Here is a 55,815-nt window from a genome sequence, read left to right as displayed (position 1 = left end):
GTCAGGTACTTCAGGCACTCTTCCGGCAGTTCGTCAAAGAAGCGGCTCTTGAGGTTGAAACGCGTCTGCCCGTGCAGCATGCGGGTTTGTGAATGGCTCAGGTACAGGCGCTTGCGTGCACGCGTAATGGCCACATAGGCCAGTCGCCGCTCTTCCTCCAGCCCGTCGTGGTCGCTCATGGAGTTCTCGTGCGGGAACAGGCCCTCTTCCATGCCGGTGATAAACACACAGTCAAACTCCAGGCCCTTGGAGCTGTGCACGGTCATGAGCTGGATCGCGTCCTGTCCCGCAGCGGCCATGTTGTCACCGGCCTCCAGCGCCGCGTGGGTGAGGAAGGCTTGCAGGGGAGAGAGGGTTTCGCCGGTGTCGCCAAATTCATCGGGCACAGCGTCCAGCGCTGCACCGCTGAGGCCCTGGCTGGCGGGGCTTTGTGTCAGTGCCTCGGGTGAACTCACCAGCGCAGTCATGCCGGGTGCCTCGCGGCCAAAGCCTTCCTGCATCACGAAGCTCTCGGCAGCGTTGACCAGTTCGTCCAAGTTCTCCACGCGGTCTTCGCCTTCGCGCTCGTTGCGGTAGTGCTCCAGCAGGCCACTGTTCTCCAGCATCAGCTTGATGATGTCCTTCAGGTTCAGGCCGGCGGTCTGCTCGCGCAGCACGTCCAGCTTGGCCACAAAACCCGCAATCACGGCGCCGGGCCGCCCGCTCAGCGTGCTCACCGCATCGTGCAGCGAGCAACCCGTGGCCTTGGCCAGGTCCTGCAACTGCTCAATACTACGCGTGCCAATACCACGCGCCGGAAAGTTCACCACGCGCAGAAAGCTGGTGTCATCGTTGGGATTCTCCAGCAGGCGCAGGTAGGCCAGCGCATGCTTGATTTCGGCGCGCTCAAAGAAGCGCAGGCCACCGTACACGCGGTACGGAATGGCCGCGTTGAACAACGTGGTTTCAATCACCCGGCTCTGCGCATTGCTGCGGTAGAGCACCGCAATTTCTTTGCGCTCCACATCGTCCCGGATGAGTTGCTTCATCTCATCCACCATCCACTGCGCTTCCAGAAAATCGCTGGGTGCCTCGTACACGCGCACCGGTTCGCCTGCGCCCTGCACCGTGCGCAGGTTCTTGCCCAGGCGGCGGCTGTTGTGGCTGATCAGCGCATTGGCGCTGTCCAGGATGTTGCTGTAACTGCGGTAATTCTCTTCCAGCTTGATTTGCCGCTGCACGGCAAACTCGCGCACAAAGTCCGTCATGTTGCCCACGCGTGCACCGCGAAAGGCGTAGATGCTCTGGTCGTCATCGCCCACGGCCAACACGGCGCCTCCGCCGCCATTCAGCAGGCCATCGCTGCCCTGCCCCGCAATCATCTTGATCCACGCGTACTGCAGCTTGTTGGTGTCCTGAAACTCGTCGATCAGGATGTGGCGAAAGCGCCGTTGGTAGTGCTCACGAATCGCCGTGTTGTCACGCAGCAATTCGTAAGAGCGCAGCATCAGTTCGCCAAAGTCCACCACGCCTTCGCGCTGGCATTGCTCTTCGTAGAGCTGGTAGACCTCGACCTTCTTGCGTGTGTCCGGGTCGCTGGCCACCACGTCCTTGGGGCGCAAACCCTCTTCCTTGCAGTTACCGATGAACCAGCCCAACTGTTTGGGCGGAAAGCGCTCCGTGTCGATGTCGTACTGCTTGCACAGGCGTTTGATGGCACTGAGCTGGTCCTGCGTGTCCAGAATCTGGAAGGCCTGCGGCAGGCCCGCATTCTTGTAGTGCGCACGCAGGAAACGATTGCACAGGCCGTGGAAGGTGCCAATCCACATGCCATTCACATTCACCGGCAGCATGGCAGACAGGCGCGTCTTCATTTCCTTGGCCGCCTTGTTGGTAAAGGTGACCGCCAGAATGCCGCCGGGTGACACGTAGCCGTTCTGCAGCAGCCAGGCAATGCGCGTGGTCAGCACCCGGGTCTTGCCCGAACCGGCCCCCGCCAGGATGAGTGCGTGCTCGGCTGGCAGCGTCACGGCGGCCAGTTGCTCGGGGTTGAGGTTGTGTAGCAGGGGGGAGGTGTTGCCAGGGGCGGCGAGGGAATGCATGCCCCGATTGTAGAAAGGCGCAGCGCGCCGCCTGTTTGGCACCCATATAAAAAACCATATACCGCCCTGCCCCCAACCCGCCTAGAATCAAGCACCGGGCCCAAGCAATTGGCACCCGGTTTTTTTTATGGCCGGTGTCAGTCCAAGCGCCCAGTGTTTTTGAACCTGAAAAACTTTGGATAGGAGCTTGGGCCATGGAAATTTTTGACTACGACAACATCCTCTTGCTGCCCCGCAAATGCCGGGTGGAGAGCCGTTCCGAATGCGATGCCAGCGTCGAGCTGGGCAGCCGCAAATTCCGCCTCCCCGCCGTCCCCGCCAACATGAAGACCGTGGTGGACGAGTCCATCTGCGAATGGCTGGCACAGAACGGCTATTTCTACGTGATGCACCGCTTTGACCTGGACAACGTGCAGTTCACCCAGGCCATGCACGCCAAGGGCCTGTTTGCGTCCATCTCGCTGGGCGTCAAAAAACCCGACTACGCCACCGTGGACCAGCTGGTGGCGCTGGGCGTCACGCCCGAGTACATCACCATCGACATCGCCCATGGCCACGCCGACAGCGTGCGCGACATGATCATCTACCTGAAGAAGCACCTGCCGGGCAGCTTCGTCATTGCCGGCAATGTGGCCACGCCCGAGGCCGTGATCGACCTGGAAAACTGGGGCGCGGATGCAACCAAGGTGGGCGTGGGCCCGGGCAAGGTCTGCATCACCAAGCTCAAGACCGGCTTTGGCACGGGCGGCTGGCAACTCAGCGCGCTGAAATGGTGTGCCCGCGTGGCCACCAAGCCCATCATTGCCGACGGCGGCATCCGCAGCCATGGCGACATTGCCAAGAGCATCCGTTTTGGCGCCAGCATGGTGATGATTGGTTCGCTGTTTGCAGGCCACGAAGAATCGCCCGGCAAGACCGTGGAAGTGGATGGCGCGCTGTTCAAGGAGTACTACGGCTCGGCCAGCGACTTCAACAAGGGCGAATACAAACACGTGGAAGGCAAGCGCATCTTGGAGCCCATCAAGGGCAAGCTGGCCGAGACGCTGGTGGAGATGGAGCAAGACGTGCAAAGCTCCATCAGCTATGCAGGCGGCAAAAAACTCATGGACATCCGCAAGGTCAACTACGTGACGCTGGGCGGTGACAACGCGGGCGAGCATTTGCTGATGTAAGCCGTGGGCCACAGGCTGTCAGGGATTCGACAGCCTTTGAATACCCCCTGACACCCGCCTTGCGGCGGGTGGCGCTATTCTTGTGCCGAGGAGCACAAGAGTCACCATGAAAATAGCATTACTCGGCATCGGCCTCATGGGCCTGCCCATGGGTCGCCGCCTGTGTGAGGCCGGGCATTCGGTTCACGTGTGGAACCGCACCCGGCACAAAGCCGAGCAACTGGCACCCTTGGGCGCTACCGTGCACACCACCCCCGCCCAGGCCGTCAAAGACGCCGAGCTGGTCATCCTCATGCTGGACCATGGCGGTGTGGTGGGCCACGTGCTGTTCGACCTGGGAGCAGCAGCCGCAATTGCGCCCGGCACCCTGCTGGTAGACATGTCATCCATCAAGCCCATCGAGGCAAAAGACCACGCCGCTCGTTTGAGCGAATTGGGCGTGGAATACCTGGATGCGCCGGTCTCAGGTGGCACCGTGGGTGCAGAGCAAGGCACGCTGGCCATCATGGTGGGCGGCAAGGCGGGCAATTTTGAACGTGCGGTGCCGGTGCTCAAGGTGTTTGGTCGCCCCACCCACGTGGGCCCCATTGGCTCCGGCCAACTCACCAAACTGGCCAACCAGATGATTGTGGGCGCCACCATTGGCGTGGTGGCCGAGGCCCTGCTGCTGTGCGAGCGCGGTGGTGCCGACATGGGCAAGGTGAAGGAAGCCATCACTGGCGGTTTTGCCGACAGCCGCATCTTGCAGGTGCACGGCCAACGCATGGTGGACCGCGACTTTGCGCCGCGCGCCCGCATGACCGTACAGATCAAGGACCTGCGCAACGCGCTGGCCACCGCCAGCGAAGTGGGTTTTGATGCGCCCATCACCGCCCTGTTTGAGCAGCTCTACGCCCAGGGCATAGACCACGGCCTGGCCGACCTGGACCATGCGGGGCTGTTTGTGGAGCTGGCCAGCCGCAACGGCATGGCCTGACAAACGTCCATCATTCAGACGAAAAAAAGGCCTCTTACGAGGCCTTTTTTGTGGGACTGATCGGGTGTGATCAGTCGGTGTTGCGTGCGGGGCGCTTCTTGGCGTCACGGGGCACGAACACCTTGCCACCGTTGCCGGGCTTGGCAAAGCCGGTAGGCTTGCCGAAGGCAGGCTTGCGGGCCGCAAAGTCACCACGGGGAGCGCCAAAGTCACCGCGAGGGGCACCGAAATCGCCACGTGGGGCTTGGAAGTCACCACGAGGTTGGAAGTCGCCACGGGGAGGACGTGCGTCACCGCGGGGAGCACCTTGGCCGGCAAAGCGGTCGTTAAAACCACCCTTGCGTTCGTAGCTGAAGCCTTCGCGGGAAGCGCCACCGAAGTCACGTGCGCTGTGGCCGAAATCACGGGGAGCACCAGCGGGTGGGCGTCCACCGAAGCCGCCGCCATTGCCGCGGTTGCCACCAAAGCCACCTTCGCGGGGGCCGTTGCTGAATTTGCGATCACGGTCGCCGCCGAAGCCGCCGCCTGGATTGGCACGACCCGCAAAGCTGGGGCGTGACTCTGGCGCACGCTGCTGCGGCTCCAGGCCAGGAATCGTTTCAGCCTTGATGGGCTGGCGTGTGTAGGCTTCGATATCGAAAATCTTGCGGCGGTCACGCATTTCGGCAAACGTGATGGCCAGGCCATCGCGCCCGGCACGGCCAGTACGGCCAATGCGATGGGTGTAGTCCTCAGCCTTCATGGGCAGGCCAAAGTTGAACACGTGGGTGATGGTGGGCACGTCGATACCACGGGCAGCCACATCGGTTGCCACCAGGATCTGGACCTGGCCTTGGCGCAGGGCCATCAGGCGGCGGTTGCGCAGCCCCTGGCTCAGGGCACCGTGCAGGGCCACAGCGTCAAAGCCGTCTTGCTGCAGGTCGTTGGCCAAGCCATCGCACTCGATCTGGGTGCTGGCAAACACGATAGCCTGGTTGATACCAGTGTCGCGCAACCAGTGGTCCAGCAGCTTGCGTTTGTGCTGGGCGTTGTCGGCCCAGTGCAGCACTTGCTTGATGTTGACGTGTTTTTCTTGGGGGTTATCGATGGTCACGCGCTGGGGTTCGCGCATCACGCGGGCAGCGAGCTGCTGGATGCGAGGTGCAAAGGTCGCACTGAACATCATGGTTTGCTTGCGGTCGATGGTCAGCTGGTTGATTTCAGCCAGGTCATCGGAGAAGCCCAGGTCCAACATGCGGTCGGCTTCGTCCACCACTAGGAACTGGACTTGGTCCAGTTTGATTTGCATGGAGCGTTGCAGATCCAGCAGACGGCCGGGCGTGGCAACCACCAGATTGGCGTTTTGCAACTTGGCGATTTGCAACTGGTAAGGCATGCCGCCCACGATGTTGGCCACGCGCAGACCGCGGCAGTGTTGCACCAGGTCGATAGCGTCGTGCGCTACTTGTTGGGCCAGTTCACGGGTGGGGCAAACGATCAGGGCGCCGGGGGTGGGGGCCTTGAAGTTGCGGGCATTGGTGGGGTCCTTGCGCTTGGGGCGCTTGGGGGCGGGCTCACCTTTTTCCAGGGCCTCAGCGGTCAGGCGCTCAAACTCTGCGCGTTCGTCGGCTTCGGCTTGCGCCATCTGGGTCAGCAGGGTGTGCAACACGGGCAACAGGAAGGCGGCAGTCTTGCCGCTACCGGTCTGGCTGGAAACCATCAAGTCGATGAACTTGGCGGCTTGACCCTTGGATACATCGGAGCCCATGGCCAAAGGAATGGCCTTCTTTTGCACCACGGTCGGTTGCGTGTAGCCCAGGTCTTTACAGGCTTGCACCAGCTCAGGGGCCAGGCCCAGTTCAACGAAACCGTTGGGGGCTTCGACGGTTTCTACCGCGTCAGCAGCGTCCAGTTCGGCAGCTTCGCCGGTGGACTCCACGGTGTTTGCGGGCATGGAAATGTTTTCGGCAGGCGCGAATTCGCCTGTCACTTCAAAAGCGTCAGTCATATTTTTTCTCACACGCGAGCGCCGCAGGTTGTGCGACTGCTCCGTCAATGGTTAAAAAACATCAACCATCAAACGGAACCTGCTCTGCCCCGCCGTGGGGGTATCAGTGCTGGGGGCGTATATCGCTTGTTAAAAAGCGAGCCCGGTGAATGAAGGGAGATGTGCAAAATTCGCGGGCCGCCAACTGCGTTACCTGCGAAGCCTTCGATTATTACACGGATTCGGGTTTCTACCTAATCCAATTTCAAAAAGTGCGTTCGGTAGTGCACCAGCTCGTCAATCGACTCGTGCACATCGGCCAGCGCCGTGTGTTTTTGCTGTTTCTTAAACGACTCGGCCACGCCGGGCTTCCAGCGCTTGGCCAGCTCCTTGAGCGTGCTCACGTCCAGGTTACGGTAGTGGAAGAAGGCCTCCAGCTTGGGCATGTACTTCACCAGGAAGCGGCGGTCCTGGCCGATGCTGTTGCCGCACATGGGAGAACCGCCGGTCGGCACGTACTGGCTGAGGAAGGCGATGAGCTGTGCTTCGGCTTCGGCTTCGGTGGTAGTGGACGCCTTGACCTTGTCGATCAAGCCGCTCTTGCCATGGGTGCCTTTGTTCCAGGCGTCCATCTTGTCAAGCTGCGCGTCGGTCTGGTGGATCACCAGTACCGGGCCTTCTATGCGAACGACCAGATCCGGGTCGGTCACGATGACGGCGATTTCGATGACGCGGTCCACCTCGGGCTCCAAGCCGGTCATTTCGCAGTCCAGCCAGACGAGGTTTTTATCAGATTTTGCCAATACGGCGCTTGTGGGGGTGTTGGATTCAGCCATGCCGCCATTGTCGCCGATGGCCTAAACTCTGGCGCCATGACCGATGCTTCTCTTGCTGCCTCTTCCTCCATCCTGATGACGGCGGCTTTTGTCGTGGCCCTGCTGGCCAGCGTGCTGCTCAAGTTCTGGCTGGCCACACGCCAGGTGCGCCATGTGGCCCAGCACCGTGACACCGTGCCCCCCGCCTTTAGCGCGCAAATCAGCCTGGAAGCCCATCACAAGGCCGCCGACTACACCATCGCCCAAGGGCGGCTGGGCCTGCTGGAACTGGCCTTTGGCACCGCGGTAACGCTGGGCTGGACGCTGCTGGGGGGCCTGTCTTGGCTCAACCAAACCCTGCTGCTGTGGATGGCGCCCGGCGTGCTACAACAAGTCGCCCTGCTGGCCGCGTTCATGGTGATCGGCTCGGTGCTGGACCTGCCCTTCACGCTGTACCGCACCTTTGTGCTGGAGCAGCGTTTTGGCTTCAACAAGACCACGCCAAAGCTCTGGTTGCAGGACTTGCTCAAGTCCACCCTGGTGGGTGCAGTGATTGGCCTGCCCATTGCCGCCCTCGTGGTCTGGATGATGGGCGCCACCGGTGCCTACTGGTGGGTCTGGACCTGGGGCGTGTGGATGGGCTTCAATCTGCTCATGCTGCTGGTCTACCCCACCTGGATTGCGCCGCTGTTCAACCAGTTCAAACCACTGGACGATGTGGCATTGAAAGACCGGGTGTCGGCACTGATGGCCCGTTGCGGCTTCACCTCCAAGGGCTTTTACGTGATGGATGGCAGCAAGCGCAGCGCGCATGCCAATGCCTACTTCACCGGTTTTGGCGCCTCCAAGCGCGTGGTGTTTTACGACACCCTGCTGGCGCAGCTGAGCCCGGCCGAGGTGGACGCCGTGCTGGCGCATGAGCTGGGGCACTTCAAGCACAAGCACATCGTCAAACGCATGGCGTCGCTGTTTGGCCTGAGCCTGCTGGGCTTTGCGCTCTTGGGCTGGGTCAGCCAGCAGGTCTGGTTCTATACCGGCCTGGGCGTGGTGCCCAGCATGACGGGCGCCAACGACGCGTTGGCCCTGCTGCTATTCATGATGGTGCTGCCGCTGTTGGGCAGCTTTGTCGGCCCGGTGTTTGCGCAGCTGTCGCGCAAACACGAATTCGAAGCCGATGCTTACGCCGTGGCCCACACCAGCGGCGCCGACTTGTCCTCGGCCCTGCTCAAGCTTTACAAGGACAATGCCTCCACGCTGACGCCCGACCCGGTGTACGTGAAGTTCTACTACTCGCACCCTCCTGCCTCCGAGCGCCTGGGCCGCATGCTCCCCCCTGCTGCAGGAACCTGATATGACCCAAGATATAGAGCAAAAATCGCCTCCAGCCCCCGTCCGCACTGCGCTGACAGCTACACAAATCATAGCGAGCCTGACCAAGGTGAACGGTTGGAAATTGCATGGCGACGGCGCCGATGTGGCCATCGAAAAAACCTACCGCTTCGACAACTTCCTCAAAACCATGTCGTTTGTGAACGCCGTAGCCTATATGGCCGAGCAGCAGGACCACCACCCCGAACTGCTGGTGACCTACGGCAGCTGCAGCGTGCGTTTCAACACGCACGACGTGCATGGTGTGTCGCGCTCCGACTTCGAATGCGCCGCGCTGGTTGACGCGCTGCTGGCGTCTTAGGCCACCGCTTTGGCTGCGCCCCAACTGGAACCCGGAATCGTCGTGGCAGGCCACGGCCGCCACGTGTGGGTGGAGACACCCGATGGCCGCCGCCTGATTTGCCACCCACGCGGCAAGAAAAGCCAGACCGTGGTCGGCGACCAAGTACTGTGGCAGGCCACGCAGGACGAGGGCACGATCGAAAAGGTGCTGCCGCGTCGCAACCTGTTTTACCGCCAGGACGAAATCCGCACCAAGTCGTTCGCCGCCAACCTGGACCAGGTGCTGATCCTCATTGCGGCCGAGCCCGAGTTTTCCGAAAGCCAGCTCAGCCGCGCGCTGATCGCCGCCGAGGCCGAGAAGATCCGCCCCATCATCGCGCTGAACAAAAGTGATTTGACCGAGCCCTTTGGCCGCGCATGGGAGCGCATGGGCGCCTACCGCGAGATGGGCTACCAGGTGGTCCCTCTCGCCCTCAAGCCCAAGGCCGATGGCATCATCGCCACCGAACTGGACGCGCTGATGCCGCTGATGCAGGGCAAGACGACGCTGGTGCTTGGGCCGTCTGGCTCGGGGAAGAGCACACTGATTAACCGCTTGATTCCCAACGCGCAGGTGCTGACCAACGAAATCTCCACCGCGCTGAACTCCGGCAAACACACCACCACCAGCACCAACCTGTATTGGGTGGACGCGGCCAGGACGACGGCCGTGATTGACTCACCGGGGTTTCAGGAATTTGGGCTCAACCACATCGACCCCATGCACTTGGCCAGCCTGATGCCTGACATCAAGGCACACGCCCAAGAGTGCAAGTTCTACAACTGCAGCCATCTGCATGAGCCGGGATGCGGTGTGATTTCAAAGGTCAAAGAGGGCACCAGCCCTCATGGAATCGGCGCACATCGCTACAAAATCTATAGCGACCTGTTCTCCGAGCTATCGCAGAAGCGCTACTGATCAGCCCAGCAGGCGGGCCAGCGACAGCAGCGCCAGGAACACCATCCACATCACCACAGTGCGCCATACCAGGCCCACCACGGCCCGCAAGTGGGCGGGCTCGGGCACTTGACCGCTGGCCGCAGGGTCATCTTGGCCCAGCCGCACATTCACGGCGCCGGCAGTGGCCGCCAACACCACACCATCGTTGTCCAGCGGGTGCACCGCTTCGTGGCGGCGCCAGCTGTCCACGGCCTCTTCAAAGCTGCCCACAAAAGCAAAGCTCAGTGCGGTCACACGCGAAGGCAACCAGTCCACCAGCGCCCAGGCACGCGCGGCCTGGTCACGCACAGCGTCGCTCACCGGGGGCAGCTCGGGCCGCGTGGGCCGCTTGGCAAACACCGAGATGTATTCGCTGACGCGGTAGAACACCGCGCCCGCAGGGCCCAAGCCCAGAGCGGCGAACAGCGAATACCAGGCAAACACACCAAACACATGGCGGTGCGCGCTGAGCACCGAGTACTCGATCACGTGGCGCACGATCTCGCTGCGCGGCAGCGCGCTGGCATCAATGCGCATCCAGCCCGCCAGCGCTTCGCGCGCCGCGGCTTCGTCACCGGCATCCAGCGCATCGCGGATCTGGGTGAAATGGTGACTGAACTGCCGAAACCCCAAGGTGGCGTACAGGATGGCCACGTTCCACACCACCGCAAACGCCCAGCCCAATTGCCAGACCAACAACCAGTGCACACCCAGCACCAGCAATGACGGGCCAGACACTGCCAAGGACCACGCCAACCAGCCATGCTGGGGCTTGCCCGCGTCAAAATTGCGCATCACCCAGCGCACCCAGTTGCGCACGCTGTTATGCACCGGATTGATCTGGGGCAAGGGCTTGGCCTGTTCCAACAACAAGGCCAACAAAATGGAGATAAAACTCATGCGGCAATCATAGCGACCTGACCAACGCCGCCCCGCCCCCTGACCAGCCCTGGCACGGCTAGAGCAGCAAAAATTGGTACAGATTGCGCAGCATGCCCGCAGTGGCACCCCAGATAAAGCGCTGATGCGCGCCATCCTGGTACGGCATGGAGAGCCAATGGCGGCGTGCGCCCTCCCACTCCACCACATGGTGCCGGTGGTGGGCAGGATCCATGAGGTACGAGAGTGGTACTTCAAACGCATCAGCCACCTCGTCGGCATTCAGTGTCAGAACCATGCCGGGGTGCACCAATGCCACCACCGGGGTCACCACATACGCGCTGCCCGTGGTGTAGGTGGGCATGCTGCCAATCACCTCCACATGACTGGGATCCAAGCCAATCTCTTCCTGCGCCTCGCGCAATGCCGTGGCCACGGCATCTATATCCTCCGGGTCGGCCTTGCCACCAGGAAACGCAACCTGCCCGGAATGGCTGGACAAATGCGCCGTGCGCTGGGTCAACAACACGGTGAGCCGCTCGTCGCGCATCACCAAGGGGATCAACACCGACGCGTGGGCTGGGGCCCGGCTAGAAAATTTGGGTTCGGTATGGAACTGGGGCGACCAGGCAGGTGGATGGGCAAAGCGCAGCCGCAATGCGGCACTCTGCAGCGCCTGCGGAGCCACGGCCGGCAGATGGTGGTCTGTGCTGACGACAGGTACCAGACTGGGATCAAACAGGGAAGGGACAGTCACACGAAATCATACCCATCACACAACAACAATAGGCCAGTTCGAACGGCCATGAAAAAAGCCGCCGCAGACAATGCTGGGGCGGCTTTCTTGCCAAAAAACAGTGCGTTGAATTACGCGGCTGTCTTCTTTGCTGGCAGTTTTTCCTTGATACGAGCCGACTTGCCGCTGCGGTCGCGCAGGTAGTACAGCTTGGCACGGCGCACGTCACCACGGCGCTTGACTTCGATGCTGGCGATCAGAGGGCTGTAGGTTTGGAATGTACGTTCCACGCCTTCGCCGCTGGAGATCTTGCGCACGATGAAGCCGCTGTTCAGGCCGCGATTGCGCTTGGCGATCACAACACCTTCGTAAGCCTGCACGCGCTTGCGTGTGCCTTCAACAACGTTCACGCTCACCACCACGGTGTCACCGGGGGCGAATTCTGGGATGGTTTTACCCAGGCGAGCAATTTCTTCTTGCTCAAGAGTTTGGATCAGGTTCATGATTTCCTTCGTGATCTTGCAAGCGCCGGCACCGGAATTGGTACCAACCACAGCCTTCCCAAAGAAGCGTGGCCTGGCCGAGCAGAGGATCGGTTAGCCCACCATTATAGCAAGCTCAGGACTTGCCAGCCAAATACTGCTCGTCGCGCTTGTCCAGCAAGCCTTGCTGGCGCGCAGTATTTAGCAAATCGGGGCGGTGCTGCGCAGTCAGCGCCAGGCGCTGCTCGCGTCGCCAGCGCTCGATCTGCTCATGGTGGCCGGACATTAAAACGGCAGGCACGGGCAACTCTGACCAGGTTTCCGGGCGGGTGTAATGCGGGCAGTCCAGCAAACCATCGAGCGCCGGGTTGAAGCTGTCCTGGTGGTGGCTGTCAGCGTCGCTCAACACACCGGGCTGCAGGCGTGCAATGGCATCCAGCATGGCCATGGCCGCGACCTCACCACCCGACAGCACAAAGTCGCCCAAGCTAATTTGCCCATCGACGTAGCGGTCGATAAAGCGTTGGTCGATACCTTCGTAGCGGCCACACACCAGAATGGCGCCTTCACTAGCGGACCAGCGCTCCACGGTGGCATGATTCAGGGCCTGGCCAATCGGGGAAAACAGCAGCACGGGCGCGTTGTCATCGCGGCTGGCGCGTATGGCCTGCACCGCTTTTTCCAGCGGCTCCGCCATCATCACCATACCGGGGCCGCCGCCAAAGGGCCGATCGTCCACGCGGCGGTAGTTGCCGCTGGCAAAGTCACGGGGGTTGGTCAGTTGCACCTGCACCTGACCGGTCTCGTAAGCGCGGCGGGTGATGCCTATCTTGAGAAAGGGTTCAAACAGCTCGGGAAACAGCGTGATGACATCAAAGCGCATGCGCTTGTCGCTCAGTAGTCAGCAAGCCAGTCCACACGGATACGCTTGGCCGCCAGGTCCACGTCGTCCACATAGGCGGAGACGAACGGAATCATGCGCTCCTGAGGTTTGCCGTCCAGTTGGTACTCGATGACCAACACGGTTTGTGGCCCGGTGGACAGCAGTTCGCGCACGATGCCCAATTCTTCGTCCTGGCGATTGACTACGTTCAGGCCAATCAGGTCAACCCAGTAGTACTCGTCTTTGGCGGCGGTGGGAAAGCTGGCGCGAGAAATAAAGATGCGCGCACCACGCAAAGCCTCAGCGGCATTGCGGTCATCAACATCAATGGCACTGGCCACCACGGTGTCTGAGTGTTCTTTGACTTCCTTCACGGCCAGTTGCACCGTACCGGTAAAGGTTTTGACACCTTTTTCAGTCGGCAACAGAAACCAGCGCTTGGAAGAAAAAAGCGCCTCGGGGTCGGCGCTGTAGGGCAGGACTTTGAACCAGCCCTTGATTCCCCACGCATCTGCGATGCGCCCTACTTCAATGGCGTCCGCTGGCAGTTCAGCAGCTTCGAGGCCAGCGAGCATGGTTTGGGGGCAATGGTGTCGGTCAGGCAGCTTACACCGCGTGACCGACAAAACCAATTAGGCTGCTTTTTTAGCAGCTTGGTTGATCAGGCGTTCCACGGTGGGAGACGCTTGGGCGCCAACGCCCTTCCAGTACGTCAAGCGATCCTGGGCGATGCGGATGCTTTCTTCGTTGGCGGTAGCGATAGGGTTGTAAAAACCGATACGCTCAATGAAGCGGCCGTCACGACGGGTGCGCTTGTCAGCAACAACAATATTGAAAAACGGGCGAGCTTTTGCACCGCCACGGGCGAGTCGAATGACGACCATGATTTATCCTTTGGGTGACTGAAAAAGATTCAGCCATTAAATTCAAAGTTGAGACACGCAACTGACCACCCGGCCAGTGACACTCTGAATAGCTCTCCATTATAACGTTTTCCATCTTCATGACAAAAATTCGCCCCAGCACCGATGCCGACGTGAGCGCCATGACCGCCATTTACGCCCACCACGTACTCCATGGCACCGGTACTTTTGAGATCACGCCCCCCACAGAAACCGACATGGCAGGGCGCCGGGCCGATGTGCTCGCCAAAGGATTGCCCTACTTGGTGCTGGAAGATGCCACCGGGGTCATCGGCTTTGCCTACTGCAATTGGTTCAAGCCCCGCCCGGCCTACCGCTTCTCAGCCGAAGACTCGATTTACCTGGCACCGGCGGCCGCAGGCCGTGGCTTGGGCCGCCTGCTGTTGCAGGAGTTGATGGCCCAGGCCGAACGCGCCGGAGTCCGTAAATTGATTGCCGTGATCGGCGACTCTGGCAACCAGGGCTCCATCGGCGTGCACCGCAGCTGCGGCTTCCAACAAGTCGGTGTGCTGACCGCATGTGGCTGGAAGTTCGAGCGCTGGCTGGACGTGGTGCTAATGGAACGCTTCATCGGCGCAGGCAACAGCACCCCTGCTGCGAACGTGGCTGCATGAAAAACAAAACGCTGGCCGTGTGGCTGACTTTCTTGCTGGGTGCCCTGGGCCTGCACCGCTGGTACCTGTTGGAGCGTTACGACGCGCTGGCTCGCCTGCTACCCATTCCAACACTGCTGGGTGCGTATGGGGTATGGCGCGCACGCAGCCTGGGTGTGGACGATCTGTGGAGCTGGCTGCTGATTCCCATGCTGGGCTTTACCCTGGCCGGGTGCGCGCTGAACGCCATCGTCTACGGGCTGATGGCACCAGAAAAGTGGAACCAACGCTTCAATGCGCAGGCCCCGGTCGACGCGCCGGCCGGCGCCACCAACTGGGTCACCATTCTGGGCGTTGGTGCCGCGCTGGCCGTGGGCACCACGGTGCTGATGGCCAGCATTGCCTTCAGCTTTCAACGCTACTTTGAATACCAGATGGAGGATGCCCAGTCGCTGTCGCAACCGGCACCGCTTAAAAAATCTGCAGGCTGACCCAGTAGGCAATTGCGGCCACAAACGCGGCAGCAGGAATGGTCAGCACCCAGGCCCACACAATGTTGCCCGCCACGCCCCAGCGCACCGCGCTGGCGCGTTGGGTGGAGCCCACGCCGACGATCGCACCCGTGATGGTGTGCGTGGTCGACACGGGCACACCCAGCGCCGTGGCCAGAAACAATGTCAAGGCCCCGCCGGTTTCGGCGCAGAAGCCTCCCACGGGCTTGAGCTTGGTGATTTTTTGGCCCATGGTTTTCACAATGCGCCAGCCACCAAACATGGTGCCTGCGCCAATGGCCATGTAGCAGGAGATGATGACCCATGAGGGTGGCGACTTGTCTTCTGCGGCCACATACCCTGTTGCAATCAACATCATCCAGATGATGCCAATGGTCTTCTGCGCATCGTTGCCGCCGTGGCCCAGGCTGTAGGCGCCAGCCGACAGCAGCTGCAAGCGGCGGAACCACTTGTCAATGCGGGATGGCCGAGCACGCCGGAACACCCAGGCCACCAGCACCATCATCATCGACCCCAGGACGAAACCCAGCAAAGGCGAGATGAAGATGAACGCCACGGTTTTCAAAATGCCCTCGGACACCAGCGCACTAGCGCCGGACTTGGCAATCACCGCGCCGACGATGCCACCGATCAGCGCGTGCGACGACGAGCTTGGGATGCCGTAAATCCAGGTGATCACGTTCCAGGAAATTGCTCCGACAAGCGCCCCAAACACCACGTGCACGTCCACCACACCAGGCTGCACAATGCCTTTGCCAACCGTGGCGGCCACACTCAGGTGGAAGATAAAAATGGCAATCAGGTTAAAAAAAGCGGCGAACAGCACCGCCTGGCCTGGCTTGAGCACGCCGGTGGAAACCACGGTCGCAATCGAGTTCGCTGCATCATGAAACCCATTCATAAAGTCGAACATGATGGCCAGCGCCACCAGCAACATCACCACCCACAGGGCTGCCTGTACGTTTTGCATAACTAGGTACCGCAGTCCGGATCAGGAATTTTCGAGAATGATGCCTTCGATCACATTGGCCACGTCCTCGCATTTGTCGGTGATGGTTTCCAGCAGCTCGTAAATGGCCTTGAGCTTGATCAGTTCACGCACATCGGGTTCCTCGCGGAATAGCTTGCTCATGGCGGTGCGCATCACGCGGTCGGCATCGGACTCCAGGCGGTCAATCTCTTCGCAGGTCTTCAACGCAGCTTCGGCCGTGGCATGGTCCGCAATGTGGTCCAACAGCTTGACTGCGTCACGCAGGCGCTCACAGCACTTCACGCTCAGGTCGGTCAGGCGCACGATTTCTTCGGTCATGTGGCGCACGTCGTACAGCGCCATGGTCTCGGCCGAGTCCTGGATCAAATCGGCCACGTCGTCCATGGTGTTGATCAGGGAGTGGATCTGTTCCCGGTCGATCGGGGTGATGAAGGTGATGTGGATGGCCTTGTTGACATCGTGCGTCACGCGGTCGGCAGCGCGCTCGGCGTCGTCCACTTCCTGGTTGTACTTGGCACGCAGGTCCAGGTCGTTGTAGTTGGCCACCAACTTGGAAAAAGCCTGAGCAGCCTCCACGATGCGGTCCGCGTGCTGGTTGAACATCTCAAAAAAATTGCCTTCACGCGGCAACAACTTTCCAAACAGCATCGCTGGCTCCTAACGAATGAATATGTCGGTCTTGTGACCAAATCTGGGCTGCGCGGAGTTTAACCGCCTGTAACCCAGGGGTATCTGACGCGATCAGGCGCTGCGGAAAATAAAGTACACCGCCCCCACCATGCACAGGCCGGCCCAGACAAAGTCCAGCTTGAAAGGTTGCTTGAGGTAAATCATGGCAAATGGCAAAAACACCGTCAGCGTGATAATTTCCTGCATGATTTTGAGCTGTGCCACCGAGAAACCAGCCTGCTGAAAGCCAATGCGGTTGGCCGGCACCTGCAACAGATACTCAAACAGGGCGATGCCCCAGCTCACCAGGGCAGCCGTGTACCAGGGCACGGTGGCCAGGCTTTTGAGGTGGCCGTACCAGGCAAAGGTCATGAACACATTGCTGGCCACCAGCAGCAAAATGGTTTGCAGGGAAAGGGGGATGCTGTTCAAAAAGTTCATCCCCCATTATCCCAACCCAAAAAAGAAAAGCCCCGTGGCTTGCGCCACGGGGCTTCTGCGTTCAGCAGGCTGGCAGCTTACGCAGCCACGCCTTCCGTCACGGTCGCCGCTGAGTCGGTGTAGTCACCGATCTTGTCAAAGTTCAGGTACTGGTACACGGTGTCGCTGGCGGCGGTCAGCACGCCCATGTCGGCCAGGTACTCTTCCTTGGTGGGGATGCGACCCAGCTTGGAGCAGATGGCGGCCAGCTCGGCGGAACCCAGGTACACATTGCTGTTCTTGCCCAGGCGGTTGGGGAAGTTGCGGGTGGAGGTGGAGAACACGGTGGCGCCCTCCTTCACCTGGGCCTGGTTGCCCATGCACAGGCTACAGCCCGGCATTTCCATGCGCGCACCGGCACTGCCCAGCACGCCATAGTGGCCTTCGTCGCTCAATTGCTTGGCGTCCATCTTGGTGGGTGGGGCCACCCACAGCTTGACCGGGATGTCGCGCTTGCTTTCCAGCAACTTGGAGGCTGCACGGAAGTGACCGATGTTGGTCATGCAGGAGCCGATGAACACTTCGTCGATCTTGGCGCCGGCCACTTCGGCCAGGGTTTTCACATCGTCCGGGTCATTGGGGCAGGCCACGATGGGTTCGTGGATGTCAGCCAGGTCGATCTCGATGACGGCCGCATAGTCAGCATCATCATCACCCTTGAGCAACTGGGGATCGCGCAACCAGGCTTCTTGCGCAGCAATGCGGCGGGCCAGCGTGCGGGCGTCCGAGTAGCCATTGGCAATCATCCACTTCATCATCGTGATGTTGGAGTTGATGTACTCAATGATGGGTTCCTTGTTCAGGTGCACCGTGCAACCCGCAGCAGAACGTTCAGCGGACGCATCGGACAGCTCAAAGGCTTGCTCCACCTTCAGGTCTGGCAGACCTTCGATTTCGAGAATGCGGCCGGAAAAGATGTTCTTCTTTCCCTTCTTCTCGACGGTCAGCAGGCCGGCCTTGATGGCATACAGCGGGATCGCGTTAACCAGGTCACGCAGGGTCACGCCGTTCTGCATCTTGCCCTTGAAGCGCACCAAGACGGACTCGGGCATATCCAAAGGCATCACGCCGGTAGCGGCAGCAAACGCCACCAGGCCGGAGCCCGCGGGGAAGCTGATGCCGATGGGGAAACGCGTGTGGCTATCGCCACCTGTGCCCACAGTGTCGGGCAACAGCAGGCGGTTCAGCCAACTGTGGATCACGCCGTCACCCGGGCGCAGCGAGATACCGCCGCGCGTGCTGATGAAGTCGGGCAACTCGTGGTGCATCTTCACATCCACGGGCTTGGGGTAAGCGGCGGTATGGCAGAAGGACTGCATCACCAAATCGGCGCTGAAGCCCAGGCAGGCCAGGTCTTTCAGCTCGTCACGGGTCATCGGACCGGTCGTGTCTTGCGAGCCCACGGATGTCATCTTGGGTTCGCAATAGGTACCAGGGCGCACGCCCTGGCCTTCCGGCAAACCACAGGCACGGCCGACCATCTTTTGCGCCAGGCTAAAGCCCTTCTTGGTGTCCACAGGGTTCTGCGGCAGGCGGAACAGCTCGGACGGAGGCAGACCCAGGGTCTCGCGAGCCTTGGCGGTCAGGCCACGGCCAACGATCAGGGGAATACGGCCACCCGCGCGCACTTCGTCAAACAGCACATCGCTCTTCACCTGGAAGGACGCGATCTCTTTGCCATCCTTGAAGGCCTTGCCGTCATAGGGGCGCAGCTCCACGGTGTCACCCATGTTCATCTGGCTCACATCCACTTCGATGGGCAAAGCGCCCGCATCTTCCATGGTGTTGTAGAAGATGGGCGCAATCTTGGTGCCCAGGCACACGCCACCGAAACGCTTGTTCGGCACAAAGGGAATGTCTTCACCAGTGAACCACAGCACGCTGTTGGTGGCGGACTTGCGGCTGGAGCCGGTGCCCACCACGTCGCCCACATAGGCCACCAGGTTGCCGCGGGCGCGCAGGTCTTCCACAAACTTCACGGGGCCGCGTTTGCCGTCTTCTTCCGGGGTGATGCCGTCGCGCTTGTTCTTCAACATGGCCAAGGCGTGCAACGGAATGTCGGGGCGGCTCCAGGCGTCGGGCGCGGGGGACAGGTCGTCGGTGTTGGTCTCGCCGGTCACCTTGAGGATGGTGACGGTAATGCTTTGTGGCACTTCAGGGCGGCTGGTGAACCACTCGGCATCGGCCCAGCTTTGCAGCACGGACTTGGCGTTGGGGTTGTCGGCCTTGGCCTTTTCGGCCACGTCGTGGAACTGGTCGAACATCAGCAGGGTTTTCTTCAGACCATTGCCCGCTACTTCGCCCACATCGGGGTCGTCCAGCAGGTCCACCAACGGGCTGATGTTGTAGCCGCCCAGCATGGTGCCCAGCAGTTCGGTAGCCTTTGCACGGCTGATGAGGTCGCACTTCTCGGTGCCGTGGGCCACGGCAGCCAGGTAGCTGGCTTTGACCTTGGCCGCGTCGTCCACACCTGCAGGTACGCGGTGGGTGATCAGTTCTACCAGAGTAGCCTCTTCACCCGTAGGCGGGTTCTTCAGCAACTCAATCAGTTCACCGGTCTGCTGGGCAGACAGGGGCAGCGGGGGAATCCCCAGCGCAGCGCGTTCGGCCACATGGTCTCGGTAGGCTTTCAACATCATTTTCTCCTTCAGTAACAATAAAATACCGCGCTAGCCCGCGTGGGATATGCGCGAGCAGCTATCTATTTGGTAGCGGCTGCAACCGCTTCAGGTTTGGACTCGGCAGCCGCCACGGCGGGCGTGTTGTTCAGGGGTTCAAGCAAACTCGGTGCCGGGGTGCGCAGCAGGGCCTCGGCCACCACCGCCTGCCCGGCGTTCATGCACTCGTCCGCCAGGCGACGCCCCAGCTTCTGGTCCATCAGCATCGACTTGTTGGCCAGTTGCAACCACACCGCGCCGCCCGCAGCATCTTCCAGCCGCACCGCGCCGGTGCTGGTAGGTACAGGGGCCATCTGGTATTTCTGACGCCCATGCTCCAGCACAAAACGTCCGGCCCAGGTCTGGTGCGCAGAAATCTTGACCTGCGCACCCAACTCGCAAGGCACGGTGCCAACGGCCACGCGCTGCGCCACTGCCAAATGCTCGGGTGACAGCTCGGCCGGTTCAGCCTCCACCACGGCGAAAACGGGAGCTACAGCGCGGGATTTGGTGGCCTTCTTCACGGGCGCGGCCGCTTGGGCCAGGGGCACCATCAGCAGCACCAACAACACACCCGACAGTGACAACTTCAGCATGGTGAACCCTGACTTCAATGGACTGACGTAGAAAAATAGGCCGCCGCGTCTGAGGGCAGCGCGCGGCCGGTCTGGTGCGCGCGCTCGAGCACCTGCCAAAAGTAACGGTAACTGGCCCGGTCATGCAGCTTGCCTCCGACGGAGATCGGCGCCCACTCCTGGCGCTGCGCTTCCTGCACGATGTGCGCGGCCAGATCTACTTCGTCCTGCGTGGGGGCAAAGGCCTCCAGAATCGGGCGGATCTGGTCCGGATGGATGCTCCACATGCGCGTGAACCCCAAAGCCTGGGCGGCTGTTTTGGCAGCGCGCAACAACGCGGCGGGGTCCTTGAACTCGGTCACCACACAGTGGGAGGGCACCTTGCCATGCGCATGGCAGGCACTGGCAATGTCCAGCTTGGCGCGCAGCACCAGCGGGTGGTGAAACTGGTCCAGCGAAATACTGTCATCCGCCGGGCGCACGCCCATGGCCGACGAGGGAATGGCGCCGCCATGACTGGACACAAAGTCCATCAAGCCAAAGCTGATGGACTGCACGCGCGGATGCGCCGCAATCTCAAAGGCGCGATGCACGGCGGCCGGCGATTCGATCAGCACATGCAGAGGCAGCGGCGGGACACCCGGTGCGGTCGCGGCGTCGATTGCGGCAACGGCGCGATCCGCGTCCCAGATCGACTCCACCTTGGGCACCATGAGGTAGCTCAGCGCAGCACCAGCCAGGCCCACTACAGTTTGCACATCGGAGGCGAACTCGGCATGGTCCACGGCGTGCACGCGCACACCAATGCGCCGACGCAGGCCATTTGCTATTAAATTGGGAGCTGCTTGCGCAGCATTGGTGAGGGCTACGACCATGTTTGCATGGTCATCTTCGCCCCCGACCGGGGCACCGTCTTCGCAGTCCAGGGTCACGTCAAAGACGCAGGCCCCGAACTCTTCGGTCATCTCAGCCTGCAGTTGCAGGCTTTTGACCATCCGCGCTTCCACGCCGCTGTAGTGGTCGCACACAGGCAATATGCCTGCCGCGCCCTGAGCGCCAAGAAGAACGTCGCGCGGATGGGCCACTTCAGCAGCCGATTACAGCAGGTGGGCGACGCCAGCTTGCTCGTCTTGCAGCTCTTTCAGCGTGACGTTGATGCGCTCTTGGCTGAACGCATCCACTTCCAGACCTTCGACCAGCTTGTACTCGCCACCTTCGCAGGTCACGGCAAAACCAAACATGGTGTCCTTGGGGATGCCGTACTGGCCGTCCGACGGGATACCCATGGTGACCCACTTGCCATTGGTGCCCAGGGCCCAGTCGCGCATGTGGTCGATGGCTGCGTTGGCAGCCGAGGCTGCGGACGACACGCCACGGGCCGCGATGATGGCCGCGCCGCGCTTGCCAACGGTGGGCAGGAAGGTGTCTTTATTCCAGACTTCGTCATTGATCATCGCCTTGACGCTTTCACCGTTGATGGTGGCGAAGCGGTAGTCGGCGTACATCGTGGGCGAGTGGTTGCCCCACACGGTCATCTTTTCGATGTCGGCCACAGCCTTGCCGGTCTTGGCGGCGATCTGGCTCAGGGCACGGTTGTGATCCAGGCGCAGCATGGCGGTGAAGTTCTTGCGGGGCAGGCTCGGCGCGCTCTTCATCGCGATGTAGGCATTGGTGTTGGCGGGGTTGCCGACGACCAGCACCTTGACGTTGCGGCTGGCCACCTTGTCCAGGGCCTTGCCCTGGGCGGTGAAGATTTCGGCGTTGACGGCCAGCAGTTCGGCGCGTTCCATGCCGGGGCCACGAGGGCGCGAACCGATCAGCAGTGCGTAGTCCACGTCCTTGAATGCGGCCAGCGGGTCGCTGTGCGCTTCGATACCCACCAGCAGGGGGAATGCACAGTCTTGCAGCTCCATGATCACGCCTTGCAAAGCCTGTTGCGCTTTCTCAACAGGCACTTCCAGCAGGCTCAGAATGACGGGCTGGTCCTTGCCCAGCATTTCGCCGGAGGCGATGCGGAACAGAATGGCGTATCCAATTTGACCGGCGGCTCCGGTAACGGCAACGCGGACGGGTTTCTTGCTCATGGTAAAACTCCAGGAAGTGTGGTGAAAACGGCGTGGGACCAGCGCTTTTCGCAATCTGTGTTGCGCTGCAGAATGCGCTGGAGTTTACTCCCGAAATCTGCACTCCGTCAATTTGTCTTATGTCTTATATAAGATATGATTGCGTCAGTTTAAAGACTGACTTGCCGCTGACCCAACCCCTCTGCACCATGGCCGCTACCCCACCCTATTCGAGCGACAGTTCTGCCTCCGCAGATGCCGATGCGGGCGCGACCACGGGCTCCGGCCTGACCCCTGCTTTCAGTCCGCTGTACCAGCAGATCAAGGTGTTGATGCTGCAGAGTCTCCAGAGTGGCGAATGGAAGCCCAGTGCCGCCATTCCCAGTGAGTTGGAACTGGCCGCGCGCTTCAAGGTCAGCCAGGGCACGGTGCGCAAGGCCATTGACGAACTGGCCGCGGAAAACCTCTTGGTACGCCGCCAGGGCAAGGGCACCTTTGTGGCCACGCATGCCGAGCACCATGTGCAGTACCGCTTCCTCAAGCTCTTTCCCGACAACGGTGACCCCAACAGCGAAGGCCCAGCCCAACGCAAGATCATCGACTGCAAGCGCCTGCGCGCGTCCGCTGAAGTGGCCCGCGCGCTCGCGCTGCGCCCTGCCGATGCAGTGCTGCAGGTGCGGCGCGTGCTGTCGTTTGCGGGCGTGCCGACGATTCTGGAGGACTTGTGGCTGCCCGGCACACCTTTCAAAGGACTGACGGCCGAGCGCCTGGCAGGCTACGACGGCCCGATGTATGCCCTGTTTGAAACCGAGTTTGGCGTGCGCATGGTCCGCGCTGAAGAAAAAATCCGTGCAGTGCTGCCGGATGCCGAGCAATGCAAGCTGCTGCACACTACGCAGCAAACGCCGCTGCTCAGCGTGGAACGCACAGCTTTCACCTACAACGACACGCCCATGGAAATGCGCCGCGGCCTGTACCTGACCGACACACACTACTATCGAAATGCGCTAAATTGAGCAGTCTTTACCGTGCAAGTCCAACGTCAGATTGGTGCGGTGCAATAGAATTTTGGCTGGCTGCGCCAAAAATTACATACCAGTTACCTCCAAGAAAGCCCATCCATGACTGAGCTCGCCTCTGCATCCAAACGCCCGCGGCCCGAATTCCGCAACATCAACGCCCTCTCGGATCTGCCCACCTACCGTTTGCCTCCCGCAGGCTGGGTGTCCATCCTGCACCGGGTCAGCGGCGTCATCATGTTCATCCTGATGCCCTTCATTATCTGGATGTTTGACACCTCCGTATCCTCGGAAATCTCATTTGCTAAGTTCAGCAGCGCATTCACCGTGGGCCTGGGTTTTGTTCCGGGCTGGTTCATCAAACTGGTGGCGCTAGCCATCATCTGGGCCTACCTGCACCACTTCATTGCAGGCCTGCGTCACCTGTGGATGGACATCAACCATGCCGTGAGCAAAGAGTTTGGCCGCTCCTCGGCCATCGTGACCCTGACCTTGGGCTCGGTGCTGACACTGGCCCTGGCACTCAAGCTGTTTGGCGCCTACTAACTACAAAAAAGGAAATCGAAAAATGGCAGTGAATTACGGTTCCAAGCGTGTCGTCGTTGGCGCGCACTACGGTCTGCGCGACTGGTTGGCGCAGCGCGTCACCGCAATGTTGATGGCCCTGTTCACCTTGGTGGTGCTGGCCCAGGTGATCTTCTTCAAAGGCCCCATTGGCTACGACAAATGGGCGGGCATTTTCTCCTCCCAATGGATGAAGGTTTTGACCTTCTCGGTCATCGTTGCCATGCTGTACCACGTGTGGGTTGGTATCCGTGATGTCTGGATGGACTACGTCAAACCCGTTTCCATTCGCCTGTCTCTGCAGGTGTTCTCCATCGTCTGGCTCGTCGGCTGTGCCGGCTGGGCCATTCAGGTCCTGTGGCGTCTCTGATCTCCCTTCCTAACAGGCAATCCATTCATGTCTTACTCCGTATCTAAACGCAAATTTGACGTTGTCATCGTCGGCGCCGGTGGCTCCGGCATGCGCGCGTCCCTCCAACTGGCCCGCGCCGGTTTGAACGTCGCCGTCCTCTCCAAAGTGTTCCCCACCCGTTCGCACACCGTGGCTGCCCAAGGCGGCATCGGTGCCTCCCTGGGCAACATGAACGACGACAACTGGCACTACCACTTCTACGACACCGTCAAGGGTTCCGACTGGCTCGGCGACCAGGACGCCATCGAATTTATGTGCCGTGAAGCGCCCAAGGTCGTCTATGACCTGGAACACATGGGCATGCCGTTTGACCGCAACCCCGATGGCACGATTTACCAACGTCCGTTTGGCGGTCACACCGCCAACTACGGCGAAAAGGCCGTGGAACGCGCCTGCGCTGCGGCTGACCGTACCGGTCACGCCATGCTGCACACGCTGTACCAGCAAAACGTGGCCGCCAAGACCAGCTTCTTCGTGGAGTGGATGGCACTCGATCTGATCCGCGACGCGGAAGGCGATGTGGTCGGCGTGACCGCGCTGGAAATGGAAACCGGCGACATCCACATTCTGGAAGCCAAGACCACGCTGCTGGCCACCGGCGGCGCCGGCCGCATCTTTGCTGCCTCCACCAACGCCTTCATCAACACCGGTGACGGCTTGGGCATGGCGGCACGCGCCGGCATCCCGCTCGAAGACATGGAGTTTTGGCAGTTCCACCCCACTGGCGTGGCCGGTGCTGGCGTGTTGCTGACTGAAGGCTGCCGTGGCGAAGGTGCGATTTTGCTCAACAGCAATGGCGAGCGTTTCATGGAGCGCTATGCGCCCACCTTGAAAGACCTGGCACCGCGCGACTTCGTGTCCCGCTCCATGGACCAGGAAATCAAGGAAGGCCGCGGCTGCGGCCCGAACAAGGACTACGTGCTGCTGAAGCTGGACCACCTGGGTGCCGACACCATCCACAAGCGCCTGCCTTCGGTGTACGAAATTGGCGTGAACTTCGCCAACGTGGACATCACCAAGGAACCGATTCCCGTGGTGCCCACCATCCATTACCAAATGGGCGGCATCCCCACCAACGTGAACGGCCAGGTGGTCGTGCAAAACGGCGATGTGCACAACCAGGTGGTGAACGGCCTGTACGCCGTGGGTGAATGCTCCTGCGTGTCGGTGCACGGCGCCAACCGCCTGGGTACCAACTCGCTGCTGGACCTGTTGGTGTTCGGCCGCGCAGCCGGCAACCACATCGTCAACTACATCAAGACCAGCAAGGCCCACAAGGAATTGCCCAAGGACGCGGCAGACCGCACCCTGGCCCGTGTCTCGCGCCTGGACAACGCCACCAGCGGCGAATACGCCCAGGACGTGGCCAACGACATGCGCGCCTCCATGCAGCAACACGCGGGTGTGTTCCGCACGCAGAAGAGCATGGACGAAGGCGTGACCAAAATCGCCGCTTTGCGTGACCGTGTCAACGCGATCAACCTCAAAGACAAGTCCAAAGTGTTCAACACCGCGCGCATCGAAGCGCTGGAAGTCGAGAACCTGATCGAAGCCGCGCAGGCCACCATCGTGTCCGCCGCCGCGCGCCACGAGAGCCGTGGCGCCCACACCGTGGACGACTACTCCGACTCCGCCGAGCACCCCAATGGCCGCAACGACAAGGAATGGCACAAGCACACGCTGTGGTACAGCGAAGGCAGCCGCCTCTCTTACAAGCCTGTGCAGATGAAACCTTTGACGGTTGACTCTGTGCCACTCAAAGTCCGGACATTCTGAGAGATATTGATATGACCAAACGCACTTTCTCCATCTACCGCTACGATCCGGACAAGGATGCCAAGCCCTATATGCAGGACATCGAGGTGGAACTCGATGGCCACGAGCGCATGCTGCTGGATGCCCTGATGAAGCTCAAGGCCGTGGACCCCACCATCTCCTTCCGCCGATCCTGCCGCGAAGGCGTTTGCGGTTCTGATGCCATGAACATCAACGGCAAAAACGGCCTGGCCTGTCTGACCAATATGCTGACCTTGCCTGGCAAGATCGTGTTGAAACCCCTGCCCGGCCTGCCTGTCATTCGCGACCTGATCGTCGATATGACCGACTTCTTCAAGCAGTACAACTCGATCAAGCCCTACCTGATCAACGACACCGTGCCGCCTGAGAAAGAGCGTCTGCAGTCCCCAGAAGAGCGTGAAGAGCTCAACGGCCTGTACGAATGCATCTTGTGCGCGAGCTGCTCCACCTCCTGTCCCAGCTTCTGGTGGAACCCCGACAAGTTCGTGGGTCCTGCCGGTTTGCTGCAGGCCTACCGCTTTATTGCAGACAGCCGTGACCAAGCCACCGGTGAGCGCCTGGACAACCTGGAAGACCCTTACCGCCTGTTCCGCTGCCACACCATCATGAACTGCGTGGACGTCTGCCCCAAGGGCTTGAATCCCACCAAGGCCATTGGCAAGATCAAGGAAATGATGGTCCTGCGGACTGTCTGACCTTTACCAGGCAAGTAGCACGTGACTGAAGCACTGATTGACGAACGGGCCTTGAGCAAGCTGCAGTGGCGTTGCCGCCGCGGTCTGCTGGAGAACGACTTGTTCATTGAGCGCTTCTTTCAGCGGTTCAGCCCTACGTTGACGGTCCGCCAGGGCGATGCCTTGGCAGCCCTGATGGACCTGAGTGACAACGACCTGCTGGACGTGCAATTGGCACGCAAGTCGCTGGCCCAGGTGGACGCGCAATTGGACCGTGCGGACGTGCACGAAGTTTTGAAAATGTTGAGAGAACCTCTCTGAAAGGCGAAAGATGAAACTAGCTGACAACAAAGCCACCCTGTCGTTCAGTAACGGCAGCCCCAGCGTCGATTTGCCGGTCTACCACGGCAACGTCGGCCCCGACGTCGTGGACATTCGCAAGCTGTACGCGCAAACGGGCATGTTCACCTATGACCCGGGCTTTTTGTCAACGGCATCCTGCCAGTCCGCCATCACCTACATCGATGGCGACAAGGGCGAGCTGCTGTACCGCGGCTACCCCATCGAGCAGCTGGCCACCAACTGCGACTTCATGGAAACCTGCCACTTGCTGCTATACGGCAACCTGCCCAATGCCGCTGGCAAAGCCGACTTCACCAAGCGCGTAACCCAGCACACCATGGTCAACGAGCAGATGCAGTTTTTCTTGCGTGGCTTCCGCCGCGACGCGCATCCCATGGCCATCATGACCGGCCTGGTGGGCGCTATGTCGGCCTTCTACCATGACAGCACGGACATCAACAATCCTGAGCACCGCGAGATCTCGGCCATCCGCCTGATCGCCAAGATGCCCACGCTGGTCGCCATGGCCTACAAGTACAGCGCCGGCCAGCCCTACATGTACCCCAAGAACAACCTGAGCTACGCAGGCAACTTCTTGCACATGATGTTCGCCACACCGTGCGAAGAGTATGTGGTTAACCCCGTGATCGAACGCGCGCTGGACCGCATCTTCATCCTGCATGCAGACCACGAACAAAACGCATCCACCTCCACCGTGCGCCTGTGCGGTTCGTCTGGTACCAACCCGTTTGCGGCCATTGCCGCCGGTGTGGCCTGCCTGTGGGGCCCTTCCCACGGTGGCGCCAACGAAGCCTGCCTGAACATGCTGGAAGACATCCAGCGCATGGGCGGCATTTCCAAGGTTGGCCAGTTCATGGAACAGGTCAAGGACAAGAGCTCCGGCGTCAAGCTGATGGGCTTCGGTCACCGCGTGTACAAGAACTACGACCCCCGCGCCAAGCTCATGCAAGAAACTTGCAAAGAAGTGCTGACAGCCCTGGGCCTGGAAAACGACCCGTTGTTCAAGCTGGCCATGGCCCTGGAAAAGATTGCCCTGGAAGACGACTACTTTGTGCAGCGCAAGCTCTACCCCAACGTGGACTTCTACTCCGGCATCGTGCAGCGCGCCATTGGCATTCCCGTGAGCCTGTTCACCGCGATCTTCGCGCTGGCCCGCACCGTGGGCTGGATTGCCCAACTGAACGAAATGATCGGCGATCCCGAATACAAGATCGGCCGCCCCCGTCAGTTGTTCACTGGCTCTGAAAAGCGCGACGTGATGCCTATCGGCCAACGCTGATCGCGTGCAGCCCTAGCGGCTGTGACCTGCCCAGCCCCGCAGCCTGCACAAGGCTGCGGGGCTTTTTTATATAAAAAGTACCTCTAGCCCTCGTCGGCTGTGCGCGAGCAGCTACTCTTTTCATAGCACCCGCTGTCGTATCCCCAGTCGACACAAGACATCGCAAACCACGATGTCAAAACCCTGCGTTAGGTAGGAAAATAGCAAAAGCAATCGCAAATCGCGATGGCATGCGCACCATGAAATCCGTTCCTCTCAACCTCACCCGCCGCCTGGATCTAGCCTCGCTTCAGCTCTTTGTGGCCGTCTGCGAGCTGGGCAGCATTGGCAAGGCAGCGGAACGGGAGTTCATCGCTCCGTCTGCCTTGAGCAAGCGCCTCAGCGATCTGGAGGCTACTCTGGGAACCGCACTGCTGCATCGGCACTCCCGCGGGGTGCACCTCACCCCCGCCGGCCAGAACCTACTGCACCACGCGCGCAGCGTGCTGTTCAGCCTGGAGCGCATGCAGTCCGAACTCAGCGAATATGCCGACGGCGTGCGTGGCCAGGTACGCATGCATGCCAGCATTTCGGCCACGGTGCAGTTTTTGCCTGAAGACCTGGGCGCCTTCATCCGTGCGCACCAGGGCATCAAGATCGATCTGGAAGAGCACCTGAGTAGCGAAGTCCTGCGTGCAGTACAGGAAGGTGCCGCCGATCTCGGCGTCTGCAACACGGCTGATGGCGTGGGCGAGCTGCAAACCCGGCCGTACCGGCAAGACCAACTGGTGCTCGTCGTCCCTGCAGACCACGCACTGGCTGACAAAGGCATGGTGGCCTTTGAAGACACGCTGGCGTTTGACCACGTAGGCCTGCACTCCAACAGTTCCATCTACGTCGCCATGCGCCAGGCCGCCGCCGCGCTTGGGCAAAGCATCCGGCTGCGCATCCAGGTCACCGGGCTGGATGCCATGGGCCGCATGATCTACAACGGTCTGGGCATCGGCGTAATGCCGCTGCGTGCGTTCACCCTGATGCACAGCACGGGCGAGCTCAGTGCCGTCGCTCTCCGTGACCCGTGGGCCACCCGCCAGATCGAACTGGTCGCCCGCGACTTCTCCACCCTGCCACGCACCGCACGGTTGCTGGTGGACCACCTCACGGCCTTGGCCCCGCACGGGGCCAAGGCCTAAAATTGAATTTCGGAAGGAAAACCATGGCTACTGTTGCACGCACGCTTTATGACAAATTGTGGGACGACCACGTCGTTCACACCGAGGAAGATGGAACCTCCATCCTCTACATTGACCGCCATCTGGTCCACGAAGTGACCAGCCCCCAGGCCTTTGAAGGCCTGCGCGTTGCAGGCCGCAAGGTCTGGCGCGTCAGCTCCATCGTGGCCACAGCCGACCACAACACGCCCACCACGGGCTGGGAGCGTGGTTATGACGGCATCACCGACCCGACCAGCAAAGAGCAAGTCATGACGCTGGACTCCAACATCGGTGAGTTCGGCTCTGCAGCCTACTTCCCTTTCCTGTCCAAACGCCAGGGCATCGTGCACGTCATCGGGCCTGAGAACGGCGCCACGCTGCCCGGCATGACCGTGGTGTGCGGAGACTCGCACACGTCCACCCACGGCGCCTTTGGCGCGCTGGCCCACGGCATTGGCACCAGCGAGGTCGAGCACGTGATGGCCACGCAAACCCTGCTGGCCAAGAAGGCCAAGAACATGCTGGTCAAGGTGGAAGGCGCTGTGGCCCAAGGCATTACCGCCAAGGACATCGTGCTGGCCATCATCGGCAAGATCGGCACCGCAGGCGGCACGGGTTACACCATCGAATTCGGTGGCTCGGCCATCCGCGCGCTCTCCATGGAAGGCCGCATGACGGTCTGCAACATGGCCATCGAAGCGGGTGCGCGCGCCGGTTTGGTAGCTGTGGATGAAAAGACCATTGACTATGTGAAGGGCCGCCCCCTGGCGCCCGGTGCCAATGCCACCAGCCCCGAAGCGGCTGCGGTGGAATGGGAACAGGCCGTCGCGTTCTGGAAAACGCTGCATTCCGACGCAGGCGCGCATTTCGACACCATTGTGGAACTGGATGCCAGCCAGATCGTGCCGCAGGTGACCTGGGGCACGTCGCCCGAGATGGTGCTGGGCATCGACGCCCGCGTGCCGGATCCGGACAAGGAAAAAGATGCCAACAAACGTGGTGCGATTGAGCGCGCCCTCACATACATGGGTCTGGAGCCTGGCAAGGCGCTGGACGACCTGTTTGTCGACAAGGTCTTTATCGGTTCCTGCACCAACAGCCGCATCGAAGACATGCGAGAAGCGGCCACTGTGGTGAAGAAACTGGGCCAAAAGGTCGCCAAGAACATCAAGCTGGCGATGGTCGTGCCCGGATCGGGCTTGGTAAAAGACCAGGCCGAACGCGAAGGCCTGCACGAGATTTTCAAAGCCGCCGGTTTTGAGTGGCGTGAGCCGGGCTGCTCCATGTGCCTGGCCATGAACGCCGACCGCCTGGAGCCCGGCGAGCGCTGCGCCTCTACCAGTAACCGCAACTTCGAAGGCCGCCAGGGCGCCGGTGGACGCACCCACCTGGTGAGCCCGGCAATGGCCGCCGCCGCGGCCATCCACGGTCACTTTGTTGATATCCGCAAGTTCAGCTAACCCCTTCTCTGGAACTTTCATCATGAAAACATTCATCGCCCTGATTGCCACTTCCGCCCTGTTGCTTCTTTCTGGCTGCAACACTTGGTCCGGCGTCAAGCAAGACGCTAAGGAGGTCGGTACGACCGCTGGCAAAGGTATCGAGAAAGCTGGCGAAAAAATCCGAGACATCTCCAAATAAGGCGCACCTCACCATGCAGAAATTCACCGTACACAAGGGCCTGGTTGCCCCCATGGACCGAGAGAACGTGGACACGGATGCCATCATCCCCAAGCAGTTTCTCAAGTCCATCCGCAAGACCGGGTTTGGCCAAAACCTGTTTGACGAATGGCGCTACCTGGATGCGGGTTTCCCCGGCCAGGACCCCACCAGCCGCAAGCCCAACCCCGACTTCGTGTTGAACCAGCCGCGTTATGCGGGTGCATCCATCCTGTTGGCGCGCAAAAATTTTGGCTGCGGCTCCAGCCGCGAACACGCACCCTGGGCACTGGACCAGTATGGTTTTCGCGCCATCATTGCGCCCAGCTATGCAGACATCTTCTTCAACAACAGCTTCAAGAATGGCCTGCTGCCCATCGTGCTGACGGAGGCGCAGGTGGATCAGTTGTTCAATGACGCCCTGGCTTTCCCCGGCTACCAGCTCACCATCGATCTGGAGCGCCAGGTCATCGTCAAGCCCCAGGGCGAAGAGATTGCCTTTGACGTACAGGCCTTCCGCAAGTACTGCCTGATCAACGGCTTCGACGACATTGGCCTGACCCTGCGCCATGCCGACAAGATCAAGGCCTTCGAGGCCCAGCGTTTGACACAAAAACCGTGGCTAGCCCGCACCATGTCTGCGTGAGCAGCTATTAATTTAATAGTGAAACTTTGCGGGACAGATCTTTAACTCTGCCCCCAACTGACTAGGAATATTCATGAAGATCGCAGTGTTGCCGGGTGACGGCATTGGTACCGAAATCGTGGCGGAAGCCGTCAAGGTCTTGAAAGCCCTGGACCTGAAACTGGAAATGGAAACCGCCTTGGTGGGCGGCGTGGCCTACGACGCCCACGGCCACCCGCTGCCCGAAGCCACGCTCAAGCTGGCCAAGGAAGCCGACGCCGTGCTGTTCGGCGCCGTAGGTGACTGGAAGTACGACAAGCTGGAGCGCCAGTTCCGCCCAGAGCAGGCCATCCTCGGCCTGCGCAAGAACCTGGGCCTGTTCGCCAACTTTCGCCCCGCCATTTGTTACGAACAACTGGTCGGCGCCTCCAGTCTCAAGCCCGAGCTGATTGCTGGCCTGGACATCCTCATCATCCGTGAGCTCACCGGCGACATCTACTTCGGCCAGCCGCGTGGCCGCCGCATCGCCACCGATGGCCACTTCCCCGGTGCCGAAGAAGCCTTCGACACCATGCGCTACAGCCGCCCCGAGATCGAACGCATTGCGCACGTAGCCTTCCAAGCTGCCCAAAAACGCAATAAGCGCGTGACCAGCGTGGACAAAAACAACGTGCTGGAAACCTCGCAGCTCTGGAAAGACGTGATGGTCGAAGTGGGCCAACAGTACCCTGACGTGGAACTGGACCACATGCTGGTGGACAACGCCGCCATGCAATTGGTCAAGGCGCCCAAGAAGTTTGACGTGCTGGTCACCGGCAATATGTTTGGCGACATCCTCTCGGACGAGGCCTCCATGCTCACCGGCTCCATCGGCATGCTGCCCTCCGCCAGCCTGAATAGCAGCAACCAAGGCCTGTACGAACCCAGCCACGGCAGCGCGCCCGACATTGCCGGCAAGGGCATTGCCAACCCGCTCGCCACCATCCTGAGTGCCGCCATGATGTTGCGCTTCAGCCTGAACCAGGAAGCCGCGGCACTGCGCATTGAAGCCGCGGTGAAAAAGGTGCTGGAGCAAGGCCTGCGTACCGCCGACATCTACAGCGAAGGCACCACCCGCGCCAGCACCAAGGAGATGGGCGACGCCGTAGTGAAGGCACTGGCGTAACCACCATCCGCAGGGCGGCACGCCGCGTTGTTGCCCTGCCACTGCAAAACCATTTCAGTCCGCGCGGGGCAAAAAATTCTTGTTTTGGGCTACAATAAAGTCATGTTTGCCGCCCGCCCCCTCTCCCTGAGCATTGCTTCTGCCGCCCTGGCAAGCAAGGCCGCGCGCGCAACCATCACCAAAACCACGACCATTAAGGGCTGACCCAGCCTGGTTCGTCGTGCGCCCTCCCGGCCAGACGAGCCGGGCAAACAGTCCATAAACAGCCGTGTAAGAGCATCGTTTGTTTAACTTTTTGAAAAGGCGTTGATATGAGCAAGTTGGTAGGTTTGGTCGGCTGGCGCGGCATGGTCGGCTCGGTATTGATGGACCGTATGGTGCAAGAGAAGGATTTCGACCTGATCGAACCCCTGTTCTTCTCTACCAGCAACTCTGGCGGCAAAGCCCCGGCTGAGGCCAAGAACGAAACCACGCTGCAAGACGCCTTCAATATTGACGCCCTAAAACGCTGCGACATCATCATCAGCGCCCAAGGTGGTGACTACACCACGGAAGTATTCCCCAAACTGCGTGCAGCCGGCTGGAATGGCCACTGGATTGACGCGGCCTCCACGCTGCGCATGGAAAAAGACGCGGTCATCATCCTGGACCCCGTCAACATGCCGGTCATCCAGGACGCGCTGGCCAAGGGTGGCAAGAACTGGGTGGGCGGCAACTGCACCGTGAGCTGCATGCTGATGGGTGTGGGCGCGCTCTACAAGGCCGGTCTCGTCGAATGGATGAGCACCCAGACCTACCAGGCAGCCTCCGGCGGCGGAGCCCAGCACATGCGCGAACTGCTGACCCAGTACGGCACGCTGAATGCCGAAGTCAAGGCATTGCTGGACGACCCCAAGAGCGCGATTTTGGAAATTGACCGCAAAGTGATCGCCAAGCAGCGCGCGCTGACCAGTGTTGAAACCGCCAACTTTGGCGTGCCGCTGGGTGGCTCGCTGATCCCCTGGATCGACAAGGACCTGGGCAACGGCATGTCCAAGGAAGAGTGGAAAGGCATGGCCGAGACCAACAAGATCCTTGGCCTGGGCGAAGGCTTCGGCACCAGCGCCATCCCCGTGGACGGTTTCTGTGTGCGCGTGGGCGCCATGCGCTGCCACAGCCAGGCACTGACCTTCAAACTGAAGAAGGACGTGCCCGTAGCCGACATTGAGGCCCTGATCGCCGCCGACAACGAATGGGTCAAAGTAGTGCCCAACACCCGCGAAGCGACCATCCAGGACCTGACCCCCGTAGCGGTGACTGGCACCATGACCATTCCTGTGGGCCGTATCCGCAAGCTGGCCATGGGACCGGAATACGTGGGCGCCTTCACCATCGGCGACCAGCTTTTGTGGGGTGCGGCAGAGCCTTTGCGCCGCATGTTGCGCATCCTGCTGGACGCGTAACAAGCAGTTACAAGCCGTTGTCGCAAGGCAACATAAAAACCGATGGCAGATAGCGAACGGGGCAGGCTTTGAAAGTTAAAAGCTTTCTTAGCTTGTCAGCCTAAGACATTGATGTTATGGTACTTTTTACGTTTTGATACTCGGGCTTTAACGTCCGAAAACAGATAAGTAAATTGCCGCTCGCCTGAGCACCGGAGGCTAATAAATTGATCGCTAAGTCACATCGTTGGCAAAAGACCGCTGTTGCGGCTGCAGCCGTTGCGCTACTCGGCTTGTCGGGAACCGGGGCATATGCGCTTTCGCTCGGTCGCCTTACGGTCCAGTCAGCGCTGGGCGAGCCCTTGCGTGCCGAAATCGAGATCCCGGACATCAACGCCGAAGAAGCTGCGTCCCTGAAAGCGGGCGTTGCCCTGCCGGACGCGTTTGTCGCCGCCGGACTTGACTACAACCCCGCGATGTCCAGCCTGCAAGCCACGCTTATCCGCCGCGATGGCCGTTCTTTCCTGCGCCTTAGCAGTGACCGCACCATCAACGACCCCTTTGTGGACCTGATTCTGGAGGCCACCTGGTCGTCCGGGCGCATCGTGCGGGACTACACCCTGCTGTTTGATCCCCCAGCCCTGCGCAAGGCGCCCGCGGCGCCCACGCTGGCCCAGACCCCCGCGGCACCAGCTACGAGCAACATTCCTCCGCGTACCGCACCTGCAGCCAGCGCCCAGCCTGCGGCTGAATCGGCTCCACGCGCAGCCACCAGCAAACCCAGCACCCCACGTACGACCGCGCCTGTGGCCGTCGCCAAAGCGCCCGTTGCTGCTGCAGACTCCGACAAACAGTTGGTTGTCAAAAAAGGCGACACTGCCAGCAAGATCGCCGGCAGCATCAAACCTGCCGATGTGTCCCTGGACCAGATGTTGGTGGCCATGTTGCGTGCCAACCCCGACGCCTTTGTTCACGACAACTTGAACCGCATTCGCGCGGGCGCTATTCTGAACGTGCCCACAGCAGAGAGCGCCCAAAGCGTGAGCGCTGCCGAGGCGTCCAAGCTGGTGGTGGCCCAGAGCAAAGACTTCAACGACTTCCGCCGCAATCTGGCCGCCAATGCGCCTGCTGCTGCCGTAGGCGCGGCCGACCGCAAAGCCAGTGGTGCCATCGAAGCCAAGGTTGAAGACAAAAAACCTGCTAGCACCACGCCCGACAAGCTCACGCTGTCCAAGGGCTCTGTCCAGAGCAAGGCCGATGAAGCCAAGATTGCCAAAGACCGCGAAGCCAAAGACGCTGCAGCGCGCGCTGCAGAAATCAACAAGAACATCAGCGATCTGAACAAGCTGGGCGTGGCCACGAAGCCCGCGGCAGCAGCACCCGCTGAGCCAGCATCTGTGGCCAAGCCCGCGACACCGGCGCCTGCGGTTGCCGTAGCCCCCGTACCCGCTCCAGTGGCAGCCACGCCTGCACCCGCAGCCTCCGCCCCTGCAGCTGCCGTGTCGGCACCCGCTCCGCAGGCCACAGCTCCTGCACCCAAGCCTAAAGCGGCCGTACCAGCGCCAGTGCAAGAAGAACCCGGCCTGCTCGACGAACTGCTGGCTGACCCTTTGGTACCCGCAGGTGCCGTCGGTTTGCTCGCGTTGCTGGGTGGTTTTGCCGCCTACCGCATCCGCCAGCGCAAGAAGAATTCCGCCCAGGTGGACAGCGCCTTCCTGGAAAGCCGTCTGCAACCGGATTCGTTTTTCGGCGCCAGTGGCGGACAGCGCATTGACACCAGCAACGGCCCTCCCAGCGCCTCCTCCATGGTGTACTCCGCCAGCCAGTTGGACGCCGCTGACGACGTAGATCCGGTCGCTGAAGCCGATGTGTACTTGGCCTATGGCCGCGACCTGCAGGCTGAAGAAATCCTCAAAGAGGCGGTGCGTACCAACCCTGGGCGCCTGGCCATCCACACCAAGCTGCTGGAAATCTTCTCCAAACGCCGCGACACCCGCAGCTTTGAGACCACCGCAGCCCAAGCCTACAAGCTCACCGGGGCCAATAGCCCCGACTGGACCCGCATTTGCGAAATGGGCTTGGCGATTGACCCGACCAACGCACTCTACCAACCTGGTGGCGCACCTGCGTCTGCCGGTGCGGCCCCTGCGGCCAGTGGAAACTCCAGTTTTGGTGCCAGTACCGTGGCCATGCCTGCCAGCGCGGCCGTGGCAGACAGTGGCGCGTCCGGCGTTGACCTCGATTTGGACCTGGACTTCTCGCTGGACGACGAACCTGCCAGCGCCATCAGCGATGTCACCGGTGGCACGATGAGCCCGTCCGCAGAGCAGACGGTCAAGATGGAAGCCCAACCCCAGGACAACAGCTTGGACATGGACTTTGACCTGCCGGATACACCTGCCGTACAGGCAGCTCCCGTGCCTGTGCCGCCCATGCCCGAGATTTCCCTGTCGCTGGACGACCTGGAAACGCCAATGCAGGCCAACGATGTGCCGGCACCCAAGTTTGAGCCCACGGGTCCCGCTCCCGTAGAGCCTGTGCTGGCGGCCAGTCCGACAGCTGACACCGGTTTGATGGAATTCGACCTGGGCTCCTTGTCCCTGGATCTGGATCCTCCGGCCGCGGCGCAAGCACCTGATAGCGTGGGTGAAGACCCGCTGGAAACCAAGCTGGCGCTGGCCGAAGAGTTCGTCTCCATCGGCGACGAAGATGGCGCCCGTGCGCTGATCGAAGAAGTGGTGTCTGAGGCCAGCGGCGACATGCGCGCCAAAGCCCAACGCGCCCTGGCCAAACTGAGCTAAGCCCCCCATGGGGGCTTGGCACATCGCAGGATCCAGAGCTTGTGCGGATTGCGTTAGGCGTTAGCTACAACGGTGGGGCCTACCAGGGCTGGCAAAGCCAGTCGTCCGGCCTTACTATCCAAGACAAACTAGAAACCGCGCTGGGCAAGTTCACTGCCCAGCGCGTTTCTACCTTGTGCGCTGGCCGCACCGATGCCGGTGTGCACGGCCTCATGCAGGTGGTGCACTTTGACACCGAGTTGGACCGCGACACCTACTCCTGGGTGCGCGGCACCAATGCCAACCTGCCGCGCGACATTGCAGTGCAGTGGGCCGTTAAAACGTCCCGAGAGTTCCATTGCCGTGCCTCGGCCCTGTCGCGCCGCTACGCCTATGTGCTGCTCGAATCGACGATTCGCCCCAGCGTGGAGTTTGGCCGCGTAGGCTGGACCTTTGGCGCCCTGGACCACGATACGATGCGCCAGGCCGCCGACATTTTGCTGGGCGAACACGACTTCAGCTCATTCCGCGCCTCGCAATGCCAAGCCCTGAGTCCCATCAAAAATCTGCTGGAGATCAGCCTGAGCAAGCGCGGTGCCTACTGGCGCATCGAGTTCGAGGCCAACGCTTTTTTGCACCACATGATCCGCAACATCATGGGCTGCCTGGTGCAGATTGGCCAGGGCAAGAAGCCGCCCGAATGGATGGCCGAGGTGCTGGCCGCGCGCGACCGCAAGGCCGCTGCGCCCACCTTCTCGCCCGACGGCCTGTACTTTCTGGGCCCGCGTTATGACCCGAAGTGGGGCATGCCCGAACGCACCCCTGCGTATGATGCGCTGCCATGAGAACTCGAATCAAGATCTGCGGCCTGACCCGAGAACAAGACGTCGATGCGGCAGTGGCTGCAGGTGCGGATGCCATTGGCTTTGTGCTGTACCCCAAGAGCCCGCGGGCCGTCACACCGCAGCGCGCGGCTGAATTGGCCAAGCGCTTGCCGCCCTTTATCACCCCTGTGCTGTTGTTCGTCAATGCATCTGCTACAGAAGTGATAGCTGCCAGCGCAATGATTGCGGGGGCTACCATCCAATTTCATGGTGATGAGAGCCCGCGGGACTGCCTGGATGCCACCGGCAATGGCGCCCGCCCCTACCTGCGTGCGGCGCGTATTCCGCTGGGGGATGACGCGCAGGCGTTTGACCTCGTAAAATACGCTCACGATTATTCGAACGCCCAAGCCATCCTGCTAGACGCCCATGTGGACGGCTACGGTGGTGGTGGCAAAACATTCAATTGGTCACTTCTTCCTCCAAGCGTCAACGCTCACCTCGTCTTGAGTGGTGGACTCACCAGTGCAAACGTGGGCGATGGCATCACGTCGGTACGGCCGCGCTGTAAAACGCTGGCCGTGGATGTGAGCTCCGGCGTGGAAGCCGTCGACGCTCAGGGCAAGCCCCTCAAGGGGATCAAAGACCCCGAAAAAATCCGCCAGTTTGTGGCCGCCGTGCGCGCTGCAGACCGGTAAACCTCCCTCACTTACGCGACAGCGCCCAGAACGCCACACCGGTGGCGGCATACGCTGTCCTGAATGGATTGACACCATGTACGACTACCAACAACCCGACGCCACAGGCCACTTTGGCAAATACGGCGGCAGCTTTGTCTCCGAAACGCTGACCCATGCGATCAATGAGCTGAAAGACGCCTACGCCAAGTACCAGCACGACCCGGCCTTCCTGGCCGAATTCCAGTCTGAGCTGGCCCACTACGTAGGTCGCCCCTCCCCGGTCTACCACGCCGACCGCATGAGCCGCGAAATGGGCGGCGCGCAAATCTTTCTGAAGCGCGAAGACCTGAACCACACCGGCGCCCACAAGGTCAACAACACCATCGGCCAGGCCATGCTGGCCAAGCGCATGGGCAAGCCGCGTGTGATTGCCGAAACCGGAGCCGGCCAGCACGGCGTGGCCACCGCCACCATCTGTGCGCGCTATGGCCTGGAATGCGTGGTCTATATGGGCAGCGAAGACGTGAAACGCCAGAGCCCCAACGTCTACCGCATGAAGCTGCTGGGGGCGACCGTAGTGCCGGTCACCAGCGGCAGCAAGACGCTGAAGGACGCGCTGAACGAAGCCATGCGCGACTGGGTCGCCAATGTGGACAACACCTTCTACATCATAGGCACCGTGGCCGGCCCGCATCCCTACCCGATGATGGTGCGCGACTTCCAGAGCGTGATCGGCAACGAATGCCTGGTGCAGATGCCCGAGATGCTGAAAGCTGCGGGTTGCAAGACCGAGCAGCCGGACGCGGTGATTGCCTGCGTGGGCGGTGGATCGAACGCCATGGGCATCTTCTACCCCTACATCCCGTTTGAGAACACGCGCCTGATCGGTGTGGAAGCGGCGGGCGAAGGCCTGGACAGTGGCAAACACAGCGCCAGCATCCAGCGCGGCAGCCCTGGCGTGCTGCACGGCAACCGCACCTATGTGCTGCAAGACGACAACGGTCAAGTGACCGAGACCCACAGCATCAGCGCCGGCCTGGATTACCCCGGTGTAGGCCCCGAACACGCATTCCTCGGCGATATCGGCCGTGCAGAGTACGTGGGCATCACCGACAAGGAAGCGCTGGACGCGTTCCACTACCTGTGCCGGACCGAAGGCATCATCCCTGCGCTCGAGTCCAGCCACGCCGTAGCCTACGGTATGAAGCTGGCCAAGACCATGCGCCCAGACCAATCGGTGCTGATCAACCTGTCAGGTCGCGGCGACAAGGACATTGGTACCGTGGCCGACCTGTCGGGCGACGATGTGTATGACCGCCCTTCGATGCGCGGCCACGTGGTGAAGGGAGCATGAGCATGGGACGCATTGACACCACCTTCTCCGCCCTCAAAACCCAGGGCCGCAAGGCGCTGATTCCCTTTGTCACCGCGGGCTACCCCTATGCCGACGTAACACCCGAGCTGATGCACGCCATGGTGGCAGGCGGCGCCGATGTAATCGAACTGGGCGTGCCCTTCTCCGACCCCAGCGCTGATGGCCCAGTGATCCAGAAGGCGGGCGACAAGGCCCTGGCCTTCGGCATTGGCCTGGTGCAGGTACTGGCCATGGTTCGTGAGTTTCGCCAGACCAACAGCACCACGCCTGTGGTGCTGATGGGCTATGCCAACCCCGTGGAGCGCTACGACCAGAAACACGCAAAAAGTGGCATCAGCAGCCCGTTCGTCAAGGACGCAGCCGAGGCCGGTGTGGACGGTGTGTTGATCGTGGACTATCCGCCTGAGGAATGCGAGGCCTTTGCCGCCGACCTGCGCGCGCATGGCATGGACCTGATCTTCTTGCTGGCCCCGACCAGCACCGATGAACGCATGGCCCAGGTGGCGCGCGTGGCCAGCGGCTATGTGTACTACGTGTCGCTCAAGGGCGTGACCGGCTCGGGTGCGCTGGATGTGGGCGCCGTGGAAGCCATGCTGCCCCGCATCCGTCGGCACATCAGCACGCCGGTGGGCGTGGGCTTTGGCATTCGGGACGCAGCCACGGCCCAGGCGATTGCCAAGGTGTCAGACGCGGTGGTGATTGGCAGCAAGATCATCCAGCTGCTGGAAGACCAGCCGCGCGACCAGGTAGGCGCCACGGTGCAGACCTTCCTGCGCGAGATCCGCACGGCGATGGACCAGGGCTAAGGCGAAAAAAGCATCGGGGGCGGTTTCGCGGATAATCGCCCCCTGTTGGTTGGACGCCCGTCTGGGCACTGCAAGGAGACCTGACGATGAGTTGGCTTGAGAAACTGCTACCCCCGAAAATTCAACACACCGACCCCACGGAACGCCGCAGCGTGCCGGAAGGCCTGTGGATCAAGTGCCCCAGCTGCGAAACCGTGCTCTACAAGACCGATCTGGAGCAAAACCAGAACGTCTGCCCCAGCTGCAGCCACCACCACCGCATTGGTGCGCGCGCACGCCTGAATGCGTTCCTGGACAACGAAGGCCGCTTTGAAATCGGCCAGGAAGTCCTGCCCGTGGACGCCCTGAAGTTCAAGGACAGCCGAAAATACCCTGAGCGCCTGAAAGAAGCCCTGGAAAACACGGGTGAGACCGATGCGCTGATCGTCATGGGCGGTGCCGTGCACGGCATCAGCTTGGTGGCCGCGTGCTTTGAATTTGAATTCATGGGCGGTTCGATGGGCTCCGTGGTGGGCGAGCGCTTTGTGCGCGGCGTGGAAACCGCCATTGAGCAAAAAGTGCCCTTCTTGTGCTTTACTGCCACCGGAGGTGCGCGCATGCAGGAAGGTTTGCTGTCGCTCATGCAGATGGCCAAGACCAACGCCGCGCTGACGCGTCTGGCGAAGAAGGGGCTGCCCTATATCAGCGTGCTGACCGACCCCACCATGGGTGGCGTGAGCGCAGGCTTTGCCTTTCTGGGCGACGTGGTGATTGCAGAACCCAAGGCGCTGATCGGTTTTGCTGGTCCGCGCGTGATCGAGTCCACCGTGCGCGTGACGCTGCCTGAAGGCTTCCAACGCGCAGAGTTCCTGCAGACCAAGGGTGCGATCGACTTCATCTGCGACCGCCGCGAGCTGCGCAAGACCGTGGCCGATACTTTGGCCATGTTGCAGCGCCAGCCGGCGGATGCGGTGATCTAAACCCGATCGACGCTGCAAAAACAAAGAGGCCCTCGCGGGCCTCTTTTGCATGGTGCCAACGAGGTTCAGCCCGCCGTAGCCACCAGCACCATCGCTTGCAATGAGCCCAGCACGATCATGGCGATCTGGATCAGCACCAGTAGCGCCAGCGGCGACAGATCCACGCCACCTACCAGGGGCAGCACGCGGCGAATCGGGGTCAGCGGTGGCTGCACCAGACGCTCCAGCACATCCGACAGGTAGGACTGTGTTTGCACCCACGACAACACGGCATAGACCAGCACCAGCCCCGTGAGACCGGAAAGCCCCATGCGGACAACACCAAACAATGCCAGCACCACCACGGACACGAGGCTGGCGCCCAGGCCATTGAGCAACCAGAGGATGGCGAACTGGGCGAGCTGAATCAGAAATGCCCCCACCAGACTGGCCGTATCCCAGCGGCCCATGGCGGGCAGCACGCGGCGCAGCGGCAGCACCAGCCAGTCGGTCAATGCAAACACAAAACGGCCCAACGGATTGCCCGAGCGCGCGGACAGCGGGATGCGCTGGTGCTGCATGTACAGGCGCAGTAAGCAGGTACTGGTGAGCAGGCCAGCGACAACTTCGAGCAACAGGGAAATGATTTGGTAGAGCATGGCGAGATTGGGGAAGTGCGTGCGCATCATAGCGGCAGCCTCCCCTCTTACAATGGAGGGTTACGGCCAAAGCCCCGCGGCTTGGCTGGTTCTGCCACCGTACACCTACCACCCCATGTCTGACCAAAACCAAGCTGCTCCCGCCCCGCAAGACGACAACCAGTTGATCCTGGAGCGCCGCGAAAAACTCAAGGCCTTGCGCCAGCAGCAGGCCGAGGGCAAGGGCGTGGCCTTCCCCAACGACTTCCAGCCCGAGAACAAGGCGGCGGAGCTGTTTGAGGCTTACAACGAGAAGACGGCCGAAGAGCTGGTGGCCCTGGGGACCACGGCCAAGGTAGCCGGCCGCATGATGCTCAAGCGCGTGATGGGCAAGGCCAGCTTCTGCACGCTGCAGGACGCTTCGTTCGGCCCCAGCGGCGGCCGCATCCAGCTGTACGTGCGTGGTGAAGACGTGGGCGTGGACCTGTACGCCGCCTTCAAACACTGGGACCTGGGTGACATCGTGGCCGCCGAGGGCACGCTGTTCAAGACCAAGACCGGTGAGCTGTCCATCCACGCGACCAGCATCCGCCTGCTGACCAAAAGCCTGCGCCCCATGCCCGACAAGTTCCACGGTATGGCCGACCAGGAAACCAAGTACCGCCAGCGCTATGTGGACCTGATGACCGACGTGGAAGCGCGCAAGCGCTTTGTGGCACGCAGCAAGGCCGTGAGCGCGCTGCGCGAGTTCATGGTGGGCCACAACTTCCTGGAAGTGGAAACGCCCATGCTGCACCCCATTCCCGGTGGTGCGAATGCCAAGCCCTTCAAGACCCACCACAACGCGCTGGACCAGGAAATGTTCCTGCGCATTGCGCCCGAGCTGTACCTCAAGCGCCTGATCGTGGGCGGCTTCGATCGCGTGTTCGAGATCAACCGCAGCTACCGCAACGAAGGCATCTCGGTGCGCCACAACCCCGAGTTCACCATGATGGAGTTCTACGCAGCGTACTGGAACTACCAGGACCTGATGAACTACACGGAGTCGTTGATCCGCGATGCGGCCATGAAAGCCACCGGTGGCCTGCAACTCAGCTACGCCGGCAAGCCCGTGGATCTGGAGCAGCCGTTTGAGCGCCTGACCATCGTGGAAGCCATCCAGAAATACACCGACGCCGGTGACAACGTGTTTGACGCCACCTGGCTGACCAATGCGGTGAAGAAGCTGGGCTTGACCGAAGCCAAAAACCGCCTGGAGGGCCGCACGCTGGCCAGCCTGCAGGTGCTGTACTTTGAAGAGACGGTGGAAGAGAAGCTGTGGAATCCCACCTTCATCATGGAGCACCCCACCGAGATCTCGCCACTGGCCCGCGCCAACGATGACCGACCTGAGGTCACCGAGCGCTTTGAGCTCTACATCACGGGCCGAGAATTCGGCAACGGCTTTAGCGAGCTGAACGATGCCGAAGACCAGGCCGCCCGCTTCCAGGCGCAGGTCAACGCCAAAGACAGCGGCGACGACGAGGCCATGCACTTCGACCACGACTTTGTGCGCGCGCTGGAATACGGCATGCCCCCCACCGGCGGCTGCGGCATTGGTATTGACCGCCTGATGATGCTGTTGACTGACAGCGCCAGCATCCGCGACGTCATCCTGTTCCCCGCCCTGCGCCGCGAGGTTTGATTCAGATTTGAAGCCAAATAGGCCCCTAGCCCCCGCAGGATCTGCGCGAGCAGCTATGAAAACGGTAGCAATGCCCACGCTGCGCTACCTGAATGGCTACCCCGCAGACGCGCTGGGCCAGGTGCAGCGCATGCTGGACGAGGACCGCGTGGGCAGCTGGCTGACCCAGCGCTACCCACAGGCCCATGGCGTGCGGACCGACAAGGTGCTGTACGACTATGTGCAGGACCTCAAGTCCGAATACCTGCGCAGTGCCGAGCCTCTGAGCAAGGTGGCGTTTGACAGCAAGCTGCACGTGGTGAAGAACGCGCTGGGCACGCACACCACGGTGTCACGCGTGCAGGGCAACAAGCTCAAAAGCAAGCGCGAGATCCGCGTGGCCAGCCTGTTCAAGGACACGCCCGAACCCTTCCTCAAGATGATCGTGGTGCACGAGCTGGCCCACCTGCGCGAGCGCGAGCACGACAAGGCCTTCTACCAGCTCTGCACCCACATGGAGCCCAGCTACCACCAACTGGAGTTTGAGGTGCGCATCTACCTCACGCACCTGGAAGCCACGGGCGAGCGGCTATGGATAGCCGCCTGATCTGCTTCAACAAGCCCTATGGGGTGTTGAGCCAGTTCACGCCTGAGGGCCGCTGGCGCGGGCTCAAGGACTTCATCGACATCCCCGGCATCTACGTGGCGGGCCGACTGGACGCTGACAGCGAAGGCCTGCTGCTGCTCACCAACGACGGCAAGCTGCAGGCCCGCATCAGCGACCCGCGCTACAAGATGGAAAAGACCTATTGGGTGCAGGTGGAGGGTGAGCCCGACGAAGCCGCCTTAATGGCGCTGCGTCAAGGTGTGCAGCTGAACGATGGCCTCACGCTGCCCGCCCGCGCACAATTGATTGCGGAGCCCGCAGCACTCTGGGAACGCACGCCACCCGTACGCTTTCGCCAGTCCATCCCCACCCGCTGGTTGGAGCTGGTGATCCGTGAAGGCCGCAATCGCCAGGTGCGCCGCATGACCGCAGCCGTGGGCTACCCCACGCTGCGGCTGATTCGCGCGGCCATTGGCCCGTACACACTGGAAGGTTTGGCGCCTGGCACCTTGCGCGACGTGCCCATACCCTGAGCTGCCCTGGACGGACTACCGCCGCGCGCGCAGCGGTGTGAGCAGGTCGCTCAACCCGTTGTGGTCAATCTCATGCATCAGTTGCAACAACCGGCCAATCTCACTTTTGGGAAAACCTTCCCGCGCAAACCAGTTCAGGTAGTCGCCAGGCAGGTCGGCAATCAGACGGCCCTGGTACTTGCCAAATGGCATAGGCCGCTCCACCAGTTTTTGCAGGTCTTCGGCTTGCATGCCTAGCCGCCCGCGCGTTTGACCTTGTGCCCCTGCGCCTGCAACAACTGCATCACGCGTTCCACATGGTCGCCCTGCACTTCGATCACGCCGTCTTTGACGGTGCCGCCCGATCCGCAAGCGGCCTTGAGCTGCTTGCCCAGTGCTACCAGTTCGGCCTCAATCAATGGCACGCCGCGCACCAGGGTCACGCCCTTGCCCGCGCGGCCCTTGGTCTCGCGGGACACGCGCACCACACCATCGCCCGCCGGGCGTTTGGGCGCGTTGCAAGTGCAGGCGGCGATGGCCTGGCGGCACACCGGGCAGGTACGCCCCACCTCGGTGGAGTACACCAAGCCACCCAGATCGGACAAAGAGAGTTTGGCCATATTGCGGATGGAAGAAAGGTTAACGAACGATGATTTCCGCGCGGCGGTTGCGTGGCTCGTCCACATTCGGTTCGGTGGGCACCACGGGCTCGCGCTCGCCACGGCCCACGGCCTCGATCAGCTCGGGTTGGAAACCACGCGCAATCAGCAGCTCGCGCACGGCACGGGCGCGCTGCAGCGAGAGCGCGTCGTTGGCCTGGGGCGAGCCCGTGCGGTCGGTATGGCCCACCACCACGATCTCACCGCCCGGGCGCGCCAGCGCTTGCGCCAGAATGCCTTCGAGCTGGGATTGGGAATCGGCCGTCAGCGTGGAGCTGCCCGGCTCAAACTGCAACACAAACCGCTGCGCGGGCGGGGGCTGCAGGGCGAGCATACCGCCGTGCTGCGCCTGCACTTCGGCCTCGGTCGTGGTGGCCAGTTGCACCGCGCCATTGCGTTCAACTGCTGCCACCGCATACGGCTGGGCCAGCACTTGGGCACTCGAAGCCCCCTGCACTTGCACCGAAGTGGCACGGCCCTGGGCATCGGGCAACAAGATCACGCGGGTGACGGGCGCGCAGCCCGACAGCACGGCCAGCAACGATAAGCCCCAGGCAAGGCGGCGCATCACGGCACCTCCACAATGAAGTCGGTACCGCGCACACTGACAGTGGATGATGGTGTACCCACCTTGACGTTCTCTGGCTGCAACTTGCCCAGCAGACCCGTGACCATGCGGATGGTGCCCAGCAACACCTGCACGGTGAGGCTACCGGTCTGGGTGGTGGAGTCGAACTGAAAACGGGTAATGTCCACCTGTGAGTTGGGCCCCACGGTGAGCAGCGTGCCATCGCGTAGCAGAATGACGGCAGAGCCGCCGGCACCGGTCACGATGCGCTCGGCCTCCGCCACAGGGCCACCTATTGCCGCCACACGGCGTGCCTCTCCCTTGATCACTTCCACGCTGCCTTGCACAGCCTTGAGCGTGCCGCTGCGCAATTCTTGGGCTCCCGCAGCCTGCGACAAGCCCATCGCCAACGCCAGCAGCATGCCGCTGCGCCCTACCCAACCCCTGTGCCAAGCCATGTAGCGTCCGCCTCAAAATCGATGAACGACAATGGTAACGGATGCCCCTCGCCCGCCGGTGGCTCAAGCGACCTATTCACTATCATTTTGATAGCTACTCGCGCACCAAAGACGTGTGCTGTGTGCGAAAATGGTGCCTACTCTGTCTGCTATGTCCAAAAACTCCCCCACCTCCCGCCAAAGCGTTTGGGCCACCAAGGTCCTGGCCATCGTTCAAGGTGGCAACAGCCAGGCTGCGCTGGCACAAATCAAGGTCGCCCCGACTGTGAAAGACCTGCAGCAGCTGCGCAAACTGATGCTCGCCAACAACCTGCTGGCCAAACACCGCCTGCTGGAAGAGGCCATTGACGCCAATCTCGCGTTGTTGGCCGCACCGCGCCTGCACCGCTCGCCTTGACCATGCCGCAGATTTCTCACCCCGACATCCTGCGGGGGCCCGAGCGCGCCGACCTGGTGCGCGCCGAAGTACTGGCCGACCTGTTTGAAGCCACTGCCCAGCAGTACCCCGACAGCACCGCGCTGGTGTTTGGCGACCAAACGCTGAGTTACCAAGCGCTGGAAGCGCGCGCCGACACCGTAGCCGCACACCTGCTGGCGGCTGGTGTGGCGGCGGGCGACATCGTGGGCTTGTGGCTGCCGCGCGGCCTGGACCTGCTGGTCATGCAACTGGGCATTGCCAAAGCGGGGGCCGCCTGGCTGCCGCTGGATGCGGACACACCCGTAGACCGCATCGCCGTATGCCTGGAAGACGCGCAGGCCAAAGGCTTGGTGAGCTGCGCAGCATTTGCGCCGCGCATGGCGCACACACCCCATACCGTGTGGACCGCCGAAGCATTGGCCGAACCGGTGGCGCAGCCACTGCGCCGCACCGGCGTATTGCCCACCCATCCGGCCTACGTCATCTATACCTCGGGCTCCACGGGGCGACCAAAAGGCATTGCCATCCACCAGGGCAGCATCTGCCACTTTCTGCGCAGCGAGAACACGCAGCTGGGCTTGCGCCATGGGGACCGCGTGTACCAGGGCTTCTCGGTGGCGTTTGACATGTCGTTCGAGGAAATCTGGATCAGCTACCTGGCGGGTGCCACCGTATGGATTGCGCCCAAGGAAATTGCGTCTGATCCCGAAAGCCTGCCCGGCGTACTGGCCGCCAATCGCATTACCGTGCTGCACGCGGTCCCCACGCTGCTGGCCCTGTTAGACCAGGACGTACCCGGCCTGCGCACCATCAACCTGGGTGGCGAGATGTGCCCGCCCGCGCTGGTGGAGCGCTGGGCCAAGCCGGGCCGCCAGGTGTTCAACACCTACGGCCCCACCGAGGCCACGGTGTCTGCCAGCCTGGCCGAGCTGCATGCGGGCGAACCCGTCACCATTGGCCGACCACTGCCCAACTACAGCCTGCTGGTCATCGCCCCTCAAACCGAATCGGGGCTCACGTTACTGCCACGCGGCGAAGTGGGAGAACTCTGCATCACCGGCCCTGGCGTGGCCGCGGGCTACCTGGGTCGGCCCGATCTGACGGCCGAGAAATTCCTGCTCAACCCCTGGGCCAGCAGCGCACAAGACGCACGCCTGTACCGCACGGGCGACCTGGCCCGTATCGACGCGGACGGCTGCGTACAGTGCCTGGGCCGCACCGACGACCAAGTCAAGATCCGTGGCTTCCGCGTGGAGCTGGGTGAGATTGAGTCTGCACTGGCCGACCAGGCAGGCGTGGCCGCTGCCGCCGTGGTGCTGCGCCCCGAAGATGGCGTGGACCAGCTGATCGCCTTCATCACCCCCGACACGGGCGCCACGCTGAGCAGCAGCGCCCTGCGCGCTGCGCTGGCTCGACGGCTGCCGCCCTACATGGTGCCCGGGTACTTTGAGACCGTACCCACCATGCCGCGACTCACCTCGGGCAAGATTGACCGCAATGCGCTCAAGGTGCGGCCGCTCACCGCGGCCAGCACGTCCGAAGCGTCCGACACGCCGGGCACGCCCGCCGAAGAAGTGCTGTTTGCCGCGCTGGCCAAGCTGTTTCCCGGCCAGGCCATTGTGCGCAGCGCCGATTTTTTTGCAGACTTGGGTGGCCATTCGCTGTTCGCAGCGCGCCTGGCCTCCAGCCTGCGCGCCCACGCGGGCTTTGCCCATGTGACGGTGCGTGACGTCTACCAGCACCGCAGCGTGGGGGCGATTGCGCAGGCGATTGGAGCCGCCCACGGCCAGGCGCAGGCGGTGGATACCACGTGGACGCCACCCAACGCCTGGCGGCGCTGGCGCTGCGGCTTGGCCCAGGCCGCAGCAGTGCCTTGGCTGGTGGCCATGCGCATGGCGCAGTGGCTGGCACCTTTTTTTGCGTACCACTTTTTTACCGGTGAACCCGAAGACTCGCTGCTGGTGGCCACTGGGGCCTCGGTGCTGGCCTACCTCGTGGCCACACTGCTGGAGTTTGCGGTGGCCATCGCTGGCAAATGGCTGCTGGTTGGCAAGCTACAAGCGGGCCAGTACCCGCTGTGGGGCCTGACCTACTACCGCTGGTGGCTGGCTGACCGCCTGCTGGAAGCAGCACCCACCTATTTGCTCAGCGGCTCATCCCTGTACGTGTGGTGGCTGCGTGCGCTGGGCGCTCGCATTGGCGATGAAGTGGTGATTGGCTCCATGACGCTGCGCGCACCCGACCTGCTACAGGTGGGCGACGGCGCCAGCATTGGCAACGCCGTGAACCTGGAAAACGCCCGTGTGGAACATGGCGTGCTGCACCTGGGCCGCATCACGCTGGGGGAGCACAGCTGCGTGGGTTCGTATGCGATTCTGGAAGGCAACACCACGGTGCACGACTGGGGCCATCTGGAGGGCCAGTCCGCTCTGTGCGATGGAGACACCGTGCCCGCGAGCCGCGTTTGGCAAGGCTCACCGGCGCGTGACGCGGGCGCCTTCGATGCAGCAAGCCTGCGGCCCCGCCCCGCGGTCACACGTTTGCGCAGCGCGGTGGAGGGCACGTACTTCGTGCTGGGCGCCTTGCTGATCACCACGCTGTTCTTCCTGCCGGTGTTTCCCTCCTTTGTGCTGATCGACTGGATCGACGATGTGGAGCGCTTCCCGTTTCTAGCGAGCACCGACATCTGGTTCCAGCTCACCAAGTATTTCCTGCTGGCCTTTCCCGCTGCGGCGGTGTTGATCGTCTGCACCGCACTGCTGTCGGCCGGTATCCGTTGGTCGGTACTACCGCGCCTGAAGCCCGGTAGCTGGCCGGTGCACAGCACGCTGTACTGCGCCAAGTGGCTGGTGAACCAGATTCAGGAGTCCAGTCTGCATGTGCTGCACGGCGTATATGCCACGCTGTATGCACCCTGGTGGTACCGCTTGCTAGGCGCCAAGGTCGGGCGGGATGCTGAAATTTCTTCCGCATTGGGCCTGGTGCCCGACATGCTGACGTTGGGCGATGAAACTTTCATTGCCGACGCGGTGATGCTGGGTGATGAACACATTGACGGCGGTTGGATGACGATGCGACCCACGGTCATCTCCAAGCGCAGTTTTGTGGGCAACGGCGCCTACATCCCCGATGGCACCACGCTGCCTGAGAACGTGCTGATCGGCGTGCACTCTACCGTGCCAAGCAATGACCGTATTCGTAGCGGCGACACTTGGTTGGGATCGCCTCCCCTGCACCTGCCGGCACGCGAAGAGACAGCCGGCTTTCCGGAGCGACTGACCTTTCATCCCTCACCCGCACGGCGCCTGGCGCGGGGACTGATAGAAGCCTTCCGCATTGTGTCGCCCCACGCCATTGTGATTTCGGTGGGCTACACCATCGTGCTGAACGTGATGCCACTGGCTGGGGACGGGCGCTGGGGCCAGGTCATTGCCTACCTGACGCTCACGGGCCTGCTCTACGGCCTGGGGACTTTTGTATTTGTGTGGGCGCTCAAATGGCTGCTGATGGGCCGCTACCGCCAGCGCAGCACGCCTATGTGGACCCCGTTTGTCTGGCTGTCCGAAGGCGTGACCAATTTGTACGAAGGCATTGCTGTGCCCAATTTCATGCGCTACCTGCGCGGCACCCCATGGCTGCCCATGGCCTTCAACCTGCTGGGCAGTCGCATCGGCAAGGGCGTGTATATGGACACCACCGACATCACCGAATTTGACTGCGTGCACATCGGCGACCACAGCGAACTTAACGCGCTGAGCTGCCCGCAGACCCATTTGTTTGAAGACCGCGTGATGAAGATTGACCACGTGCACATCGGTGCCCGCGTGTACATCGGACCACGTGGCGCAGTGCTCTACAGCGCCAGCGTGGCCGACGATGCCTGGTTGGGCCCCTTGACCCTGGTGATGAAGGGCGAGAGCATTCCCGCTGCGTCGCGCTGGAGTGGCTGCCCCGCGGCGCCTACGCGGGCCCGGGTCTAACGCCTCAGAAGACATGGGCACCACGGCGGCACATCCTTGGCCGGCCTATGCTTGGCCGAGCGATGCCGACAAGGTGCTGGCGGCGCTGCGACAAGGTAAGGGCGCAGTGATCTACCGCCAGCTGCCGCACCGCACACCTCGCAATGAAGCGCGTGGCGCCATCCGTCTGGCACTGCGTCAAGCAATGGCCTTGTGGTTGGATTGCCCCGCAGACAGCGTGGCGTTGTCCACACATGCCGGTGCGCCTCTGCGCATCGAACACCCCAGTACCGCCACACAGGTGTCCATCAGCCATGAAGATGGACTGTCGGTCGCAGCCATCCACCCCTATCGTGCGATAGGCGTGGATGTACTCGCCACCACCGACCCTAGTTGGGCGGATGAGTGCCTGACACTGGCACGCGACTACATGGGCCCCTACGTGGCGACACGACTAGCAAGACTGCCAACGGCGCGGCAAGCCACCGCCTTTGCCAGCGCATGGACGCAATGGGAAGCCGGATTGAAGAGCTGCGGCCTTGGACTGAGCGAATGGACTTCAACGCTGCAAGACAGCGTGGCCCGCTGCGACATAAGGTGGCTAGAACTGCCGGAGGGCTACTGCGGGGCAGTGGCTTTACGTCCCGGCAGAGCGCTCTAAAGAAGTAACAAAGTGTCTTTTACAATGCCTGCGATCGTTGGATACCAAAGCCTTGCGCAAACACAATAAAAACGATGCAAGGCCATGCCTAACAAATCTCAGGGGAATTCGTTTGAAACACCACCATTGGGTTGGCGCAGGCCTGCTCGCGCTAGGCCTTGTCGCGTGCGCTGAGCCTCCTGCCACAGCTGCGAACACGTCCCAGGCCATACCTGCCACGACGCGCTTGATCATTCGCTTCACAGAAGCCAAGAGTGTGTGGACCGCATCGGACCTCGCTCAATTGCAAACACGCCTGTTTGCCGACGTCAGCCCCATTGCTGCGGTGTCCGACAACACGTGGACGTACCGGGTATTGCCGCAAGCGGGGCAGGATCTGGACAAAATTCTCCGTGTCTTGCGTGCCCGCCCTGAAGTGGTTCACGTGGATGTGGACAGCAAAGTCCGCAACCCCTGAGAATTCAACACATGCATCGAATGAAAACGGCACTGATCACCATCTTGTTGTGCGCAGGTCTGGGCGCATCCTGGCTCGCAACTTCGCAAACCGATGGATCGCTAGAAGCCAAGTCCGCCGCAAGCCCCACTGCATCACCAGCCAATGACTCGACGACTGGCTATAACCGCCTGATCGTGAAATTCAAGGAAGAGACGGCAGCAAAGACAGATCAAACTGCCGGCGGGCAAGTCGATCCGCAGACCCGCATCAACACGTTCAATGCCCGAGGTGGCATGCAAGTCTTGGGACAAAAGGCAGTCACGCTGAGCTACCTGAAATCGGTATCGGAACAAGCCCATGTGGTGCAAACCGACCAACCTTTGAGCCGCGCTGAGATGAAGGCCTTGACGCAACAGTTGGCGCAAGATGCGCGGGTTGAATATGCCGAAATCGACGAAAAGGTGTTTGCCCATTTCGCCCCCAATGATCCAGGCTACGTCGCCAGCCAATGGGCCTGGAAATCATCGGGCAGCAACGCGGGCGCCACCAATACCGACAGTGCGTGGAACAAAAGCACGGGTGGGCAACCCGTCAGTGGGGCCGGAGTGGTGGTTGCAGTGCTGGATACCGGCTACGTAACCCATGCAGATTTGACGGCTAACCTCCTGCTCACTGGCTACGATTTTGTCTCTGCCGACACCTTGCCTTATTCGCCCTTCAGCACTGCGAACGATGGCAATGGACGAGATTCGGATGCCGCAGACCCTGGCAACTGGAACACCAATACAGGCAATGGTTGCTCCGTTTCTGACTCCGGTTGGCACGGCACCCGGGTCGCAGGCATCGTGAGCGCAGTGGGCAACAACAGCACGGGCATGATCGGCATAGCTTATGGTGCGAAAGTGTTGCCCGTGCGCGTATTGGGCGTATGTGGCGGTTACGTGTCTGACATAGCAGCCGGCATGCGTTGGGCGGCAGGCATTCTGTCTATCAGCGGAGTTTTTAACCCCAACGTCGCCAAAATTCTCAACCTCAGTCTGGGCAGCTCTGGCACATGCCTGAGCACATTCCAGGATGCCGTCAACGATGTGCGTGCAGCCGGCAGCATCGTGGTGGCGTCGACGGGCAACGACGGCAGCATCACCACCATCAGCCAACCTGCCAACTGCCAAGGAGTGATTGCTGTCACGGCCCACATGTTGACTGGGGACAGTCCCAGTTTTGCAAATGACGGGCCTGGCACCACGATCAGTGCACCGGGCGTCAGCATCTACGGCACATTGAACTCCGGCACGACTACTCCAGTCGCATCACCGGGCGGGGATACCTATGTCGCTGCGAACGGCACTAGCTTCGCCGCTCCCATGGTATCTGGCGTTGCAGCCTTGCTGTTGCAAATCAAGCCGACCATGGGCATCAACGAACTGACTTCACGCCTGGTAGATTCGGTGCGTGCCTTTCCTTCAGGTACCTACTGCTTCAACAAGACGAGTTGTGGCGCGGGCATGCTGGACGCCGATGCTGCCACTGCCCTGGTTTTGGCAGACACCGCTCCCACAACCACCGCCACCGCCAACAAAACCGACCCCGTGGCGCGGAGCACCCTGGTCACATTGACGGGTACAGCCACTGCGGGGGCAAACGGCACGGGTATCAGTACCGTGGGCTGGACGCAAGTCTCCGGACCCACCGTAACATTGTCCGGGGCCAACACCAGCACGGCCACGTTCACGACACCAGCCACTTCAGACACCGTGGGCATGACCTTCCGGTTTCAAGCCACCTCGATATCTTCCGGAAGTTCCAGTAGCATGGTTTCCATCAACATGGTGTCGGCTCCCAACCCTGTGACCAGCTCTGGTGGAGGCGGAGGTGGTGGCTCGCTGGACTGGGCGGACATCACCGCCCTGCTATTCATGGCGCTGACGGGTCTGGCTCTGCGCCGCTTGCCAGCGACACAGAAGCAAGGCAGATAGCACGACCACCGCCCCACCAGCCGCCCCTGCCGCATGGGCTGAGTAGTAAGTGGGGATACCCAGCCAACCGTGTGTGTGTGTTGCGAAGAACAAGGGCTGCAGCAGAAGTTTGGCCCCCAAGGCCAGAAGCAACACCGCTCCCATCAGGCGCACTCGCCAGCCAGATGGAGGGATCGCCAGTGGTGCACACAGCAGAACCAACGCCCCCCCGGCCAGCACCCCGTGTAAAGCCCCAGAAGCGCCCGCGTAGTACAAGCAGTTGCTATCCAACGCTAGCACCACGGCCACACCCAGATGCCCCCCCAGCCAGGCCAGCAGTTGCTGGCGCACCGGCACCCACGGCGCCAGCGACCAGCACAGCAGCACGGCCGCCATCGCGTTGACCACCGCATGCGCCAGACTCAGATGCACCCACTGCGCGGTGAGCAATTGCCAAACTGCTCCTTCTTCAAAAGCAGGGCGATGAAAGCGCAGCCACTCCGCGGCACCGGGCCATAGTTGCAGCACCACGGTCACCGCGGCAAAGCCGCCGCCCCAACACACCCGGCCTAAGCGCAGTGCGTTGGGCATCCGTGTGCGCCTCAGGCAATCCAGTCCATCGCCTGCATGTAGTCAGGGTGCACCATGAGGTCATCCCAATCCAGCGCAGGCCTGGTGGGCAACAACGCAAGGCGGCGGGCCTCGCTGGCCTCCAGCGCCTGCCACTGGCCCTTAACCTGTGCTTCGGTCAGCCCGTCGATCAATTCGTCTACCGCTTTGCCGCCACCCTCGGCGCTGGGCAGCGACTGGTTGCACAGCAGCACCAGGTCGCAGCCTGCATTCAACGCCACCACAGCGGCCTCGGTGTAGCTCACCGTCTTGCCGTCGATGAGGCGCGCACCGGCCATGGACAGGTCGTCGCTGAAGATGGCGCCGGTGAAACCCAATTGGGCACGCAGGATGTCGTTGAGCCAGGTGCTAGAGAAACCCGCGGGCCGCGCATCCACCTTGGGGTAGATCACGTGGGCAGGCATCACGCTGCTAGTCACGGTGTTGAGCCAGCGGTAGGGCGCGGCATCGTCGGCCAGGATGGCCTTGAGGCTGCGCTTGTCCACCGGAATCTCGGTGTGGGAGTCGGCCTTCACAAAGCCGTGGCCGGGGAAGTGTTTGCCACAGTTGGCCATGCCGCTTTTTTGCAGGCCGTGCATCAGGCTCTTGGCCAGCAGACTGACCACGCGCGGGTCGCGTCCGAAGGCGCGGTCGCCGATCACGCCGCTCTCGCCATAGTCCAGGTCCAACACGGGGGTGAAGCTCAGGTCCACACCACAAGCGCGCAGCTCGGCACCCAGTACGTAGCCACAGGCCGTGGCGGCATTCGTCGCATCCAGTGGACCGGCCTTTTTGGCGGACACCGTGCCGGCGGCTTCGCGCAGCCACATCTCACCCAGCGCCCGCATGGACGGCAGGTGGGTGAAGCCATCCGTCTTGAAGCGTTGCACGCGCCCGCCTTCGTGGTCCACGCAGATCAGCAGGTCGGCGCGCACCTTCTTGACGTCACGACACAGGGCGGCGAGCTGGTCACGGTTTTGCCAATTGCGGGC

The 55,815-nt window shown here is 61.6% G+C and carries 57 protein-coding genes (2 of these 57 only partly in view); 34 read left to right on the top strand and 23 right to left on the bottom strand.

The genetic code is table 11. The features are described 5' to 3' along the window. Positions 1-2,081, bottom strand: the 5' portion of a protein-coding gene (locus tag J2X15_RS08810) for a UvrD-helicase domain-containing protein (protein ID WP_310341639.1). It extends 331 nt beyond the left edge of the window; the window shows 2,081 of its 2,412 coding nt (coding positions 1-2,081); it begins with the start codon at positions 2,079-2,081; the stop codon falls past the left edge of the window. A gap of 194 nt (positions 2,082-2,275) precedes the next feature. Here J2X15_RS08810 and J2X15_RS08805 point away from each other — a divergent pair, with 194 nt between their 5' ends. Beyond that, positions 2,276-3,253: a GMP reductase gene (locus J2X15_RS08805; RefSeq protein WP_310341637.1), complete on the top strand. Its 978-nt coding sequence runs from the start codon at positions 2,276-2,278 to the stop codon at positions 3,251-3,253. Positions 3,254-3,359: 106 nt separating this feature from the next. After that, the gene (locus J2X15_RS08800; protein WP_310341633.1) at positions 3,360-4,229 is read left to right on the top strand and encodes an NAD(P)-dependent oxidoreductase; all 870 of its coding nucleotides are present in this window, start codon (positions 3,360-3,362) and stop codon (positions 4,227-4,229) included. Between the two features lie 70 nt (positions 4,230-4,299). Here J2X15_RS08800 and J2X15_RS08795 read toward each other — a convergent pair whose 3' ends face one another. After that, positions 4,300-6,216, bottom strand: a complete 1,917-nt coding sequence (locus tag J2X15_RS08795) for a DEAD/DEAH box helicase (RefSeq protein ID WP_310341629.1) — start codon at positions 6,214-6,216, stop codon at positions 4,300-4,302. A 233-nt stretch (positions 6,217-6,449) separates the two neighbouring features. Then, a complete protein-coding gene (orn, locus tag J2X15_RS08790) occupies positions 6,450-7,031 on the bottom strand; it encodes an oligoribonuclease (RefSeq protein WP_310341628.1) in 582 nt (193 codons plus the stop codon). Between the two features lie 36 nt (positions 7,032-7,067). Here orn and J2X15_RS08785 point away from each other — a divergent pair, with 36 nt between their 5' ends. From J2X15_RS08785 to rsgA, 3 genes are read left to right on the top strand one after another with little or no spacing between them, the layout of a single operon-like run. After that, entirely contained in the window at positions 7,068-8,360 is a 1,293-nt protein-coding gene (locus J2X15_RS08785) for a M48 family metallopeptidase (protein ID WP_310341626.1), read from the top strand. Position 8,361: 1 nt separating this feature from the next. After that, positions 8,362-8,700, top strand: coding sequence for a 4a-hydroxytetrahydrobiopterin dehydratase (locus tag J2X15_RS08780; protein WP_310341624.1), 339 nt, complete (start codon positions 8,362-8,364; stop codon positions 8,698-8,700). A gap of 9 nt (positions 8,701-8,709) precedes the next feature. Continuing rightward, positions 8,710-9,639 (top strand): ribosome small subunit-dependent GTPase A, encoded by a 930-nt coding sequence (rsgA, locus tag J2X15_RS08775; RefSeq protein WP_310341622.1) that lies wholly within the window; start codon positions 8,710-8,712, stop codon positions 9,637-9,639. Here the strand turns inward: rsgA and J2X15_RS08770 are convergent, their stop codons facing one another. The 6 genes from J2X15_RS08770 to rpsP form a co-directional block, all read right to left on the bottom strand. Continuing rightward, the gene (locus J2X15_RS08770; RefSeq protein WP_310341620.1) at positions 9,640-10,560 is read right to left on the bottom strand and encodes a CobD/CbiB family protein; all 921 of its coding nucleotides are present in this window, start codon (positions 10,558-10,560) and stop codon (positions 9,640-9,642) included. Between the two features lie 58 nt (positions 10,561-10,618). After that, on the bottom strand, positions 10,619-11,296 hold the full coding sequence (locus tag J2X15_RS08765) for a CoA pyrophosphatase (RefSeq protein ID WP_310341618.1): 678 nt from the start codon (positions 11,294-11,296) through the stop codon (positions 10,619-10,621). A 110-nt stretch (positions 11,297-11,406) separates the two neighbouring features. Continuing rightward, positions 11,407-11,778 (bottom strand): 50S ribosomal protein L19, encoded by a 372-nt coding sequence (gene rplS / locus J2X15_RS08760; protein ID WP_105260385.1) that lies wholly within the window; start codon positions 11,776-11,778, stop codon positions 11,407-11,409. Positions 11,779-11,893: 115 nt separating this feature from the next. Next, on the bottom strand, positions 11,894-12,640 hold the full coding sequence (trmD, locus tag J2X15_RS08755; protein WP_310341615.1) for a tRNA (guanosine(37)-N1)-methyltransferase TrmD: 747 nt from the start codon (positions 12,638-12,640) through the stop codon (positions 11,894-11,896). A gap of 11 nt (positions 12,641-12,651) precedes the next feature. Then, positions 12,652-13,215: a ribosome maturation factor RimM gene (gene rimM, locus J2X15_RS08750; RefSeq protein WP_310341614.1), complete on the bottom strand. Its 564-nt coding sequence runs from the start codon at positions 13,213-13,215 to the stop codon at positions 12,652-12,654. Between the two features lie 57 nt (positions 13,216-13,272). Then, positions 13,273-13,524 (bottom strand): 30S ribosomal protein S16, encoded by a 252-nt coding sequence (rpsP, locus tag J2X15_RS08745; RefSeq protein ID WP_310341612.1) that lies wholly within the window; start codon positions 13,522-13,524, stop codon positions 13,273-13,275. 119 nt (positions 13,525-13,643) lie between these two features. Between rpsP and J2X15_RS08740 the strand changes: the two genes are divergently transcribed. Then, positions 13,644-14,177 (top strand): GNAT family N-acetyltransferase, encoded by a 534-nt coding sequence (locus tag J2X15_RS08740; protein WP_310341610.1) that lies wholly within the window; start codon positions 13,644-13,646, stop codon positions 14,175-14,177. Beyond that, the gene (locus J2X15_RS08735) at positions 14,174-14,647 is read left to right on the top strand and encodes a TM2 domain-containing protein (protein WP_310341609.1); all 474 of its coding nucleotides are present in this window, start codon (positions 14,174-14,176) and stop codon (positions 14,645-14,647) included. Before J2X15_RS08740 ends, J2X15_RS08735 begins: the two co-directional genes overlap by 4 nt. Here the strand turns inward: J2X15_RS08735 and J2X15_RS08730 are convergent. The 7 genes from J2X15_RS08730 to J2X15_RS08700 form a co-directional block, all read right to left on the bottom strand. After that, a complete protein-coding gene (locus tag J2X15_RS08730; RefSeq protein WP_310341607.1) occupies positions 14,628-15,638 on the bottom strand; it encodes an inorganic phosphate transporter in 1,011 nt (336 codons plus the stop codon). The two genes, J2X15_RS08735 and J2X15_RS08730, sit on opposite strands and share 20 nt — an antisense overlap. Before the next feature lie 21 nt (positions 15,639-15,659). Further along, positions 15,660-16,307, bottom strand: a complete 648-nt coding sequence (locus J2X15_RS08725) for a DUF47 domain-containing protein (protein WP_310341605.1) — start codon at positions 16,305-16,307, stop codon at positions 15,660-15,662. Positions 16,308-16,400: 93 nt separating this feature from the next. Further along, complete coding sequence (locus J2X15_RS08720) at positions 16,401-16,769, bottom strand: DMT family protein (protein WP_310341603.1); 369 nt, start codon at positions 16,767-16,769, stop codon at positions 16,401-16,403. 77 nt (positions 16,770-16,846) lie between these two features. Continuing rightward, a complete protein-coding gene (acnB, locus tag J2X15_RS08715; protein WP_310341601.1) occupies positions 16,847-19,444 on the bottom strand; it encodes a bifunctional aconitate hydratase 2/2-methylisocitrate dehydratase in 2,598 nt (865 codons plus the stop codon). Positions 19,445-19,509: 65 nt separating this feature from the next. Beyond that, on the bottom strand, positions 19,510-20,061 hold the full coding sequence (locus J2X15_RS08710) for a hypothetical protein (protein ID WP_310341599.1): 552 nt from the start codon (positions 20,059-20,061) through the stop codon (positions 19,510-19,512). A 14-nt stretch (positions 20,062-20,075) separates the two neighbouring features. Further along, a complete protein-coding gene (locus J2X15_RS08705; RefSeq protein ID WP_310341596.1) occupies positions 20,076-21,125 on the bottom strand; it encodes an HpcH/HpaI aldolase/citrate lyase family protein in 1,050 nt (349 codons plus the stop codon). Between the two features lie 12 nt (positions 21,126-21,137). Beyond that, positions 21,138-22,124: a malate dehydrogenase gene (locus tag J2X15_RS08700; protein WP_310341593.1), complete on the bottom strand. Its 987-nt coding sequence runs from the start codon at positions 22,122-22,124 to the stop codon at positions 21,138-21,140. A gap of 188 nt (positions 22,125-22,312) precedes the next feature. Here J2X15_RS08700 and J2X15_RS08695 point away from each other — a divergent pair, with 188 nt between their 5' ends. The 19 genes from J2X15_RS08695 to accD all read left to right on the top strand — a co-directional run bounded on the left by J2X15_RS08695 (position 22,313) and on the right by accD (position 41,698). Continuing rightward, entirely contained in the window at positions 22,313-23,119 is an 807-nt protein-coding gene (locus J2X15_RS08695) for a GntR family transcriptional regulator (RefSeq protein WP_310341592.1), read from the top strand. A 105-nt stretch (positions 23,120-23,224) separates the two neighbouring features. Further along, positions 23,225-23,668, top strand: coding sequence for a succinate dehydrogenase, cytochrome b556 subunit (gene sdhC / locus J2X15_RS08690; RefSeq protein WP_310341590.1), 444 nt, complete (start codon positions 23,225-23,227; stop codon positions 23,666-23,668). Positions 23,669-23,690: 22 nt separating this feature from the next. Beyond that, a complete protein-coding gene (gene sdhD / locus J2X15_RS08685) occupies positions 23,691-24,056 on the top strand; it encodes a succinate dehydrogenase, hydrophobic membrane anchor protein (RefSeq protein WP_310341589.1) in 366 nt (121 codons plus the stop codon). Between the two features lie 27 nt (positions 24,057-24,083). Next, positions 24,084-25,874: a succinate dehydrogenase flavoprotein subunit gene (gene sdhA / locus J2X15_RS08680; protein ID WP_310341586.1), complete on the top strand. Its 1,791-nt coding sequence runs from the start codon at positions 24,084-24,086 to the stop codon at positions 25,872-25,874. A gap of 11 nt (positions 25,875-25,885) precedes the next feature. After that, positions 25,886-26,590, top strand: coding sequence for a succinate dehydrogenase iron-sulfur subunit (locus tag J2X15_RS08675; protein WP_310341583.1), 705 nt, complete (start codon positions 25,886-25,888; stop codon positions 26,588-26,590). Between the two features lie 21 nt (positions 26,591-26,611). After that, on the top strand, positions 26,612-26,890 hold the full coding sequence (locus tag J2X15_RS08670; RefSeq protein WP_310341582.1) for an FAD assembly factor SdhE: 279 nt from the start codon (positions 26,612-26,614) through the stop codon (positions 26,888-26,890). 10 nt (positions 26,891-26,900) lie between these two features. Then, a complete protein-coding gene (gene gltA / locus J2X15_RS08665) occupies positions 26,901-28,211 on the top strand; it encodes a citrate synthase (RefSeq protein WP_310341581.1) in 1,311 nt (436 codons plus the stop codon). 239 nt (positions 28,212-28,450) lie between these two features. After that, positions 28,451-29,383, top strand: coding sequence for a LysR family transcriptional regulator (locus J2X15_RS08660; RefSeq protein WP_409034263.1), 933 nt, complete (start codon positions 28,451-28,453; stop codon positions 29,381-29,383). Positions 29,384-29,406: 23 nt separating this feature from the next. After that, the gene (leuC, locus tag J2X15_RS08655) at positions 29,407-30,864 is read left to right on the top strand and encodes a 3-isopropylmalate dehydratase large subunit (RefSeq protein ID WP_310341577.1); all 1,458 of its coding nucleotides are present in this window, start codon (positions 29,407-29,409) and stop codon (positions 30,862-30,864) included. Positions 30,865-30,886: 22 nt separating this feature from the next. Continuing rightward, positions 30,887-31,045, top strand: a complete 159-nt coding sequence (locus J2X15_RS08650) for an entericidin EcnAB (protein ID WP_310341575.1) — start codon at positions 30,887-30,889, stop codon at positions 31,043-31,045. 13 nt (positions 31,046-31,058) lie between these two features. Then, positions 31,059-31,709: a 3-isopropylmalate dehydratase small subunit gene (leuD, locus tag J2X15_RS08645; protein WP_310341574.1), complete on the top strand. Its 651-nt coding sequence runs from the start codon at positions 31,059-31,061 to the stop codon at positions 31,707-31,709. A 73-nt stretch (positions 31,710-31,782) separates the two neighbouring features. Continuing rightward, on the top strand, positions 31,783-32,853 hold the full coding sequence (gene leuB, locus J2X15_RS08640; RefSeq protein WP_310341572.1) for a 3-isopropylmalate dehydrogenase: 1,071 nt from the start codon (positions 31,783-31,785) through the stop codon (positions 32,851-32,853). A 311-nt stretch (positions 32,854-33,164) separates the two neighbouring features. After that, positions 33,165-34,295 carry an aspartate-semialdehyde dehydrogenase gene (asd, locus tag J2X15_RS08635; RefSeq protein ID WP_310341570.1) on the top strand — a complete coding sequence of 377 codons (1,131 nt, stop codon included), beginning with the start codon at positions 33,165-33,167 and terminating at the stop codon, positions 34,293-34,295. A 206-nt stretch (positions 34,296-34,501) separates the two neighbouring features. Further along, positions 34,502-37,075 carry a FimV/HubP family polar landmark protein gene (locus J2X15_RS08630; RefSeq protein ID WP_476453982.1) on the top strand — a complete coding sequence of 858 codons (2,574 nt, stop codon included), beginning with the start codon at positions 34,502-34,504 and terminating at the stop codon, positions 37,073-37,075. Positions 37,076-37,116: 41 nt separating this feature from the next. Continuing rightward, positions 37,117-37,899 (top strand): tRNA pseudouridine(38-40) synthase TruA, encoded by a 783-nt coding sequence (gene truA, locus J2X15_RS08625; protein WP_310341565.1) that lies wholly within the window; start codon positions 37,117-37,119, stop codon positions 37,897-37,899. Further along, a complete protein-coding gene (locus J2X15_RS08620) occupies positions 37,896-38,576 on the top strand; it encodes a phosphoribosylanthranilate isomerase (protein ID WP_310341562.1) in 681 nt (226 codons plus the stop codon). The genes truA and J2X15_RS08620 overlap by 4 nt, the downstream gene beginning before the upstream one ends. Positions 38,577-38,652: 76 nt before the next feature. Continuing rightward, a complete protein-coding gene (gene trpB / locus J2X15_RS08615; protein ID WP_310341560.1) occupies positions 38,653-39,912 on the top strand; it encodes a tryptophan synthase subunit beta in 1,260 nt (419 codons plus the stop codon). Positions 39,913-39,914: 2 nt separating this feature from the next. Beyond that, on the top strand, positions 39,915-40,739 hold the full coding sequence (trpA, locus tag J2X15_RS08610; protein ID WP_310341558.1) for a tryptophan synthase subunit alpha: 825 nt from the start codon (positions 39,915-39,917) through the stop codon (positions 40,737-40,739). Between the two features lie 86 nt (positions 40,740-40,825). Then, entirely contained in the window at positions 40,826-41,698 is an 873-nt protein-coding gene (gene accD, locus J2X15_RS08605; protein ID WP_310341556.1) for an acetyl-CoA carboxylase, carboxyltransferase subunit beta, read from the top strand. 65 nt (positions 41,699-41,763) lie between these two features. On the opposite strand, the gene J2X15_RS08600 is transcribed toward accD, so the two are convergent. Then, a complete protein-coding gene (locus tag J2X15_RS08600; protein WP_310342123.1) occupies positions 41,764-42,336 on the bottom strand; it encodes a YggT family protein in 573 nt (190 codons plus the stop codon). 115 nt (positions 42,337-42,451) lie between these two features. On the opposite strand from J2X15_RS08600, the gene lysS reads away from it, so the two are divergent. Genes lysS through J2X15_RS08585 form a run of 3 tightly spaced genes read left to right on the top strand, consistent with a single transcriptional unit; the run spans position 42,452 to position 45,118 of the window. Next, a complete protein-coding gene (lysS, locus tag J2X15_RS08595) occupies positions 42,452-43,999 on the top strand; it encodes a lysine--tRNA ligase (protein ID WP_310341553.1) in 1,548 nt (515 codons plus the stop codon). A 55-nt stretch (positions 44,000-44,054) separates the two neighbouring features. After that, entirely contained in the window at positions 44,055-44,585 is a 531-nt protein-coding gene (locus tag J2X15_RS08590; RefSeq protein ID WP_310341552.1) for a YgjP-like metallopeptidase domain-containing protein, read from the top strand. Further along, positions 44,570-45,118, top strand: a complete 549-nt coding sequence (locus tag J2X15_RS08585; RefSeq protein WP_310341550.1) for a pseudouridine synthase — start codon at positions 44,570-44,572, stop codon at positions 45,116-45,118. The genes J2X15_RS08590 and J2X15_RS08585 overlap by 16 nt, the downstream gene beginning before the upstream one ends. A gap of 15 nt (positions 45,119-45,133) precedes the next feature. Here the strand turns inward: J2X15_RS08585 and J2X15_RS08580 are convergent, their stop codons facing one another. The 4 genes from J2X15_RS08580 to J2X15_RS08565 are packed head-to-tail and all read right to left on the bottom strand — an operon-like array spanning position 45,134 to position 46,782. Then, positions 45,134-45,349, bottom strand: a complete 216-nt coding sequence (locus J2X15_RS08580; protein WP_310341547.1) for a DUF3820 family protein — start codon at positions 45,347-45,349, stop codon at positions 45,134-45,136. A gap of 2 nt (positions 45,350-45,351) precedes the next feature. Then, positions 45,352-45,717 (bottom strand): translation initiation factor Sui1, encoded by a 366-nt coding sequence (locus J2X15_RS08575; RefSeq protein WP_310341546.1) that lies wholly within the window; start codon positions 45,715-45,717, stop codon positions 45,352-45,354. Between the two features lie 19 nt (positions 45,718-45,736). Next, the gene (locus tag J2X15_RS08570) at positions 45,737-46,324 is read right to left on the bottom strand and encodes an OmpA family protein (protein ID WP_310341545.1); all 588 of its coding nucleotides are present in this window, start codon (positions 46,322-46,324) and stop codon (positions 45,737-45,739) included. Beyond that, positions 46,324-46,782, bottom strand: a complete 459-nt coding sequence (locus J2X15_RS08565; RefSeq protein ID WP_310341542.1) for a FecR family protein — start codon at positions 46,780-46,782, stop codon at positions 46,324-46,326. Before J2X15_RS08565 ends, J2X15_RS08570 begins: the two co-directional genes overlap by 1 nt. Positions 46,783-46,933: 151 nt before the next feature. On the opposite strand from J2X15_RS08565, the gene J2X15_RS08560 reads away from it, so the two are divergent. The 5 genes from J2X15_RS08560 to J2X15_RS08540 all read left to right on the top strand — a co-directional run bounded on the left by J2X15_RS08560 (position 46,934) and on the right by J2X15_RS08540 (position 54,235). Then, on the top strand, positions 46,934-47,179 hold the full coding sequence (locus J2X15_RS08560; protein ID WP_310341541.1) for a hypothetical protein: 246 nt from the start codon (positions 46,934-46,936) through the stop codon (positions 47,177-47,179). A 2-nt stretch (positions 47,180-47,181) separates the two neighbouring features. Further along, complete coding sequence (locus J2X15_RS08555; RefSeq protein WP_310341538.1) at positions 47,182-51,180, top strand: Pls/PosA family non-ribosomal peptide synthetase; 3,999 nt, start codon at positions 47,182-47,184, stop codon at positions 51,178-51,180. Positions 51,181-51,193: 13 nt separating this feature from the next. After that, positions 51,194-51,820: a 4'-phosphopantetheinyl transferase family protein gene (locus tag J2X15_RS08550; protein ID WP_310341535.1), complete on the top strand. Its 627-nt coding sequence runs from the start codon at positions 51,194-51,196 to the stop codon at positions 51,818-51,820. A 226-nt stretch (positions 51,821-52,046) separates the two neighbouring features. Next, entirely contained in the window at positions 52,047-52,277 is a 231-nt protein-coding gene (locus J2X15_RS08545) for a hypothetical protein (protein WP_310341532.1), read from the top strand. 11 nt (positions 52,278-52,288) lie between these two features. Continuing rightward, positions 52,289-54,235, top strand: a complete 1,947-nt coding sequence (locus J2X15_RS08540; RefSeq protein WP_310341529.1) for a S8 family peptidase — start codon at positions 52,289-52,291, stop codon at positions 54,233-54,235. Here the strand turns inward: J2X15_RS08540 and J2X15_RS08535 are convergent. Together J2X15_RS08535 and nagZ are read right to left on the bottom strand one after the other, a co-directional pair. Further along, positions 54,170-54,805 (bottom strand): rhomboid family intramembrane serine protease, encoded by a 636-nt coding sequence (locus J2X15_RS08535; RefSeq protein ID WP_310341526.1) that lies wholly within the window; start codon positions 54,803-54,805, stop codon positions 54,170-54,172. The genes J2X15_RS08540 and J2X15_RS08535 overlap by 66 nt on opposite strands. An 11-nt stretch (positions 54,806-54,816) precedes the next feature. Next, a protein-coding gene (nagZ, locus tag J2X15_RS08530; protein ID WP_310341522.1) for a beta-N-acetylhexosaminidase crosses the window boundary here: on the bottom strand, positions 54,817-55,815 show its 3' portion. Its footprint extends 105 nt past the window's final position; 999 of the gene's 1,104 nt are visible here — the last part of the coding sequence; its start codon lies beyond the right edge, outside the window; its stop codon occupies positions 54,817-54,819.

This window comes from Rhodoferax saidenbachensis, assembly GCF_031457975.1.
Lineage (GTDB): Bacteria > Pseudomonadota > Gammaproteobacteria > Burkholderiales > Burkholderiaceae_C > Allorhodoferax > Allorhodoferax saidenbachensis_A.
This window is presented reverse-complemented; position numbering and strand designations above follow the sequence as displayed.

Excerpts from the sequence above, each read along its gene's own strand:
- sdhD (WP_310341589.1), top strand. The coding sequence starts at position 23,691 with ATGGCAGTGAATTACGGTTCCAAGCGTGTCGTCGTTGGCGCGCACTAC.
- J2X15_RS08800 (WP_310341633.1), top strand. The coding sequence starts at position 3,360 with ATGAAAATAGCATTACTCGGCATCGGCCTCATGGGCCTGCCCATGGGT.
- J2X15_RS08600 (WP_310342123.1), bottom strand. The coding sequence starts at position 42,336 with ATGCTCTACCAAATCATTTCCCTGTTGCTCGAAGTTGTCGCTGGCCTG.
- trpA (WP_310341558.1), top strand. The coding sequence starts at position 39,915 with ATGGGACGCATTGACACCACCTTCTCCGCCCTCAAAACCCAGGGCCGC.
- J2X15_RS08535 (WP_310341526.1), bottom strand. The coding sequence starts at position 54,805 with ATGCCCAACGCACTGCGCTTAGGCCGGGTGTGTTGGGGCGGCGGCTTT.
- J2X15_RS08555 (WP_310341538.1), top strand. The coding sequence starts at position 47,182 with ATGCCGCAGATTTCTCACCCCGACATCCTGCGGGGGCCCGAGCGCGCC.
- J2X15_RS08650 (WP_310341575.1), top strand. The coding sequence starts at position 30,887 with ATGAAAACATTCATCGCCCTGATTGCCACTTCCGCCCTGTTGCTTCTT.
- rplS (WP_105260385.1), bottom strand. The coding sequence starts at position 11,778 with ATGAACCTGATCCAAACTCTTGAGCAAGAAGAAATTGCTCGCCTGGGT.
- J2X15_RS08620 (WP_310341562.1), top strand. The coding sequence starts at position 37,896 with ATGAGAACTCGAATCAAGATCTGCGGCCTGACCCGAGAACAAGACGTC.
- J2X15_RS08720 (WP_310341603.1), bottom strand. The coding sequence starts at position 16,769 with ATGAACTTTTTGAACAGCATCCCCCTTTCCCTGCAAACCATTTTGCTG.
- rimM (WP_310341614.1), bottom strand. The coding sequence starts at position 13,215 with ATGCTCGCTGGCCTCGAAGCTGCTGAACTGCCAGCGGACGCCATTGAA.
- asd (WP_310341570.1), top strand. The coding sequence starts at position 33,165 with ATGAGCAAGTTGGTAGGTTTGGTCGGCTGGCGCGGCATGGTCGGCTCG.
- acnB (WP_310341601.1), bottom strand. The coding sequence starts at position 19,444 with ATGTTGAAAGCCTACCGAGACCATGTGGCCGAACGCGCTGCGCTGGGG.
- lysS (WP_310341553.1), top strand. The coding sequence starts at position 42,452 with ATGTCTGACCAAAACCAAGCTGCTCCCGCCCCGCAAGACGACAACCAG.
- J2X15_RS08805 (WP_310341637.1), top strand. The coding sequence starts at position 2,276 with ATGGAAATTTTTGACTACGACAACATCCTCTTGCTGCCCCGCAAATGC.
- leuD (WP_310341574.1), top strand. The coding sequence starts at position 31,059 with ATGCAGAAATTCACCGTACACAAGGGCCTGGTTGCCCCCATGGACCGA.
- gltA (WP_310341581.1), top strand. The coding sequence starts at position 26,901 with ATGAAACTAGCTGACAACAAAGCCACCCTGTCGTTCAGTAACGGCAGC.
- J2X15_RS08585 (WP_310341550.1), top strand. The coding sequence starts at position 44,570 with ATGGATAGCCGCCTGATCTGCTTCAACAAGCCCTATGGGGTGTTGAGC.
- J2X15_RS08740 (WP_310341610.1), top strand. The coding sequence starts at position 13,644 with ATGACAAAAATTCGCCCCAGCACCGATGCCGACGTGAGCGCCATGACC.
- J2X15_RS08575 (WP_310341546.1), bottom strand. The coding sequence starts at position 45,717 with ATGGCCAAACTCTCTTTGTCCGATCTGGGTGGCTTGGTGTACTCCACC.
- J2X15_RS08700 (WP_310341593.1), bottom strand. The coding sequence starts at position 22,124 with ATGAGCAAGAAACCCGTCCGCGTTGCCGTTACCGGAGCCGCCGGTCAA.
- J2X15_RS08785 (WP_310341626.1), top strand. The coding sequence starts at position 7,068 with ATGACCGATGCTTCTCTTGCTGCCTCTTCCTCCATCCTGATGACGGCG.
- J2X15_RS08550 (WP_310341535.1), top strand. The coding sequence starts at position 51,194 with ATGGGCACCACGGCGGCACATCCTTGGCCGGCCTATGCTTGGCCGAGC.
- J2X15_RS08560 (WP_310341541.1), top strand. The coding sequence starts at position 46,934 with ATGTCCAAAAACTCCCCCACCTCCCGCCAAAGCGTTTGGGCCACCAAG.
- J2X15_RS08565 (WP_310341542.1), bottom strand. The coding sequence starts at position 46,782 with ATGGCTTGGCACAGGGGTTGGGTAGGGCGCAGCGGCATGCTGCTGGCG.
- J2X15_RS08730 (WP_310341607.1), bottom strand. The coding sequence starts at position 15,638 with ATGCAAAACGTACAGGCAGCCCTGTGGGTGGTGATGTTGCTGGTGGCG.
- sdhA (WP_310341586.1), top strand. The coding sequence starts at position 24,084 with ATGTCTTACTCCGTATCTAAACGCAAATTTGACGTTGTCATCGTCGGC.
- J2X15_RS08540 (WP_310341529.1), top strand. The coding sequence starts at position 52,289 with ATGCATCGAATGAAAACGGCACTGATCACCATCTTGTTGTGCGCAGGT.
- J2X15_RS08695 (WP_310341592.1), top strand. The coding sequence starts at position 22,313 with ATGGCCGCTACCCCACCCTATTCGAGCGACAGTTCTGCCTCCGCAGAT.
- sdhC (WP_310341590.1), top strand. The coding sequence starts at position 23,225 with ATGACTGAGCTCGCCTCTGCATCCAAACGCCCGCGGCCCGAATTCCGC.
- J2X15_RS08570 (WP_310341545.1), bottom strand. The coding sequence starts at position 46,324 with ATGCGCCGCCTTGCCTGGGGCTTATCGTTGCTGGCCGTGCTGTCGGGC.
- accD (WP_310341556.1), top strand. The coding sequence starts at position 40,826 with ATGAGTTGGCTTGAGAAACTGCTACCCCCGAAAATTCAACACACCGAC.
- J2X15_RS08590 (WP_310341552.1), top strand. The coding sequence starts at position 44,055 with ATGAAAACGGTAGCAATGCCCACGCTGCGCTACCTGAATGGCTACCCC.
- trmD (WP_310341615.1), bottom strand. The coding sequence starts at position 12,640 with ATGCGCTTTGATGTCATCACGCTGTTTCCCGAGCTGTTTGAACCCTTT.
- J2X15_RS08770 (WP_310341620.1), bottom strand. The coding sequence starts at position 10,560 with ATGAGTTTTATCTCCATTTTGTTGGCCTTGTTGTTGGAACAGGCCAAG.
- J2X15_RS08725 (WP_310341605.1), bottom strand. The coding sequence starts at position 16,307 with ATGCTGTTTGGAAAGTTGTTGCCGCGTGAAGGCAATTTTTTTGAGATG.
- J2X15_RS08580 (WP_310341547.1), bottom strand. The coding sequence starts at position 45,349 with ATGCAAGCCGAAGACCTGCAAAAACTGGTGGAGCGGCCTATGCCATTT.
- leuB (WP_310341572.1), top strand. The coding sequence starts at position 31,783 with ATGAAGATCGCAGTGTTGCCGGGTGACGGCATTGGTACCGAAATCGTG.
- trpB (WP_310341560.1), top strand. The coding sequence starts at position 38,653 with ATGTACGACTACCAACAACCCGACGCCACAGGCCACTTTGGCAAATAC.
- leuC (WP_310341577.1), top strand. The coding sequence starts at position 29,407 with ATGGCTACTGTTGCACGCACGCTTTATGACAAATTGTGGGACGACCAC.
- J2X15_RS08735 (WP_310341609.1), top strand. The coding sequence starts at position 14,174 with ATGAAAAACAAAACGCTGGCCGTGTGGCTGACTTTCTTGCTGGGTGCC.
- orn (WP_310341628.1), bottom strand. The coding sequence starts at position 7,031 with ATGGCTGAATCCAACACCCCCACAAGCGCCGTATTGGCAAAATCTGAT.
- J2X15_RS08675 (WP_310341583.1), top strand. The coding sequence starts at position 25,886 with ATGACCAAACGCACTTTCTCCATCTACCGCTACGATCCGGACAAGGAT.
- J2X15_RS08660 (WP_409034263.1), top strand. The coding sequence starts at position 28,451 with ATGAAATCCGTTCCTCTCAACCTCACCCGCCGCCTGGATCTAGCCTCG.
- J2X15_RS08795 (WP_310341629.1), bottom strand. The coding sequence starts at position 6,216 with ATGACTGACGCTTTTGAAGTGACAGGCGAATTCGCGCCTGCCGAAAAC.
- J2X15_RS08710 (WP_310341599.1), bottom strand. The coding sequence starts at position 20,061 with ATGCTGAAGTTGTCACTGTCGGGTGTGTTGTTGGTGCTGCTGATGGTG.
- rpsP (WP_310341612.1), bottom strand. The coding sequence starts at position 13,524 with ATGGTCGTCATTCGACTCGCCCGTGGCGGTGCAAAAGCTCGCCCGTTT.
- J2X15_RS08780 (WP_310341624.1), top strand. The coding sequence starts at position 8,362 with ATGACCCAAGATATAGAGCAAAAATCGCCTCCAGCCCCCGTCCGCACT.